The following is a 55598-nucleotide window of genomic DNA, read 5'->3' on the forward strand; positions in this document are numbered from 1 at the left end:
ATCTCGACGGCGCCGCCATCCTGATCGACCCGTTCTTCACCGGGAACCCGGCCTTCGAAGGCGATGTCGCGGCGATCTCCAAGGGCGTCAGCCATATCGTCGTCACCCACGGCCATGGCGATCATGTCGGCGACACGCTCGACATCGCCAACAAGACCGGCGCGATCGTCATCACGAACTATGACCTCGCCATGCATCTGGCCTCGCAGGGCCTGAAGAACTTCAGCCCGATGAACACCGGCGGTACGGTCGATCTCGGCCCGTTCAGCGTGACGCTGGTCCGCGCCGATCATTCGGCCGGTATGGGCGAGGGCGGCGTCAACGTCCCCGTCGGCAACGCCAATGGCGCGATCATCAAGGCCAAGGGCGAGAAGACGCTCTGGCACATGGGCGATACCGACATCTTCTCGGACATGGCGCTGCTCAGCGAGATCCATGGCGTCGAGGCCTGCATCTGTCCGATCGGCGACCGTTTCACCATGGGCGGCAAGGTCGCCGCGCTCGCGATGACGAGCTTCGTCAAGCCGAAGGTGGCGATTCCCGCGCATTACGGCACCTTCCCGATCATCGACCAGAACGCCGACGCCTTCGTCGCCGGCATGCAGGGCAGCGGCATCGAGGTCGTCCTGCCGAAGAAGGGCGAGGCTTTCGCGGTCTGAGCCGGGAAACCGGCTTGATCGATCAATGCTGATTTACCTTTGCCCGTTCGCCGCGCTATAGCGCGGCGAACCGTTTTCCGGCGCGCGATCCGCGCCCTGTCCAGGAGCCCGCCATGTCGGTCGATCTCGCCACCGTCAAACGCGTCGCGCATCTCGCGCGCATCGCCGTGCCGGAGGCTGATCTGGCCAAGCTGCAAGGCGAGCTCAACGCCATTCTCGGCTTCGTCGAGCAGCTCAACGAGGTCGATGTCGACGGCGTCGAGCCGATGACCTCGGTGACGCCGATGGCGATCAAGCAGCGCGAGGACATCGTGAACGATGGCGAGATCGCCAGCGCGATCGTCGCCAACGCGCCCATCTCCGAGGACAATTATTTCATGGTGCCGAAGGTGATCGAGTAAGCGCGCGGCGCGCTCCTTCGATCATCCCGGATGTGCCTTGCGATCCGGCCTTTGCGACCAGATAAATTCCGGAACTCTCCCGTGACCGATCTCACCCGCCTGACGCTGACCGAGGCCCGCGACGGCCTGAAAGCCAAGACCTTCTCCGCGACCGAGCTGACGAAGGCGCATATCGCCGCCGTCGAAAAGGCCCGCGCCCTCAACGCCTATGTGCTGGAAACCCCCGAGCACGCGCTGAAGCAGGCCGCAGCCTCTGACGCGAAGCTCGCCAAGGGCGAGGCCGGCCCGCTCGAAGGCCTGCCGCTCGGCATCAAGGACCTGTTCGCGACCAACGGCGTGCGCACCACCGCCTGCTCGAACATCCTCGGCAATTTCGTGCCGGCCTATGAATCGACCGTGACCAGCCAGCTCTGGCGTGATGGCGCCGTGATGCTGGGCAAGCTCAACAACGACGAATTCGCCATGGGCTCCTCGAACGAGACCTCGGCTTTCGGCAATGTCGTGAACCCCTGGCGCCGCAAGGGCTCCAACGTGGGCGCGGGGCAGGGCGGTTCCGTCGAAGGCAATCATCTCGTTCCCGGTGGCTCGTCGGGTGGTTCCGCCTCGGCCGTCGCCGCCGATCTCTGCCTCGCGGCGACCGCGACCGATACCGGCGGCTCGATCCGCCAGCCGGCCGCCTTCACCGGCACGGTCGGCATCAAGCCGACCTATGGCCGCTGCTCGCGCTGGGGCACGGTCGCCTTCGCCTCCTCGCTCGACCAGGCCGGCCCGATCGCCAAGACCGTGCGCGACGCGGCCGTGATGCTGCGCTCGATGTCCGGCCACGACCCGAAGGACACCACGTCCGTCGACATGGCGGTGCCGGATTACGAGGCGGCCGTCGGCCGCTCGGTGAAGGGCATGAAGATCGGCATTCCCCGCGAATACCGTCTCGACGGGCTCAACGCCGAGATCGACGCGCTCTGGCAGCAGGGCATCGCCTGGCTCAAGGCGGCCGGCGCCGAGATCGTCGAGATCTCGCTGCCGCACACCAAATATGCCCTGCCGGCTTATTACATCGTCGCACCGGCCGAGGCCTCCTCGAACCTCGCCCGCTATGACGGCGTCCGCTACGGCCTGCGCGAGCAGGGCAGGGACATCGTTGAGATGTACGAGAAGACCCGCGCTGCCGGCTTCGGCGCCGAGGTCAAGCGTCGCATCATGATCGGCACCTACGTGCTCTCGGCCGGCTATTACGACGCCTATTACGTCCGCGCCCAGAAGATCCGCACGCTGATCAAGCGCGATTTCGAGACGGTCTATGCCCAGGGCATCGATGCGGTCCTGACCCCCGCGACGCCGTCCGCCGCCTTCGGCATCGGCGAGAAGGGCTCGGCGGATCCGGTCGAGATGTATCTCAACGACGTCTTCACGGTGACCGTGAACATGGCCGGCCTGCCGGGGATCGCCGTTCCCGCCGGCCTCGATGCGCAGGGCCTGCCGCTGGGCCTCCAGCTCATCGGCCGCCCCTTCGACGAGGAGACGCTGTTCTCGCTCGGTGAGGTCATCGAGCAGGCTGCCGGCCGCTTCCCCGTCTCCGAGCGCTGGTGGGGCTGAGGCGGCTTCGGTCGCTTTGGGCTGATTTGCGGAAGCATGTTCTCGATCCCGGGGCTATCGGCGAAGCTGAGCAGGCCCGGGATGGCATCCGCGACGCCTCGTCGTTAGGCTGGCCGCTTCTTTCGAGGAGAGGGCGATGATCTTCAGCCGCGCCATGGCCTATGCCTGCCTGATGGTGCTGGCCGGCATTCTGGCGCTCGTGGCCGCGCTGATGATCCTGCTGACCATCGTGCAGATGGCGCGCGGTGAGGTCGTTATCGATCTCGGCGCCAGGGTGATCGGCACCATCATCGTGGCCGGTCTCGCGTTGCTTTGCCGGTGGGTGGCCCTGCGCCTGATCTGAGACACGCTCAAACGGCGAACTTGATGGATGGCGAACGAAAAAGGGGCCGCAGCGGTGCGGCCCCTTTTTTGATGTTGGCTATCTCGCGCGCTCCGGGGACTGCGCTGGCACTCCCCGGTCGACAGCAGTGTCAGTGCGCCGCGGTCGCTTGCGCAGTCGCCTTGCGCTTGTTCCCGCGCAGGTCCGCCAGCCAGCGCACCATCACGTAGAACACCGGGGTGAAGATCAGGCCGAAGATCGTCACGCCCAGCATGCCTGAGAACACCGCGATGCCCATCGCCTGGCGCATCTCGGCGCCGGCACCGACCGAGACCGTCAGCGGCAGCACGCCCAGGATGAAGGCCATCGAGGTCATCAGGATCGGCCGCAGGCGGGTGCGGGCGGCGGCGATCGCCGCGTCGCGGCGGTTCATGCCTTCGTCCTCGGCCTGCTTGGCGAACTCGACGATCAGGATCGCGTTCTTCGCAGCGAGGCCAACAAGCACCACCAGGCCGATATCGACCAGGATATTGCGGTCGAGCCCGGCATAGTTCACCCCGAACATCGCCGCCAGGATACACATCGGCACGATCAGGATGACCGAGAGCGGCAGGAGCCAGCTCTCGTAGAGTGCGGCCAGCAGCAGGAAGACGAACACCACCGCGAGGCCGAAGGCGATGACCGCGGTATTGCCCGCGAGCTTCTCCTGCAGCGCGATCTCGGTCCATTCGAAGCCGAAGCCGGCCGGCAGCCGCTCGGCCGCGATCTTCTCGACCGCCGCGATGCCCTGTCCGGTCGAGTAGCCATGCGCCATCGAGAGCTGCACTTCGGCTGCCGGATAGAGGTTGTAGCGCGGCACGCGATAGGCGCCGGTCGTGTCGTGGAACGACGCGATCGAGCCGATCGGCACCATCTCGCCATCCGCGTTGCGGGTCTTGAGATTGGCGACGTCGCGGGTGGTCAGGCGGAACGGGTTATCCGCCTGCGCGGTGACGCGATAGGTCCGGCCCAGCAGGTTGAAGTCGTTGATATAGGCCGAGCCCATATAGACCGACAGCGTCTCGAAGATGCGCGTGATCGGCACGCCGAGCATCTCCGCCTTGGTGCGGTCGATATCGGCATAGATCTGCGGCGTCTTGGTCGAGAACAGCGTGAAGGGCTGCTGGATACCCTGGACCTGCCCGGCTGAGCCGGCGACGATCCAGGCCGCGCCTTCCAGCGCCGCAAGCCCGCGTCCGCCGCGATCCTGCACATAGCCCTTCAGGCCGCCGCCGGTGCCGATGCCGGGAATCGCCGGCGGCTCGATGACGAGCGTGAAGGCCTCGGGGATCGTGAACATCTGCTGGCGCAGGTCGTTGAGGATGCCGGCCGTGGTCAGGCCTTCCTTCTCGCGGTCCTTGAACGGCGAGAGCGTCACGAAGGCGACGCCGGCATTCGGCGCGATCGTGAAGGTCGCGCCGTCGAGGCCGGCGAAGGCGACGGTATGGGCGACGCCCGGCCGCGACTGCAGCAACTCGTTGGCCTTGCGCAGCACGGCATCGGTGCGCTGCAGCGAGGCACCGGGCGGCAGCTGCATCGCGACGATGAAGTAGCCGCGGTCGAGCTGCGGCACGAGGCCGGTCGGCGTCCTGCGGATGTCCCAGACGGTGGCCGCGATCAGGCCGGAATAGACGATCAGCAGGATCACCGCGATGCGGATGAGCCGCGAGGTGACGCGCCCATAGGTGCGCGACAGCCAGTCGAAGCCGGCGTTGAAATAGTGGAAGAACCAGCGCAGCGGCGCGCCCAGCTTGTAGAGGAAGCCGTGCTTCTCGTGCTCGTCATGCTTCTTGTGCGGCCTGAGCAGCACGGCCGACATCGCCGGCGAGAGCGTCAGCGAGACGAAGCAGGAGATCGCCGTCGAGGCTGCGATCGTCACCGCGAACTGCTGGTAGAAGGTGCCCTGCAGGCCGCTGATGAAGGCGGTCGGGATGAACACCGCGCAAAGCACGAGCGCGATCGCCAGCAGCGCGCCGCCGACCTCGTCCATGGTCTTGTGCGCGGCTTCCTTGGGCGAGAGGCCCTCGGCAAGATAGCGCTCGACGTTCTCCACCACGACGATCGCGTCGTCGACGACGATGCCGATGGCGAGAACCAGCGCCAGGAGCGAGATCGTGTTGAAGGAGATGCCGACCGCGCTCATCACCAGGAAGGTGCCGACCAGCGAGACCGGGATCGCGACGATCGGGATGATCGCGGCTCGCCAGGTCTGCAGGAACAGGATCACCACGATCACGACGAGCAGGACCGCTTCGAGCAGCGTCCGCACGACCGCGTCGACGGACTCGCCGATGAACTCGGTCGGGTTGTAGATGATGCGGTGCTCGAGCCCGACCGGGAACTGCCTGGCCATCTCGCCCATCGTCGCGACCAGCTTGTCGGAGGTCGCGAGCGCGTTCGAGCCCGGGCGCTGGAAGACGCCGATGGCGACGGTGTTCCGGTTATCGAGATAGGCGTTGGTGGTATAGTCCTGCGAGCCGAGCTCGACGCGGGCGATGTCGCGCACGCGGATCGTGCCGCCATCGGCATCGGCGCGCACGACGATGTTCTCGAACTCGGAGACGTCGGTCAGGCGGCCGAGCGTGTTGACCGAGAACTGGAAGGCCTCGTCGGACTTTGCCGGCGGCTGGTTCAGCGCACCGGCCGCGACCTGCACGTTGGCAGCCCTGAGCGCGAGGACGACGTCGCCCGCCGTCAGGTTACGCGCCGAGACCTTGGCCGGGTCGAGCCAGATCCGCATCGAGAAGTCGCGCGCACCGAAGACCTGCACGTCGCCGACGCCGTCGACGCGGGTCAGCACGTCCTTCACGTAGAGCGAGGCGTAATTCGAGATGTACTGCGCGTCGCGCGACCCGTCCGGCGAGATCATGTTGATGACCATCAGGAAGTCCGGCGAGGCCTTGCGGACCTGGATGCCGAGCGCACGCACGTCCTGCGGCAGGCGCGCTTCGGCCTGCGAGACGCGGTTCTGCACCAGCACCTGCGCCTGGTCGACATCGACGCCGGCCTTGAAGACGACGTTGATCGTCACCCGCCCGTCACCGGTCGACTGCGAGGTGATGTAGAGCATGTCGTCGACGCCGTTCACCTCCTGCTCGATCGGCGTCGCCACGGTGGCGGCGACGACCTCGGCCGAGGCGCCGGGATAGGTGGCGGTGATCGAAACCGTCGGCGGGGCGATTTCGGGATATTCCGAGATCGGCAGCGAGCGCTGCGCGATGGCGCCGGCGATCGTCAGCAGCACCGAGAGAACGGTGGCGAAGATCGGCCGGTCGATGAAGAAATGGGCGAAGCGGAACATGGGTATGTCCTGGCCGGAATAAGGCGGGCGGGCGCCCGTTGGCGCCCGTGTTTCAGTGCCGGGCCAGGCATGGCCCGAGAGGCGGGCACCGGCTTTCGCGGAAAGCCGGTGTGGCAGGCGCTCAGTTCGTCGTCGCGACCTTGATCTCGCCCGGCTGCGGCGTCACCGGCACGCCCGGACGGACCATCGGATTGGCATTGCCGCCGATGATCACCTTGTCCTGCGCCGTGAGACCGGAGCGGATCACCCGCAGGCCGTCGCTGAGCGGCCCGAGCACGACCGGCTTCGGCACGACCTTGTTCTCCGGGCCGACCGTGAGCACGATCTTGTTGGCCTGATCCGAGGCGATGACCGTGTCCGGCACGAGCAGCGCATCGGCTTCACCGGCGAAGAAGCGCAGGCGGCCGAACACGCCGGGCGTCAGGAACTGGTCCTTGTTCTCGAACACGGCGCGGCCGCGGATCGTCGCGGAACGGGCGTTCAAGGCGTTGTCGATGAAGTTCACCTGTCCGCGGCGGCCCCATTTGGGCTCGTCGGAGAGGCGCACCTCGACGACCGTGCCCGCATCCTTGCTGCCGGTGCCCTCGCGCGGATTGCTCATGCGGGCATAGCGCAGGTAGTCGGCCTCCGAGACGTCGAAGGTGAAGTAGATCGGCGAGACCGCGACGATGGTCGTCAGCAGCGAGGCGCCCGACTGGCCACCGGCGATCAGGTTGCCCGGGTCGACGCGGCGGTTCGAGATGCGGCCGGCAAGCGGCGCGCGCACCTCGGTCCATTCGAGGTTGAGCTCGGCATTCTTCAGGTTCGCCTCGGCGCCCTGCAGCGAACCGACCGCGCTGTTCAGGTTGGCGCGGCGCTGGTCGACGTCGCGCGCCGTGATGGTGCGGTTCTGCGTCAGGCCCTCGGCACGCTCGACCTCGTTCTGGGCGAGCTCGACCTGGGCCTTGGCGCGGGCGACCTCGGCGCGGGTCACGTCGACGGCCAGTTTGTAAGGCCGCTGATCGATGGTAAAGAGCAGGTCGCCCTTCTGGACGAGCGAGCCGTCGCGGAAATGCACACTCTCGATGAAGCCGGAGACGCGGGCGCGCACATCGACCTGTTCGCTGGCCTCGAAGCGGCCGGTGAACTCGTCCCAGTTGGTGATGCGCTTGGCGAGCGGGGTGGCGACCTGCACCGGAGGAGCCGGCGGGGCTCCCTGCGCGGCAGCGTCGAAAGCCGTCAGGGCAGTCGACGAGAAGGCGGCGGTGAGCACCAGACCGATGAAACGGCTGCGTGACATGACGGAACTCCGGGTAACGAGCCGGCACAACCAATGGGGGTTTCCGGCATTTTGCGCAAGAAGGGTTGGCGAGTGACGAATGTCAAGAACCATCACCCGTCAAATCGCGCGATATTGCGCCACATTGGCCACATTCCCGCCATCTGGTTGCAGGAGCGCAACGCGACGGGATGTCTCGGGGGCTTGCGAAGGTCGCTTCGGCGCAACGGAAGCTTGCCGCCCGCCCGCCGACATCGTAACGCGTAGGCGACTAGAGCACGCGCCGATCAGATTGCGTTGCAATCCGATCGGGTCACGCGTCCTCTACTATAACTTAGAGACGGATTCACCGATCAGGTTTCCACCTGATCGGATCCGGCTCTAGCAGCCGGAAGAGTCCAGATGAACGCGCATGCCCGCCCCGCCGACCCGAAGAAGCTGATCAAGGGCGCGACCGGCGATTGGGAGATCGTGATCGGCATGGAGATCCATGCGCAGGTCACCTCCAATGCCAAGCTGTTCTCCGGCGCCTCGACCGGCTTCGGTGCCGAGCCGAACGAGCATGTCAGCCTCGTCGACGCCGCCATGCCGGGCATGCTGCCGGTGATCAATGCCGAATGCGTCAGGCAGGCGGTGCGTACCGGCCTCGGCCTCAACGCGCAGATCAACAACCGCTCGGTCTTCGATCGCAAGAACTACTTCTATCCGGACCTGCCGCAGGGCTACCAGATCAGCCAGTACAAGAGCCCGATCGTGGGCGAGGGCGAGATCGTCGTCGATCTCTCGCCGACCGAGCAGATCACGGTTGGCATCGAGCGGCTGCATCTGGAGCAGGATGCCGGCAAGTCGATCCACGACCAGCATCCGACCATGAGCTTCGTCGATCTCAATCGTTCGGGCGTCGCGCTGATGGAGATCGTCTCCAAGCCGGACCTGCGCTCGGCCGACGAGGCGAAGGCCTATGTCTCGAAGCTGCGCACCATCCTGCGCTATCTCGGCACCTGCGACGGCGACATGGAGAAGGGCAATCTCCGCGCCGACGTGAACGTCTCCGTCCGCAAGCCGGGCGATGCGCTGGGCACGCGCTGCGAAATCAAGAACGTCAACTCGATCCGCTTCATCGGCCAGGCGGTCGAGACCGAGGCGCGCCGCCAGATCGGCATCATCGAGGATGGCGGCACGATCGACCAGGAGACCCGCCTCTACGATCCCGGCAAGGGCGAGACGCGCTCGATGCGTTCGAAGGAAGAAGCGCATGACTACCGCTACTTCCCGGACCCGGACCTGCTGCCGCTCGAATTCGACGATGCCTTCGTCGAGAACCTGAAGGGCGCGCTGCCGGAATTGCCGGACGCCAAGAAGGCCCGCTTTATCGCGACCTACGGGCTCTCGCCCTATGACGCCTCGGTGCTGGTCGCCGAGCGCGATCAGGCCGACTATTTCGAGGAAGTGGCCAAGGGGCGTGACGGCAAGGCCGCCGCCAACTGGGTGATCAACGAGCTCTTCGGCCGCCTTAACAAGGAGGGCAAGGACGTCACCGCTTCGCCGGTCTCGGCCAAGCAGCTCGGCGGCCTCGTCGACCTGATCGGTGAAGGCGTGATCTCCGGCCGCATCGCCAAGGACTTGTTCGAGATCCTCTGGACCGAGGGCGGTGATCCCCGCGAGATCGTCGAGGCCCGCGGCATGAAGCAGGTCACCGACACCGGCGCCATCGAAAAGGCCGTGGACGAACTGATTGCCGCCAATCCCGACAAGGTCGAGCAGGTCAAGGCCAAGCCGACCATGCTGGGCTGGTTCGTCGGCCAGGCGATGAAGGCCTCGGGCGGCAAGGCCAACCCCCAGGCGCTGAACGAGATCCTTAAAGCAAAGCTCGGCATCGAGTGATCATGTGACGCCAGCCGACCTCGTCATCCGCGACGCCGAAGCCGCCGATCTCCCGGCGGTCAGGGCGCTTTTGGTCGAGACCTGGCACGCCACCTATGACGGGATCTATGGCTGGCAGCGCGTCGCCGAGATCACCAATGCCTGGCACTCCCTGGAGAACCTGAAGGCGCAGCTCGGCCGCGACGAGGGCGTGTTCCTCGTCGCGATGGTCGGCGAGGAGATCGTCGCCACGGCCTCCGCCCGGCAGGAGCGCGACGGCGCGGCTCTGCTGACACGGCTCTATGTCCTGCCGACCCGGCAGGGCGTCGGCATCGGGCGCACCTTGCTGCAAGTGGCGCTGGCTTGCTTTCCGGACGCGCCGGTGGCGCGGCTCGAGGTCGAGAGCCAGAACGAGCCGGCCATCACCTTCTACGAGCGCATGGGCTTCTTCCTGCAACGGCAGGCGCGCTTCGACGGGCGCGACGACACGCCTAACACGCTCCTGATGGCGAAGCGGCTGTTCGTCGTATGAAGCAGCAGGCAATCAGCGGACGAGACGGGCCTATGACGAAAACCGAAGCTTCCGAGATCAGCATGCGCGAGGCGGTCAGGGCCGATGTACCGCGCGTCGCGGAACTCATCATGCATGGCGCGTCAGTACAGAAGCGCACTCCCGAGCAGATCGCGGACGAGGCGCAGGACCCGGTCTATCTCAAGGCCTTCGAGGCCGTCTCGGCCAATCCCTACAACTCGCTCTTCGTCGCCGAGCTGGAGGGCAGGGTGGTCGGCACCTACCAGATCACCGTCCTGCCGGGCATGGCCGAGCGTGGGCGCATCCGCGCCAAGATCGAGAGCGTCCATGTCGCGCCGGAAAGCCGGGGGCGGGGCATCGGTGCGATCATGATGCGCCACGCGATCGCCTTCGCGGCGGAGAAGGGCGTCGGCCTCGTCGAATTGACCTCGCACAAGGCCAGGCCCGAAGCACATCGCTTCTACTCCGGCCTCGGCTTCGTGCAGAGCCATGAGGGCTTCAAGATGGCGCTCGAGCCCTGAGCGCGCCCGCCGTCAGGGCATGGCGCGGTCGCGCCCAAAGCGCACCGCAACCTCTTCCGAGGCCTTCGCAAGCTTCCTAGGTTCGATGGCGAGGCCTCCCGCCTGAAAGGAAGTGACCGATGTCCGAAGCCCCCGCCAAGCCGATCGACCTCTACTACTGGCCGACGCCGAACGGCTTCAAGATCACCATCATGCTCGAAGAGCTCGGGCTGCCCTATGCGATCGTCCCGGTGAATATCGGCAAGGGCGATCAGTTCAAGCCGGATTTCCTGGCGATCTCCCCGAACAACCGCATGCCGGCGATCGTCGATCCCGACGGGCCGGGCGGCAAGCCGATCTCGGTCTTCGAGTCAGGCGCGATCCTGCAATATCTCGGCCGCAAGACCGGCCAGTTCTATCCCAAAGACGAGCGCGGCCGCGTCGAAGTCGACGAATGGCTGTTCTGGCAGATGGGTGGCTTCGGCCCGATGCTCGGCCAGACCCATCATTTCCGCCTCTATGCGCCCGAGCCCGTGCCCTACGCGATCGACCGCTATACCAACGAGGCCAACCGGCTCTACGGTGTGCTGAACAAGCGTCTCGAAGGCCGCGACTATATCTGCGGCGAGTACTCGATCGCCGACATGGCCTGCATCGGCTGGGCCCGCGGCTGGGAAAAGCAGGGCCAGGATCTCAAGCAATTCCCGAATGTCGCGCGCTGGCTGGAAACGATGCTGGCACGGCCCGCCGTGCAGCGCGGCATCAAGGTCGGTGAGGAGCTGCGCAACCCGGCCGGCATCAGCACGCCCGAGGAAAAAGCGATCCTCTTCGGCCAGAAGGCGCGGTGAGACAGGTCGTCATGCCCGGGCATGACCCGGGCATCTCTGGACGAGAGATCCTCGGGTCTGCGCTTCGCTTCGCCCGAGGATGACGTTTACCCGCGTACGGCGTGAGAACGTCAGTTCGACCGGTTCCACTTCACCGAGCGGCAGATCATCCCGCCCATGACGCAGCCGGCCGTGGTCAGCGTATTGCCCGAGAGCGACATCGTGCCCGAATAGGTCTTGCCGTCCTCCGGGTTGAAGGCGCTGCCGCTCCACTTGTTCGCGCCGTTCGGCTTCATGTCGTAGAAGATGCGCTGGCCGACCTTGGCCGGGCCTTTCTCGTCCTTGAGCCAGGACAGCGAGCCGCAGAGTGCGTCACCGCATTTGGTGAAGCGCACACGCGAGGCGCCCGTATCACGCTCCCAGGTGCCGACGACTTCCTGCGCCGCAGCAGTCGAGACGCTCGCCAGCAGCCCGAGCGCAGCGAAGGCCGCAAGCTTCGATCCGATTCCGTGATGCATCCGATCCTCCCGTGTTCGACCAGCTATGACTGCATGGTTCAGATGTGAACCATATCGCGGAATTCGCCGGCCTCCAAGCTGCCGCTACGGAAGAGGTTTCCGCTGCTTCCGCTGCGCAAGGTGAATCCATTCTCAATGGGCATGGATGTGACGTTAGATCAGGGTATTGAAATCGCTAATCTTTTCAGGATTCGGAGATGAATCCTTCGTTGATTTAACCCCTTGATGACGTCTCGTTGAGACTCGATTCATCGCGAAATTTAGGACGCATTTTATGGATCGAGCCCACTCTCGCATTCATCAGCCGGGGCCTTTGGACGGGTGGCCGGCACAACGACAAGAGGGTGGTTTGTCATGGCACGCATGGAGATGAGCGCTGTTCCCGCTTCGCTGGTGATCCCGGCGGAGGTGTCGGCGGAAGCCTATTATGAGCTCGGCCTGATGCACGCCTCGGGGCGCGCCGGAGCCGTCGATCTGGTCAAGGCGCAGATGTGGTTCAACGTCGCCTTCGCCCGTGGCTGTGCCCGCGCCGCGGCGCATCGCCAGGAACTGGCGCTCGAAATGAACCGCGACGAGATCGCTTCGGCGCTGCGCGAGGCCCGCGCTTTCCTGACGCGGCACTGAGCGCCACGTTCGGCAGTCTCGAGAATGGCGCCTGCTGCGCCGTTCAGAACGCCGCGATGCCGCCAGAGGGCGGGGGCTGGTTGCCCCTGCGGTCCCTGGTGATGGATTCCGACGTTACGAACAGGATCTGACACAGCAGCGTCAGGCAGCTGGCGAAGGCGAGAGCAATGAGCACCATGAAGCGGCTCCTTGTCGTCAACGCCTCATCCTAGCATGGAATTGATCTGCCGGCTCATGGATTCCTGGCATGGCGGCGCGGCTAGGGAGCCTTGTGGGGTACGAAGGCGGCAGCTATAAGCGCGCCGCATTTCCTTTTTCCGTACCCCTTCCAAGGATCGATCGATGGCTGTCCAGCGTACCTTCTCCATTCTCAAGCCCGATGCGACGAAGCGCAATCTCACCGGCGCGGTCAACGCGGTCATCGAGAAGGCTGGCCTGCGCATCGTCGCGCAGAAGCGCATCCAGATGACCAAGGCCCAGGCCGAGACCTTCTACGCCGTCCACTCGGCTCGTCCGTTCTTCGGCGAGCTCGTCGAGTTCATGACCTCCGGCCCGGTCGTCGTGCAGGTTCTGGAAGGCGAGGACGCCATCGCCAAGTACCGTGAAGTGATGGGCGCCACCAACCCGGCCAACGCTGCCGAGGGCACCGTCCGCAAGCTCTTCGCCCTCTCGGTCGGCGAGAACACCGTGCACGGCTCGGACGCTCCGGAGACGGCCGCGATCGAGATCGCCCAGTTCTTCTCGGGCAACGAGATCGTCGGCTGATCCCAGCCACTTGCTGAAAAGCAAAAAGGCGGGCCGGTATCCGGCCCGCCTTTTCTTTTGCGGCGCGCATATCGAGGCGAAGCCGGGCCTCGCCTTGACGGGGCTGGTCGTCAGAGCCCGAAGGAGTAGCTCGACCCCGTATCGAACGAGTAGCTCGCCGACAGGCCGAAGGTGAACGAATCGCGCGAGCCGAACGGCCTGACGATCGGGGAGCGCGTGGCGTCGCCGACGAGGCGCTTGTACTCGACATAGGCCGTGGTCTTGAGCTGGTCCGACCAGTGATAGGTAACCTGCGCCAGAGCACCATAGGTGTGGATGCCGGTATTGAAGCGCTGCAGCAGGCCGCCCGTTCCGGGCATGGCGCCGCTCGTGCCGAAATAGGTGCGGACATAGTCGGCGGAGGTGATCCGCATGCGCGGGCCGATGCCGAGCGTCCACTGGCCGATGGTCGAGAAGGCATCGAGCTTGAAGTCGGCGACGACGCCGTCATGCGCAGCGATGCCGCGGCGCAGGTCGACGCGGCCGCGCAGCCAGGAGGTCGGATAGAACTCGGCGAAGCCGCCGAGCTCGGCGCCGAACTTGGTGGCAGGCACCGCGACGAGGGCCGGATTGACCTTGGCCGAGCGCTTCCAGAGCAGGTCGCCCGAGAAGCCGATGCGCCAGCCCTGGCCGGAGAAGACGCCGATGCTGAGCATCGCGTCGTCCTCGGCGCTCCACCAGGTGCTCTTCAGGCCGCGGCCGAGCGAGATGATCGGACGGGCGCGGAAAACGTAATCGTCCGAGCCGGTATAGTCAGGCTGATAGCGCACGCCGGCACCCAGCGTGATGTACCAGTTCTGCGCCGACTGGGGCGAGGTCAGGGTCGAGTAGTCCCGCGACTGTGCCTGGGCATGGCCAGGCAGCGACAGGGCAAGGCAGGTCGAAAGACCGGCCAGATACGCAACGCAACGCATAATCCAGAACTCCGACGCTATGGCGTCTCCGATAGGCGATGCCTGCAATCTGGCGAACGAGATTTAATGCGCGGTTAAGGTTCCCATTTCGTTATTTTAAGGGATCCTGCGCATGTCGGCCGCCTCTAGTCCCCGCCCAGGATCGACCAGGCCGCCCAACCCAGGAAAACGATCCAGGCCGCCATCGTCACGGTGATGCCGCCCATGAGCAGCAGGCCGAGAGCCTTGTTGCCGTCTTTCTCCTTGGCGCGCGGCGGTTCGGAAACCGGTGGCTGCCGTTCGAGATCGTCCATCGTTTCGCACCGTGACCGTCTGGCAGCCGCAGCGACGCTGGACGCTGCGGTGGATCGTTGGAGTGAGGCTGGTCGCCACGGCCACGCCGCCCCGTCCCCAGGCTTGCGGCATTGACGGGTTCGCCTGCCGCGGCGGCAACCCCCAAATGGGTGCTGCTATACGGCTTGCTTGGGAGGGGAGTGCCTTGCGCGCCGGCTGGCACCGGGCGACTTGTCCGCCTAGCGTGCCCCCGCTGAAGCAGTGCCCATGAAATCGGCTGGCTGGACGCTGCCGGCCTCTTGACCTGCGGCCCGCTCTATGGCCATGCCGAAGCACGAGCTCGGCATCGTGGTCTTCGCTGCGCTCCGTTCTCGAAGGGCAGGCGGAATCATGAAGATGCGGCGGATGGGTGCGGTCGTTCTGGCCGGTGGATTGTCGATTCTGGCGAGCGTTTCGGCCTATGCCGCAAGCAGCTCGACGACCCTGCCGCCGCCGGACCCGACCGCGAAGAATCTCACCCCCTACATGATCCAGCTGCGCGCCTTCGACGCCTGCCTGGTCACGCAGTCGCAGCTCATGGGCACGACGCGCGAGGCTGTCCACACCCCGTGCAGCTGCTATGCCAAGGGCACGGTCGCCGCGATGACCAAGGACGAGATCCAGGCTTTCCGCGACACCGGCTATTTCAATGACACGGCTCGCCAGAAGGGCCTGCAGTTCATCGATCAGTGCAAGCTGAAGCGCCCGTTCTGAGCTGACAGGCGAGTCGAGGAGACTGCGCGTGCTTCTCGACAAGTGCGCCTTGCTGCTGACAGACTGCTGACAGAAGCTGTCAGCGCGGCTGAGCCATTCTGCCGCAGGTCCACATCGTGATCCGTTCGATCCCCGCGATCGAACGGCGTGGCTGTTGGACCGGGGATACGAGTGGGGAGACGCCGCCGTGCAGCGCGCTGAACGATTGCTCGACATGATTCAGAGCCTGCGTCGTCGCAGGCGCCCCGTGACCGCCGAGACGCTGGCCTCCGAGCTCGATGTCTCCGTGCGCACGGTCTATCGCGATATCGGTGCGCTGGTGCGCCAGGGCGTGCCCGTGCGCGGCGAGGCCGGCATCGGCTATGTCCTCGATGCCGGTTTCGATCTGCCGCCGCTGATGCTCTCGCCCGATGAGATCGAGGCCGTGCTGGTCGGCATGCGCTGGCTCAGCGAGCGGGCCGATCCGGTGCTGGCGCGCGCTGCCGAGGACGTGGTCAGCAAGGTCGCAGCGGTGCTGCCGCCGCATCTGCGGCCCATCCTGCTCGACGGCGCCTTGTTCGCGGCGTCCCATCCGGGCGACATGCCGGCCGATCAGGTCGATGTCGCGGCCGTGCGCGCCGCCATCCGCAACGGCCGCAAGCTCTCGATCCAGTATAGCGACGAGAGCGGCCATGCGACGCAGCGCATGATCTGGCCGATCGGCATGACCTTCTACGAGCGCGTGCGCATCGTCATCGCCTGGTGCGAGCTGCGGCAGGCCTTCCGCCATTTCCGCACCGACCGCCTGACCGGTCTCGTCGCCTTGGAGGAGCGCTACCCGGCTCGCCGCGCCGATCTCTTCCGCCGCTGGCAGAAGGAAGAGGAGCGCGCGAAGGAGGAGTGGGAACGCTGCAAGCGCGAGGGCGGCGGAATGCCGGCAAGCGCCGAAGGCGTCGCGGCTTAACTGCGGATGACTGCGTCGCCTTCGAGCTTCACGCGGCCGGAGGCGACCTCTGCCAGCGCCGCCGGATAGAGCTTGTGCTCCTCGACGAGCACGCGCTTCGCCAGCGTCTCCTCGTCGTCGCCGGGTAGGACCGGCACCTTGGCTTGCAGGATCACCGGCCCGGCATCGAGCTCCGGCACGACGAAATGCGCCGAGCAGCCATGCTCGGTGACGCCGGCTTCCAGCGCCTGCCGATGGGTGTGCGTGCCCTTGAACAATGGCAGCAGCGACGGGTGGATATTGATCATCCGCCCCTCCCAGCGCGCCACGAACCAGGGCGTCAGAATGCGCATGAAACCGGCGAGCACGAGCAGGTCGATCTGGTTGACCCGCAGCACGTCATCGACCGCGCGCTCGAAGGCTTCGCGGTCCTTGCCGAAGGAACGGTGATCGACCGTCGCAGTGGCGATGCCGAAATCGCGCGCGCGGTCGAGCCCGGCGACATCGGGGATATTCGAGATGACCAGCGCGATTTCGGCTGGATAGCCCGGCGCCTGCGCCGCTTCCGCCAGCGAGACCATGTTGGAGCCGCGCCCGGAGATCAGCACCCCGACGCGCTTGCGGGGAAGGCCGGTGCTCACAGCGAGAGCTTGCCGCGATAGCTGACCTGCTCCTCGCCGGCCGCGACCGGCACGATCTCGCCGAGCTTCACCGGCGCTTCGCCTGCGGCCTTCAAAGCGGCGAGAACCTCATCCGCCTTGCTGGCCTCGGCCGCGACGATCATGCCGATGCCGCAGTTGAAGGTGCGCAGCATCTCGCGCTCGGCGACGCCGCCGACCTTGGCAAGCCAGCCGAACACGGCCGGAACCGGTATCGCGGGCAGATCGAGCGCGACGCCGAGCCCCTCGGGCAGCACGCGCGGAATGTTGTCGGGGAAGCCGCCGCCAGTGATATGCGCCAGCGCCCTGATGCCGTCGGTCGCCTTCAGCGCCTGCAGCAACGGCTTCACATAGATGCGGGTCGGCTCCAGCAGTGCTTCGGCAAGGCTCTTCTCGGGGGCGAAGGGAGCGGGCGCCGCCCAGCCGAGGCCGCTGAGCGCGACGATGCGGCGGACGAGCGAATAGCCGTTCGAATGCACCCCAGAGGAGGGCAGGCCGAACACCACGTCGCCGGGTTTCAGGTCCTCGCGCGGCAGCAGCGTGCCGCGTTCGGCGGCGCCGACCGCGAAGCCGGCAAGGTCGTAGTCCTTTTCAGCGTACATGCCGGGCATCTCGGCGGTCTCGCCGCCGATCAGCGCGCAGCCGGCCTGGCGGCAGCCATCGGCGATGCCGCGCACGATCTCGACGCCGACCTTCGGGTCGAGCTTGCCGGTCGCGTAATAGTCGAGGAAGAGCAGGGGCTCGGCGCCCTGCACGATCAGGTCGTTGACGCACATCGCGACGAGGTCGATGCCGATCGTCGAATGCAGCCCGCTCTCGATCGCGATCTTCACCTTGGTGCCGACGCCGTCATTGGCCGCGACCAGGATCGGATCGCTGAAGCCGGCGGCCTTGAGGTCGAACAATCCGCCAAAGCCACCGATCTCGGCGTCCGCGCCCGGCCGGCGCGTCGCGCGCACCAGCGGCTTGATCTCGTCGACCATGGCATTGCCGGCGTCGATATCGACACCTGCCTGCGCATAGGTCAGTCCGTTTGCGCCGGGCTTGCTCATCGCGTTTTGCCTTCCTTCTGCTCGCGCGAGCGATAGGCAAGCGCGCCCGCGCTGGCAAGGCGTTTGGCTGGTTTTGCAGGGTATTCGGTCGCATGGGCGACTGAGACCGATGGCCGCCCGCCTCGAATGCGGTTGCGGCTCATTGACCGGACTGCGCTTGAAGCGTAGCCTGCCGTCAATGGAATTCGAGTGGGACGACGCGAAATCCGAGGCCAACCGTGTGGGGCGTGGGTTCGGCTTCGACTTCGCCGCCCTGATCTTCGAAGGCCCGACGCTGGAGGCGCCGGATCTCCGCACGGAATATGGAGAGCGTCGCATCCAGGCCATCGGCGAGGTCGAGGGTTTCGTTCTGGTGGTGGTCTACACGGATCGGCCGCCTGTCCGCCGGGTCATCTCGGCCCGTCTCGCCAACCGGAAGGAACGCGCGCTATGGCAAGCATTCGCAAGTCGCTAGCGGACATCAAGGCTGCCCGGCCGGCGATCGACCGCGCGCGAATGGCTGCGACCACCGAAAACGAGATACTGCTGCACGCGGAAGAGGACGGTCTGAGGCCGGACGACGAAGCTGCCGATTATGCCCCTGTCTTGCCGGTTCAGGTCGTGCGCAGGCAACTCGGGATGACGCAGGAGCAGTTCGCAGCAGCGCTCCGCATTCCGTTGCCGACACTGCGCAATTGGGAGCAGGGGCGAACGCTTCCCGATCCGGCGGCGCGGGCGCTGCTCACCATCGTGGCCAAGGAGCCAGAAGCCGCCCTGCGTGCGTTGAAGGTGGCATAGCTGCCCGTAAGCCGATCCGCGACGAGCAAGGCTACCCGCCATGACGATCCCCAACCTGATCACCATCGGCCGCCTGTTCCTGGTGCCGCTGGTCATCGTCATGATCATCAGTGCGAACTGGGATGCGGCCTTCATCCTCTTCGTCGTGGCCGGCATCTCCGACGCGGTCGACGGCTTCCTCGCCAAGCGCTGCGGCATGGCGAGCGAGCTGGGAGCATGGCTCGATCCCGTAGCCGACAAGGCGCTGATCGTCTCGATCTACATCACGCTCGCCGTCGTCGGAGCGATCCCAGTCTGGCTCGTGGTGCTCGTCGTGGCGCGCGACCTGATGATCGTGGCAGCAGTGATCCTGTCCTGGCTGCTCGACAAGCCGCTGACGATCGCGCCCATCGTCGTCAGCAAGCTCAATACTGCCGCCCAGATCGCCTTTGCCGCTTTGGCGCTCGGCTCCCGCGCCTTCGGCATCGAACTCGGCTCGTTCGCGCTGGCCTGTGAACTCCTCGTCGCTCTGTTGACGGTCGCCTCGATGACGGCCTATCTCGGCTTCTGGCTGCGCCATATGGCAGGTTGACGGGGCTTGATCCGGCCGAATGGCTTGGAACTGCGGGCCACGATGCACATCTGACAGGTCACGCTAGAGCATTTTCGAGCGAAGTGGACACCGGTTCGCGTGAAGAAAATGCGTTAAAGCAAAGACCTGGAGCAATGGCGCGGTTCGAAGAATTGCGGAATTGCTCCAGCCGCAAGATGCGAGAGAGGCTGATCGATGACGTTGCAACGCCAGATCGGTTTCTGGGTCGGCTCCCTTCTCGTCTTCGTCCTGTTTCTGGTGGTGCTGCGCGACGTGCTGCTGCCCTTCATCGCGGCGCTAGCGCTCGCCTATCTGCTCGATCCGCTCGCCGACAGGCTGGAGCGCATGGGCATGAGCCGGATGGTGGCGACGATCGTCATCCTCGTCGTCTTCCTCCTCATCTTCGTGCTGGCGCTGGTGCTGCTGGCGCCGCTGCTCGGCCAGCAGCTTGCTGGCCTCGTCGCGCGCCTGCCGGGCGATGCCGCCAAGCTTCAGGCGCTGGTGCTGGAGAAGGGTACGCCCTGGCTCGAACGCTTTGGCGCCTCCGAACTGACCAAGGACGCGCAGAGCTCGCTCGGCAACCTTGTCGGCGACGGCGTGAAATGGGTCGGCGGCCTGCTGCAATCGCTCTGGAGTGGCGGCACGGCCATTGTCGGCGTGTTCTCGTTGCTGGTGCTGACCCCGGTCATCGCCTTCTACCTGCTGGTCGACTGGGACCGTATGGTCGCGACCGTCGATAGCTGGCTGCCACTCGACCATCGCGACACCATTCGTGGGCTGCTGCACGAGATGGACATGGCGATCGCCGGTTTCCTGCGCGGGCAGGCGCTGGTCTGCGTGCTGCTCGGCGGCTTCTACGCGATCGGGCTCAGCGTCATCGGCGTCAATTTCGGCGCGCTGATCGGCATCATCTCGGGCTTCCTGTCCTTCATCCCCTATGTCGGCTCGCTGACCGGGCTCGTGCTCTCGGTCGGCGTCGCGACGGTGCAGTTCTGGCCGGACTGGACCTGGCCGCTGGCGACGCTCGGCGTCTTCTTTGCTGGGCAGTTCCTCGAAGGGAACATCTTCCAGCCCAAGTTCGTCGGCGACTCCATCGGCGTTCACCCGGTCTGGCTGATGTTCGCGCTGCTCGCCTTCGGCTCGCTGTTCGGCTTCGTCGGCCTGTTGCTGGCGGTGCCTTTGGCCGCGGTCATCGGCGTGCTCTGCCGCTTCGCGCTGAGGCAATATCTCGCCAGCAACCTCTATCACGGCGGCGACGCCACCCGCGCGGCGGCGGCGAAGGCGCGCATCGGCACCGACGCCTGAGTTGTCCATGTCCGACATTCCCCAGCGTCCGCGCCAGCTCGCCTTCGACCTGCCGGTCGACAGTCGCCATGGCGTCGAGGATTTCCTCGTCGGTGCCTCCAACGAGGCGGCCTATGGGCTGATCGAGCGCTGGCCGGCCTGGCCCGAGGCCTGGCTGCGCCTGACTGGGCCGGAGGGGGCCGGCAAGACCCATCTCGCCGCGATCTGGGCGCGGACCTCCCACGCCTGGACGATTCCCGCCAAGGAATTGAGCGAGGCGCAGGTGCCGCATCTCGTCTCGGGCGGCGCGCTGGTGATCGAGGATTGCGATGTGGGCGCCTTCGACGAGCACGCCCTGTTCCACCTGATGAACGCGATGAAGGCGCGTGGCGGCTTTCTGCTGCTGACGGCGCGAAGTGCGCCCGATCTCTGGGGCCTGAGCGTGCCGGACCTGCTCTCGCGCCTTCGGCTGGCCCCGGCTGCGACGATCGAGCCACCGGATGACGACCTGTTGCGGGCGCTGCTGGTCAAGCTCTTCATCGACCGCCAGCTCGTCGTCGACATCGCCGTGATCGACACTTTGGCCATGCGGATGGAGCGCTCCTTCGCCGCCGCACGGCAGGTGGTCGATCGGCTCGACCGGCTCGCGCTCGAACGCGGCCGGCGTGTGACGCGCCCGCTGGTGCAGGAGGCGCTGGCGGAACTGTTTCCGGAGGAGCCGGGTTGAACCTGGCCATCTCTGCGCAAGCCCCATGCTTCAAATCATGTCGCTTGTCATCGAACCGTCGCACTAGAATGGCTTCAACGGCAGCATGAGCGGAAAGACGACCAGGACACGAGTGAAGCGCATGACCCTCGACACCGTGATCGACGAGCCGGAGAAGCTTTCCAGCGAGGCTGATGCGGCGCCCCTGCGCCATCAGCCGGAGCGCTTCATGAACCGCGAGCTGTCCTGGCTCCAGTTCAACCGCCGCGTCATGGAGGAGGCCTCGAATCGCAGCCACCCGCTGCTGGAGCAGCTGCGCTTCCTCTCGATCTCCGCGAACAACCTCGACGAATTCTTCATGGTCCGCGTCTCCGGCCTGCGCGAGCAGCTCAAGGCCGGCGTCGTTACGCGCAGTCAGGACGGACTGACGCCGGCCGGCCAGCTCGTCGCCATCGGCGAGGCGGTCGCGGCGCTGACCGCCGACCAGCAGGCGCGCTGGGTCGAGCTGCGCAACGAACTGCACGGCCACCGCATCCACCTTCTGCAGCCGGGCGATATCGGCGCGCAGGACCGGATCTGGCTGGAGGATTACTTCCTCAACTACATCTTCCCGGTGCTGACGCCGCTGGCGATCGACCCGGCCCATCCTTTCCCCTTCATTCCCAATCTCGGCTTCACCATCGCCTTGGCGCTGGAGCGCAAGCATGACGGGCGCCAGCTCGACGCGCTGATCCGCGTGCCCACCAAGATCGACCGCTTCATCGAATTGCCGGACCTGGCGCGCGAGGGCTTGCACCGCTTCATCGCGCTCGACGATGCGGTCTCGCTCTTCATCAGCAAGCTCTTCCCGGGCTACGAGGTGAAGGGCGCCGGCTCCTTCCGCATTATCCGCGACTCCGACCTCGACATCGAGGAGGAGGCCGAGGATCTCGTCCGCGTCTTCGAGACCATGCTGAAGCAACGCCGTCTCGGCGTCGTCATCCGGCTCGAACTCTCGACCGGCATGCCCGACCACCTGCGCCGGATGATCGTGCGCGAACTCAAGGTCGACAGCGACGAGGTCGTCGAGGTCAACGGCATGATCGGCCTGAACGAGCTTTCGCAGCTCGTCGGCGTCGATCGGCCTGACCTCAAGTTCAAGCCCTATAACGCCCGCTTCCCCGAGCGCATCCGCGAGCATGGCGGCGATTGCTTCGCTGCGATCCGCCAGAAGGACCTGCTCGTCCATCACCCCTATGAGAGCTTCGACGTCGTCGTGCAGTTCCTGCAGCAGGCGGCGCGCGACCCCAATGTCGTCGCGATCAAGCAGACGCTCTATCGCACCTCGGCGAACTCCCCGATCGTCAAGGCGCTGACCGAAGCGGCAGAAGCCGGCAAATCGGTCACCGCGCTGGTCGAACTCAAGGCTCGCTTCGACGAAGAGGCGAATATCCGCTGGGCCAAGGAGATGGAGCGCGCCGGCGTCCAGGTCGTCTACGGCTTCATCGAGCTCAAGACCCACGCCAAGCTGTCATTGGTGGTGCGACGCGAGGCCGGTCAGCTCGTCAGCTACTGCCATATCGCGACCGGCAATTACCACCCGATCACGGCGCGCATCTATACCGACGTCTCCTTCTTCACCGCCGATCCCGTGCTGTCGCAGGACGTCGCCCGCGTCTTCAACTTCATCACCGGCTATGCCGAGCCCGCCGGGCTGGAGCGCATGGCCGTCTCGCCGACGAGCCTCAAGCAGCGCCTGCTCGACGATATCGCCGAGGAGGTCGCGCATGTGAAAGCCGGCCGCAAGGGCGCGATCTGGGGCAAGTGCAATTCGCTCGTCGATCCCGAGATCATCGACGCGCTCTATGATGCCAGCCAGGCCGGCGTCGAGATTGACTTCGTCGTGCGCGGCATCTGCTGCCTGCGGCCCGGCGTGCCCGGGCTCTCGGAGAATATCCGGGTCAAGTCGATCATCGGCCGCTTCCTCGAGCACACCCGCGTCTATGCCTTCGGCGCTGGCCACGGCATGCCGTCGCCCAAGGCCAAGATCTACATTTCCTCGGCTGATCTGATGCCGCGCAATCTCGACCGCCGTGTCGAGGCACTGACTCCGATCCTGAACCCGACTGTGCATCAGCAGTTGCTGGATCAGATCATGTTGGCCAACCTGCTCGACAACGAGCAGAGCTGGACGATATTGCCCGATGGCGGCTCACGCCGCATTGTCCCCGCGCCGAACGACGAGCCGTTCAACGCGCATAAGTACTTCATGACGAACCCGAGTCTGTCCGGACGTGGAAAATCGCTCTCCAATTCAAGTCCCCGTTCCCTCTCGCGTCGAGGTGGACGTAAAGCCTGAGCTCCGGCATGCGCCGGGGCGGCTTGCGCTGTCCCATACCATCGCCATCGTCGATATTGGCTCGAACTCGGTCCGTCTCGTCGTTTACGAGATGCTGGCGCGCGCGCCCTCGCAGGTCTTCAACGAGAAGGAGATGGCGGGCCTCGGCCGGCAGGTCGCGTCGACCGGCCGTCTCGCCGACGATGCCATCGCGAAGGCGATCAATGCACTGGTGCGCTTCCGCATCCTCTGCGAGGCCATGCATGTCGGCGAGATCCGCGTCATTGCCACGGCCGCGGCGCGCTATGCCAGCAACGGCCCGGAATTCATCGCCCGCGCCGAGGCGGCGATCGGGCAGCCGATCGAGCTGATCTCGGGCGGGCGCGAGGCCGTGCTGTCGGGCCTCGGTGTGATCTCGGGCTTCGACAATCCAGACGGCGTCGTCGGCGACCTCGGCGGCGGCAGCCTGGAGCTGATTTCCGTCAAGGACGGCGCTGTGGGGCAGGGCGCCAGTGTCCCGCTCGGTGGCCTCGCCCTGCTCGATCGCTCGAAGGGCTCGCTCAGGGCGGCCGAGAAGATCGTCAAGGACGAGCTCGACAAGCTGCCGCAGCTTGCCGCCATGAAGGGCCGCGACTTCTACGCCGTCGGCGGCACCTGGCGCGCGCTCGCCACGCTCCACCAGCATCGCGCGGCCTATCCGCTCAACGTGATGCACGGTTACTCCGTGCCGACGCGCGACGTCGCCGATTTCGTCAAGCTGGTCGAGCGAGCCGATGTCTCGGTGCTCGACGCGATCGATTCCGTGTCCTCCGCTCGCCGTCCGCTCCTGGCCTATGGCGCGCTGGTGCTCGACGAGTTGATCAAGCGCGGCCGGCCGCGCGAGATCATCATCTCGGCGCAGGGCGTGCGCGAAGGCCTGCTGCATGAACAACTCTCGCCGGAGGAGCAGAGCGCCGACCCGCTGATGCAGGCCGCGCGCGACTACAACCTGCTGCGCGCCCGCGACCCGCGCCATGCAGCCGAGCTGATCAGTTGGACGCGCGGCATCCTGGAGACGGCCGGCCTGCCGCAGGATGAGCCGTCCGGCCGGATGATCGAGACCGTCTGCCTGCTCTCCGATATCGGCTGGCGTGCCCATCCCGATTATCGCGGCGAGCAGAGCATGAACGTCATCGCCCACGCCTATTTCACCGGTCTCGACCATGTCGGCCGGGCTTTCCTGGCCTTGGCGATCTTCCACCGTTATGCCGGCATGAAGGCGAGTTCGCCGGCCGCGGCCGGGCTGAAGACGCTGTTGCCGCCGGCGATTCTCGCGCGGGCCATGTTGATCGCGGCGATCTTCCGCGTCGCCTATCTGCTCTCGGCCGGCATGTCCGGCATCCTGCCGCGCATCGCGGCGTCCTGCGTCGACAATCGCCTGCTCCTGCGCTTCCCCGACGACCTCGCGGCATTGGCGAGCGAGCGTGTCGAAGGGCGGCTCAAGCAGCTGGCGAAGCTGCTCGGCCGCGATTTCGAGATCGGCAAGCTCTGAGGTCTGTCGGCATTCGATCACCCAACCCTTGTCATTCCGGGGCGCGCTGCAGGCGCGAACCCGGAACCCACGACTGGGTGAGACATTCGGTGTGCGGTTGTCAGTGGAGTGCTTGATCGTGGGTTCCGGGTTCTTCGCTTCGCGAAGCCCCGGAATGACAAAAGGGCGCGCCGCTCACCCCACTGCGCGCAGCCGGGCAAAACCGGCGTCGAGGTCGGCCTTGAGGTCCTCGAGGTCCTCAAGCCCGATATGGATGCGGATCGTCGGTCCCTTGAAGTCCGGCTTCGTCGCCGTGCGGTAGTCCTTGCAGTCGAAGGGCAGGACGAGGCTCTCATAGCCGCCCCACGAAGCGCCGATCCCGAACAGGGCGAGCCCGTCCAGCATCGCGCCGACGGCCTTCATCGAGACCGGCTTCAGTTCGAAGGTGAAGAGCGAGGAGGCGCCGGTGAAGTCGCGCTTCCAGATCTCGTGCCCCGGCGCGCCCGGCAGGGCGGGGTGCAGCACGCGCGCGACCTCAGGCCGTCCCTGCAGCCATTCGGCCATGGCGATGCCGGCCGGCATCTGCTCCTTCAGGCGGATCGCCATCGTGCGCATGCCGCGCAGGGTCAGGAACGCATCTTCAGGCGCGACGATGAGGCCGAGCTGGCCCCAGGCCGCGCGCAGCTTCTTGTAGAGCTCCGGCGTGCGGGCAGAGACGGTGCCGATCAGCACGTCCGAATGGGCAGCGTAATACTTGGTGCCGGCCTGCACCGAGAGATCGACGCCGAAGGCATGGGCGTCGAAGAACAGCGGCGTCGCCCAGGTATTGTCCAGCGCGACGAGAATGTCGCGCTCGCGGGCCGCGGCGACGATCGCCGGGATGTCCTGCATCTCGAAGGTCTGCGAGCCCGGCGCCTCGGTCCAGACGGCCCTGGTGTTCTGCTTGAACAGCTTCGCGATGTCGCTGCCGACGAGCGGATCGTAATAGGTCACCTCGACGCCCATCCGCTTCAGGAAGGTGTCGCAGAAGATCCGCGTCGGCCTGTAGACGCTGTCCGTCACCAGAACGTGATCACCAGACGATAGCAGGGTCAGGAAGGCGAGGGTGCAGGCCATCAGCCCCGAAGGCGTCACGACCACACCGGCGCCACCCTCGATCGTGTTGGCGGCGGCGATCAGGGCGTCGATCGTCGGGTTGCCGTCCGTGCCGTAGGTGTAGCGTGCTTTGCGCACGAGGAAGTCTTCGGTGTTCGGATAAACGACCGTCGAGCCTCGTACGATAGGCGGATTGACAAAGCCGTAGCTGTCGGTGGGGTCGCGACCCGCGAGAGCCAGGCGCGTGCGCTCGCCGAGGCGCGCAAATTCAGGCGAAGTCAGCTTTTTCATGGAACGGCACGGCCAGAAATTGGGAAGATCATGGTCAGGCTTGACCACTCCCCACAAACTCGCATGTGATATATGCAGGGAACAAGGGGCGGCTCATGCGTATGGCGGTTGCTTGACGCTCATGAGTCGCTCTGGCAATCGACTCGAGGATATGGGGACGCCGCGCGAAAGCACGACGAACCGAGCGGTGAAAATGCCGCCGGCGGCGGGACCAGAAATGTCTTCCGGCATCAGCCGGACAAGGGGTTCCAACGGGAGAGTACCGATGAAAAAGTTTGTTGCAGCCGCCCTCGCAGCAGGGATCGGCATGGCGGTTTCCGCGACCGGGGCCTCGGCCCAGGCCACGCTCGCGCAGGTGAAGCAGCGCGGTATCCTGAATTGCGGCTCGAACACCGGCCTCGCCGGCTTCGGCGTGCCGGATGCGCAGGGCAACTGGAAGGGCCTCGACGTCGATCTTTGCCGCGCTATCTCGGCGACGATCTTCAACGACCCCAACAAGGTGAAGTTCATCCCGCTCTCGGCCAAGGACCGTTTCACGGCGCTGCAGTCGGGCGAAGTGGACGTTCTCGTCCGCAACTCGACCTGGACGATGACGCGCGACGCCTCGCTCGGCCTGCTCTTCACCGGCGTGAACTACTATGACGGCCAGGGCTTCCTGGTCCGCAAGAAGCTCGGCGTGAATTCGGCGCTGCAGCTCAATGGCGCATCGGTCTGCACCCAGCAGGGCACCACGACCGAGCTCAACCTCGCCGACTACTTCCGCGCCAACAACCTCAAGTACGAAGTCGTCGCTTTCGCGACCTCGGACGAGACGGTCAAGGCCTATGACGCCGGCCGCTGCGACGCCTTCACCACCGACGCCTCGGGCCTCTATGCCGAGCGCCTGAAGCTGGCGAACCCCGACGAGCATCTCGTTCTGCCAGAGATCATCTCGAAGGAGCCGCTCGGCCCCTCCGTCCGCAACAACGACCCGCAGTGGTTCAACCTGATCAAGTGGACCCATTTCGCCATGCTGAACGCCGAGGAACTCGGCGTCACCCAGGCGAATGTCGAGCAGCAGCTGAAGTCCGACAACCCGGAGATCAAGCGTCTGCTCGGTACCGAAGGCAAGTTCGGCGAGCAGGTCGGCCTGACCGCGGACTGGGTCGTCCGCATCGTCAAGCATGTCGGCAACTACGGCGAATCCTTCGAGCGTAACGTCGGCCAGGGCTCGCTGCTCAAGATCGCCCGCGGCCAGAACGGCCTCTGGACCAAGGGCGGCCTGCAATACGCCCCGCCGGTTCGCTAAGAGGTTTGCGGGGCGCCGGCCTGACCGGCGCCCCGTTTCCATTTCGCGTACGCGCCTTTCGCTGGCTCTAGCCGACGGAGCGCGGAGTCTGAGTGTTCGATTGCCGCACGGTGCCGTCGCTGCTGTCGTCCAGGGCCTGTTCCGCCATGGGAAAAGCAAGGATGCCGCCCCTCTTCGCGATGGCCTTCGCCGCCCTGGCGAGCCTCGCGCCGGATAGCGGCTGGGCTGCCCCGGATGGCGGCTTGCTGGAGCAGGTGAGGCATCGCGGGGCTGTCGTTTGCGGCGTGGCCCCCTCGCTGGCCGGCTTCTCGATTCCCGACAGGCAGGGGCGCTGGACCGGCTTCGATGTCGATCTCTGCCGGGCGGTCGCGGCCGCGATCTTCGACGATCCCGAGAAGGTGCAGTTCGTTCCGCTACTGTCGAAGGACCGTTTCACGGCGCTTCAGACCGGCGATGTCGATCTTCTCTCGCGGACCTCGACCTGGTCGATGGCGCGCGACACCGCGCTCGGCCTCAACTTCACCGGCATCAATTTCTACGGCGGCGAGGGCTTCATGGTCCGCGCCAGGCTCGGCCTGAACTCGGCCTTGCAGCTCGCGGGCGCCTCCGTCTGCGCCGAGCAGGGCACCACGACCGAGCTCAACGTCGCCGATTTCTTCCGTAGCCACGGTCTGAAATACGAGATCGTCACCTTCAAGGGCAGCGACGAGACCGTGGACGCCTATGCCAGCGGCCGCTGCGACGCCTATGCCTATGACCGGGCGGGGCTCGCGATCCAGCGGATGAAGCTGGCGGCGCCGCGCGAGCACGTCATCCTGCCGGAGACGATCTCGAAGGAGCCGCTAGGCCCTGCCGTGCGCCATGGCGACGACCAATGGTTCGATCTGGTCAAATGGACGCTGTTCGCCATGGTGAATGCCGAGGAGCTTGGTGTCGGCCAGGGCAATGTCGAGGCGATGCGATCCTCGGAGCGGCCGGACGTCCGGCGTCTGCTCGGAATCGAGGGTGATTTCGGCGAGGCGTTGGGCCTCGATCGCGATTGGGCCTATCGCATTGTGCATCATGTCGGCAATTATGGTGAATCTTTCGAGAGAAACCTCGGTCGGGACTCGCCTCTGAGGATCGAACGTGGCCAGAATGCGCTGTGGACTCGGGGCGGCCTGCAATACGCTCCCCCGATCCGTTGAATGAAGCCGGGCGAAACCGGCGCGAAAAATGAAACAGGGCTGCGAGGCCCTGCGCGAGACGAAGCAAACGAGGCAAGGTTCGGGCTGCTTGGCCCGGGACTTGCTGGCAAGCCGAGGGCGGGACAAACCCGCTCCGAACAGGGGAACCGCATGAAGATCATCTTTGCGTCGGCGGCTGCCGGCGTCGGATACCTGTCACAGCGCATGGCGCGGACCGGAACCGGGGGCTGAAAGAGGGGCGCGCGGCTTTTCGGCCGGGCGCAGCTCGCAAGACCAGAACAGTGGCACGGACAACAACACGACCACGGCGCAACCGCACCGCCGCAGGATCGCCGGCCACGACAAGCGAAGCAAAAAAGGGCGTGACAGGTGTCGAGCATTCCCAGCGAACAGGTATCACCCGGCAAGGCGTCGTTATTCTACGACCCGAAGATCCGGGGCTATGTCTATCAGATTGCTCTGGTAGCGGTCGTCGTCTTCCTGATCTGGTCGGCGGCCTCGAACGCGATCGAGAACCTGCGCGCGCAGAAGATCGCCTCAGGCTTCGGCTTCTGGCACAACGCCGCCGGCTTCGACATCAACCAGAAGCTGATCCCGTTCTCCGCCTCGGGCGGCTCGACCTATGGCGACGCCTTTATCGTCGGCCTCTTGAACACGCTGCTGGTTGCCGGGCTCGGCATCATCCTGGCGACCTTCCTCGGCTTCTTCGTCGGCGTCGCCCGGTTGTCGAACAACTGGGTCATCTCGAAGCTCGCGATGATCTATGTCGAGGTCATCCGCAACATCCCGCTGCTGCTCCAGCTCTTCTTCTGGTACAACGCGGTGCTGAAGCCGCTGCCGAACCCGCGCGATTCGATCAAGCTGCCGACCGGCGCCCTGCTCAACAACCGCGGCCTCTACCTTCCCGATCCGCAGCTCGGGCCTGGCGGTAACCTGATCGTCTGGGCGTTCCTGATCGGCCTCGTCGCCACCTTCGTTTTCCGTTACTGGGCTCGCAAGCAGCAGGCGGCGACCGGCCGGCAGTATCCGGTCGGCTGGGTCGCGGTTGCGCTGATCGTGGTTCTGCCTCTGCTCGTCTATTTCGTGACGGGCCGGCCGGTTTCCTTCATCTATCCCGAACTCGCCGGCTTCAACCTGCGCGGCGGCATCCAGATTTTCCCGGAATTCGTGGCGCTGCTGATCGGCCTGACGACCTATACGGCCGGCTTCATCGCCGAGGTCGTGCGCGCCGGCATCCTCGCGGTCTCGAAGGGGCAGAGCGAGGCGGCCCATGCGCTCGGCCTGCGCAGCGGGCCGACATTGAAGCTCGTCGTGATCCCGCAGGCGATGCGGGTGATCATTCCGCCGCTGACCTCCAACTACCTCAACCTGACCAAGAACTCGTCGCTGGCGGTTGCGATCGGCTATCCCGATCTCGTCCAGGTCTTCACCGGCACGGTGCTGAACCAGACCGGCCAGGCGGTCGAGGTCGTGGCGATCACGATGGCGGTCTATCTGACGATCTCGCTGGTGACGTCGCTGTTCATGAACATCTACAACAAGCGCATGGCGCTGGTGGAACGGTGAGGGCTGCGCGATGACCGACGCAACAACCGAAAACGCGCCCTTCGCCTTCGTCCGCAAGGAGACGCTCCAGCAAGAACCGGCGCCGCTCTCCGTCGCCGGCCCGCTGGCCTGGATCAGGGGGAACCTGTTCTCCAGCCCGCTCAACGCGATCCTGACGCTGCTCTGCGTCTGGCTCGTGATCGACACGGTTCCGGGGATGGTCCGCTTCTACATCCTCGATGCGGTCTGGACCGGCACGAACCGCGACGCCTGCCTCGCCGACAAGGTCGGCCGGCCCGTCGGGGCGTGCTGGGCCTATATCGCGGATCGCACCCAGTACTTCATTTATGGCTCCTATCCCGTGGCGGAGCGCTGGCGCGTCAACATCGTCTTCGCGATGTTCGCGCTCGGCGTGGTCTGGCTGCTCTGGAACAGGATGCCGCTGAAGAAGGTCGGTTTCTTCTTCTTCTTCGTCATCCTGCCGGCGAGCGCCTTCATCCTGCTGCTCGGCGGCCCGCGCGCCGAGAGCTTCCTGCGCTTCCTGATCATCGTCACCTTCGCTCTGGCGGTGCTGTATCTGGTGCTCTCCTTCGTGCCGGGGCTGATGAAGTTCTGGATCGGCGAGGGGCAGCTCGCGGTCGAGGAGGCGATGCCGGCCTGGCAGCGCTTCTACCGGCCCAAGCGCCTGATCCTGATCTCGCTCGTCGTCTTCGGCCTGCTGGCGATCCTCGCCGACAAGGTCGGCCTGCCGCGCGTCGATACCGGCCTCTGGGGCGGCATGACCGTGACCTTCCTGATCTCGGCGGTCGGCATCGTCTTCTCGCTGCCGCTCGGCGTGCTGCTCGCGCTCGGCCGCCGCTCGCGGCTGCCGGCGATCCAGCTGCTCTCGGTGATCTTCATCGAGTTCGTGCGTGGCGTGCCGCTGATCACCGTGTTGTTCATGGCCAACACCATGCTGCCGCTCTTCGTGCCGCAGGAATGGTCGCCTGACCGTCTGCTGCGGCCGCTGATCGGCGTCGCGCTCTTCGCCGCCGCCTATATGGCGGAGGTGGTGCGTGGCGGCCTGCAGGCGATGCCGAAGGGCCAGTACGAGGGCGCGATGTCGCTCGGCCTCGGCTACTGGCAAATGATGCGCCTGATCATTCTGCCACAGGCCCTGCGCATCGTGATCCCGGGCATCGTCAACACCTTCATCGGGCTGTTCAAGGATACGACGCTGGTCACCATCGTCGGCATCTTCGACTTCCTGCGCACCATCGAGGCGACGCTGATCGATCCGACCTGGGCGACGCCCACGACACGGTCGACAGGTTACGCTTTCGCCGCCATCTTCTATTTCCTGTGCTGCTGGGGAATGTCGCGCTATTCGATTGCGGTCGAGAAGCGCCTCGCCGCCGGCCAAAAACGTTGAGAGGGACGACAACAATGGCAATGGCAGAAACCAAGACGACCGGCTCCCGCCCCGCGGCGCTGAAGCAGACCTCGCTGAACACCGCGACCGCCGTCGAGATGATCGGTGTGAACAAGTGGTACGGCGAGTTCCACGTGCTGCGCGACATCAACCTGAAGGTCGGCCGGGGCGAGAAGCTCGTGATCTGCGGACCTTCCGGCTCGGGCAAGTCCACGATGATCCGCTGCATCAACCGTCTGGAAGAGCACCAGAAGGGCCAGATCATCGTCGACGGCACGGAGCTCACCAACGATCTCAAGAAGATCGACGAGATCCGCCGCGACGTCGGCATGGTCTTCCAGCACTTCAACCTGTTCCCGCATCTGACGATCCTGGAGAACCTGACGCTGGCGCCGATCTGGGTGCGCAAGATGCCCAAGAAGGATGCCGAGGAGATCGGCATGCACTATCTCAAGCGCGTCAAAATCCCCGAGCAGGCTCATAAATATCCGGGCCAGCTCTCGGGCGGCCAGCAGCAGCGCGTCGCGATCGCCCGCTCGCTCTGCATGAGCCCGAAGATCATGCTGTTCGACGAGCCGACCTCGGCGCTCGATCCGGAAATGGTCAAGGAAGTGCTCGACACCATGGTCTCGCTGGCCGAGGAGGGCATGACCATGCTCTGCGTCACCCACGAGATGGGTTTCGCCCGTCAGGTCGCCGACCGCGTCATCTTCATGGATGCCGGCCAGATCGTCGAGATGAACACCCCCAACGAGTTCTTCAAGAACCCGCAGCACGAGCGCACCAAGCTCTTCCTCAGCCAGATCCTGCACTGAGCCTGGAAGACTTTTTCATCGACAAGGGCGCGCCGGAGTTCCGCGCGCCCTTTTGCGTTCCGGATGCATCGTGGAACGAATGCCTGGCTGATCCGTTGTTGTGCAAACGGAGGAAAAGCCATGAAACGACTTGTTCCTGCCCTTGTCGCCGCCATTCTGATGAGCGGCGGGGCCTATGCCCAGTCGATCAATGTCGGCCCCGGCGGCGTCAGCGTCGATACGCGCTCACCGCGTGACCGAGCCATCGACCGGGAAATCCGCGAGGAGCGGCGCGACCGTTACGAGCGCCATCGCGAGCGCGAATGGCGCCGGGCCAATTATCGCGGCGACGACTGCCGCACCGTGACGACCGAGCGCGAAACCCCGCGCGGCACCGTGCGACGCACGACTCGCGTTTGCGATTGAGTTTTGCTGCGCCGGCAGGCGCGACATCCGGCCATGAAAAAGGCCCGCGACGCCGAGCGTCGCGGGCCTTCTGCTGGAAATCGGACTTACTTGCCGTCGCGTGCCTTCACGGCCTGGTCGGGGAAGTCCGAGAACAGGCCGTCGAGCCCGAGCGCGAAGAAGGCCTTGTACTCGGCGCCGGCGTCGCCCTTGAAATCGGAGGCCAGGCGCTTCGGCTCGCTGCGGAAGGTCCAGCTATGGACCAGCAGGCCCGCCGCATGGGCGTCCTTCACGACATTGGTCGGGGCGATCAGCGTGCGGTCGCGCTCGTCGATCGCGCCGTCGCCATTGAGGTCCTGCGGCTTGCCATCAGTGCCGATCGTCTGCTTGGCGCCGATCAGGTAGGGCTTCCAGGGGCCGACGCCGTCGGCATAGGTCGCGATCTCCTTGAGGCCTTCCGCCGAGAGCATGTCCTGGAAGGTCCGCTTGTCGCCGAGCACGGCGAAGTCGTAGGGCCGGTCGAAGGGCGCCACCAGCGTGACCTTGCCGTCCTTGTCGACGCCGTCGCCATCCACGAGCTGGACGAGACGCAGCTGGGTCTTCGGACGCAGGTATTTCAGGTTCGCGGTCTCGAAGCTCTGGATGAAGACCGGCGCCGTCTTGTCGGTCCAGCCGGCGGCCTTGAGCATGTCGAGGAGCTTGTCCTCGAAGGCAAGCCCGAGCGCGGCGTGATAGGTCGGGTGCTTGGTTTCCGGATAGATGCCGATGGTCCGGCCGGTGCGGGCGCTCTCGGCCTTGGCGAGGTCGATTACCTCCTGGAGGGTCGGAATCTGGTACTTGCCGTTATGCGATTGGTCGCGATCGGCAAAGGCCTGCTTGGCCTTCAGCGTCTTGATCTCAGCGGCGGTGAAGTCGTTGGCGAACCAGTCGGTGGTGTCGACGCCGTCGACCTTGCGGGTGGTCTTGCGATTGGCGAATTCCGGGCGGGTGGCGACATCGGTCGTGCCTGATAGCATCGGCTCGTGGCGGACGATCAGCACACCGTCCTTGGTCGAGACGAGGTCGGGCTCGATGAAGTCGGCGCCCTGCTGGATCGCAAGCTTGTAGCCCTCGATCGTATGCTCCGGCAGGTAGCCGCTGGCGCCGCGATGGGCGACGACGATCGGCTTCTGGCCGGAAAGCGTCGGAGCGGCCTGCGCGAACGCGGCCGGAGCCTGGAAGGCCAGAGCGGCGAGAAGCGTCGTCGAGAGAAGGAATTGCTTTGTCATGGTCTGGCTCAGCCTCGCGAAAATGCGTGGGACCTTAAGGCGGCGGATATGACACGGCCATGAAGGCGAGCGCTTGGATTTGAGGGGAGTGTAGCGGCTTTCACCTGACTTGGGAGTGGTCGGGAATCGGATAGTGTGCGGGCCGCGTTTCGGACGAGCACACACATCATGGCTGAACGACGATACGGCGAACCCGCGCCCAAGACGATCGAAACGATTGCCGGCGCGGATTGGTATGGCGACGAACTCAACCGGCAGCGCTACCAGAGCACGCTGTTCGCCGATCTCGATCTGAGCGAGGCCCGGAATACCGGCTGCGTCTTCACCGAATGTACATTTCGCCGGGCGCGCTTCAACGGCTCCACGCATCACAGCGCCGCTTTCGTGAACTGCACCTTTGCTGGCTGCAATTTCTTCGACACGACCTTCACCGAATGCAAGTTCGTGGGCAGCATGTTCGACGGTTGCCAGTTCGACAGCATGAAAGTCGTCGACGGCGACTGGTCCTTTGTCGGGCTTCCCGGAGCGGACCTGCGGAAAGCGAGTTTCCGGGGTACGCGATTACGCGAGGCGGACTTGACCGGCGCGCGCTGCCAGGATGGCTCGATCCGGGACGTCGACCTGTCGGGCGTGTGGCTGCACAGCGCCGATTTCTCGAATTGCGACCTGAGAGGCAGCGATCTCAGCGCACTGGAGCCGGCGAACACGCAGATCAGGGGCGCGATCATCACGATCGATCAGACGATCATCGTCGCAAAAGCGCTGGGGCTGGATGTCCGCCGGAAATGACCTTGCCGCGGATCATCGCAGCAGCCTTGCCCGGAAACGGACTGTGATTCAGCCCAAGAAAAAACCCGCTCCGGAAAGCCGGTGCGGGTTTCGTTCGAGCGCTGATGCGATCGGAACGCTGCTTAAGCGCTGCCGTCCCCTCCCGCGCAATCTCAGCGGCGGTTCTCGAGGGTCGTCTTGGCGTCGAGGCGCTTGGAGGCCGGCGGGGTGTAGTCCGGCTGCTGGGTGGCGCAGGCGGCGAGGCCGAGCGCGACGAGGCTCAGGATGAGGATGCGGCTGGCGCTTTTCATGTGTGGAGATCCCGTTGGCCGCGACATGCGGTTGCATCGTCTTTCCCCTTGTGAAACGACCGCGTCAAGAGTGTGGCGCCGGGGCCTTCATGTCCCAGCGTCATGTTTGAATCGGTCGAAGCTCGTTCGACCTCGTTTTGCGGCATTCCGGAGCGCGTCCGGCCGTGCCAGGATTGAAGCGTCATGACCCCAGCCGCCCGGATCAGCGCCGCCATCGAGGTGCTTCAGGATATCGTCGAACGCCGCCGCCCGGCTGCCGATTCGCTCAAGGACTGGGGCCTGTCGCGCCGCTTCGCCGGCTCGAAGGACCGCGCGGCCGTCGCCTCGCTGGTCTATGACGCGCTCCGCCGCAAGGCTTCGTCCGGCTATGCGATGGCGTCCGAGACGCCGCGCGCGCTCGTCCTCGGCATGCTCGCCGGCCTGCGCGGCCTCGGCGTCGCCGAGATCGCGGCGCTGTGCTCCGGCGAGAATCACGCGCCGCAGCCCCTGAGCGACGACGAGACCGCGCTGCTCACCGCCTTTTCGGTCGAGGGCGCGCCTGATTGGGTGCAGGCAGACGTCCCGGAATGGCTCTGGCCGTCGTTCCATGCGGGCTTGGGCGAAGCGGCCATCACTGAGGGGGAAGCGCTGGCCGCGCGCGCGCCGATCGATCTGCGCGTCAACCGCCTCAAGGCCGGCCGTGATGCCGTACTGAACGATCTCGCCCATCTCCAGCCGGAGCAGGGCCCCTGGTCGCCGGACGCCTTGCGCTTTCAGCCCGGCCATGATGGCCGCGGCCCCTCGCTGCAGACCGAGCCCGGCTTCTTTGCCGGCGCCTTCGAGATCCAGGACGAGGGTTCGCAATTGGTGACGCTGCTCGCCGGCGCCCAGCCCGGCCAGACCGTGATCGATCTCTGCGCCGGGGCAGGGGGCAAGACGCTGGCGCTGGCCGCGCTGATGGCCAATCGCGGCAGCCTCTATGCCACCGATCTCGACAGCCGCCGCCTCGCGCCGCTGCATGACCGGGTGGCTCGCTCGGGCGCCGGCATCGTCGAGGTCCGCATTCCCCGTTCGCGTGGCCACGAGCCCTTCGCCGATATCGCCGGCCAGGTCGATCTCGTGCTCGTCGATGCGCCCTGCACCGGCTCCGGCACCTGGCGGCGCAATCCGGATGCGAAATGGCGCGTGCGCCCTGGCGCGTTGGCCGAGCGCGTCAAGGACCAGGCCGAGGTGCTCGCGCGGGCCGCGAGGCTGGTGAAGCCGGGCGGCCGCATCGCCTACATCACTTGCTCGGTGCTGCCGGAGGAGAACGACGAGGCGATCCGCGCCTTCCTCGGCAAGCATGCTGGCTTCTCCGCCATCGCGCCGATCGACGTGCTCAAGGGCGCCGAGAGCGACTTCTCCCTGCTCGCCCGCTTCGGCACGGAATTCGGCCTGCAGCTCTCGCCACGGCGCACCGGCACGGACGGGTTCTATCTGGCTTGCCTCCAGCGCGGGGATTGAGGCTGTCGCGGGCGTTGCACGCGCCCGCGCGATCCATTAACGGAACGCGATGACGAGCGCTCAGCCCCATCACGACTCCATCCTCATCATCGATTTCGGTTCGCAGGTTACGCAGCTGATCGCGCGGCGCATCCGCGAGATCGGCGTCTATTGCGAGATCGCCCCGTTCCAGTCGGCGGCCGACGCCTTCGCGCGCATGAAGCCGAAGGGCGTGATCTTCTCGGGCGGCCCGGCCTCGGTGCCGGACGAGGGCAGCCCGCGCGCTCCCGACGCCGTCTTCAGCGCCAATATCCCGCTGATGGGCATCTGCTACGGCCAGCAGACCATGGCACACCAGCTCGGCGGCAAGGTCGAGGGCGGCCACGCTGCCGAATTCGGCCGCGCCGATGTCGAGATCGTCGCGCCGTCGAAATTGTTCGAAGGCGTCTGGGAAAAGGGCGCGCGCTATCCGGTCTGGATGAGCCATGGCGACCGCGTCACCGAACTGCCTGCGGGCTTCTCGGTCAAGGCGACCTCGGAGAACGCCCCCTTCGCGGTGGCGAGCGACGAGGCCCGGCGTTTCTACACCACGATGTTCCACCCCGAGGTGGTCCACACGCCCGATGGCGGCAAGCTGCTGCGCAATTTCGTCGTCGAGATCTGTGGCTGCAAGCCGGACTGGAGCATGTCGGCCTACCGCTCCGAGATGCAGAAGAAGATCCGCGATCAGGTCGGCACTGGCCGCGTCATCTGCGGCCTCTCCGGCGGCGTCGACTCGGCGGTGGCGGCGGTGCTGATCCACGAGGCGATCGGCGACCAGCTCACCTGCGTCTTCGTCGACCACGGCCTGATGCGGATGAACGAGGCCGAAGAGGTCGTCCGCCTGTTCAGGGATCACTACAACATCCCGCTGGTCCATGTTGAGGCCGAAGAGCTTTTCCTCACCGAGCTTGCCAAGTGCGGCGCCGATCCGGAAGCCAAGCGCAAGACCATCGGCCGGCTCTTCATCGACGTCTTCGATGCCGAGGCCGCCAAGCTCGGCGGCGCCGATTTCCTGGCGCAAGGCACGCTCTATCCCGATGTTATCGAGAGCGTGTCGTTCTCCGGCGGTCCCTCGGTGACCATTAAGAGCCACCACAATGTCGGCGGCCTGCCCGAGCGCATGAAGATGAAGCTCGTCGAGCCGCTGCGCGAATTGTTCAAGGACGAGGTACGCGTGCTCGGCCGCGAACTCGGCCTGCCCGAGGCCTTCGTCGGCCGCCACCCCTTCCCGGGACCGGGCCTCGCCATTCGCTGCCCCGGCGAGATCACCAGGGAGAAGCTCGACATTCTGCGCAAGGCGGATGCGATCTATCTCGACGAGATCCGCAAGGCCGGCCTCTACGACGTGATCTGGCAGGCTTTCGCCGTGCTGCTGCCGGTGCGCACTGTTGGCGTTATGGGCGACTACCGCACCTATGACCATGTCTGCGCGCTGCGCGCCGTGACCTCGGTCGATGGCATGACGGCGGATTTCTACCCCTTCGACATGAACTTTCTCGGCCGCGCCGCGACCCGGATCATCAACGAGGTCAAGGGCATCAACCGCGTCGTCTACGACGTGACCTCGAAGCCCCCCGGCACGATCGAGTGGGAGTGAGGGGCGGTAACGCCATCTGACCGAGCCGCATTCGCGGCTGATCGCAGATCGTTGACATCAAATCCACCCCCATCGGCCGACGATCTCGGCCCATGGCGGGTGGATCTTTCGTTTGAGTCGTCATGACGCCTGCCGGCATTTGCCTCTCCGAAACGACTGCCGGTCAAGATGGCTGCCTGTTCTCCGGAGGTGGATGTGGAAACGTCGCTCTATCTGCCCGTCAAGCGCTTCCTTGAAGCGCTAGGCTACACCGTCAAGGGCGAGATCGGGCCTTGCGACCTCGTTGGGCTGCGTGACGGCGATCCCTCCGTCGTGGTGATCGGCGAACTGAAGATGAGCTTCAATCTCGAACTCGTCCTGCAGGGCGTCGATCGGCTCAGCCTCGGCGATGAGATCTGGCTCGCGGCTCAGCTCTCCGCCCGCGGGAAGGGGCGCGAGAGCGATCCGCGCTATCGCAATCTCTGCCGGCGCCTCGGCTTCGGATTGCTCGGCATCTCGAAGGCCGGCGATGTCTCCATCCTTGTCTCACCGGCGGCACCCACGCCGCGCAAGGACCCGCGCCGGCGCTCGCGGCTGGTGGATGAGCACAAGCGCCGCCAGGGCGACCCGGCCATGGGTGGCGGCACGCGCAAGCCGATCATGACGGCCTATCGCCAGCAGGCACTCTCCTGCGCGGCGGCAATGGCTCTCGAGCCGAAACGGCCGCGCGACCTCAAGCCATCCTGTCCCGATGCCCAGAAGATCCTGCACCGCAACGTCTATGGCTGGTTCGAGCGCTCCGGGCGCGGGGTCTATGCGCTGACGGAGGCCGGCCGCAGCGCCTTGGCCGCATGGCATGCCCAGCTCCCGGTGAGCCCGGCGGCGGGGCTCGCAGCCTGAGCGCGGCCATCCCCTTGCCATGGCTGCGCCTCAACGCGATCGTAGAGCCTCCGGCGATTGTTCGAGTTGCCTGAAAGGGGTTGTGATGATGGCGCAGAAATTTCTGGCGGCTGGGGTGCTGTCGCTGGCAGCCTTGACGCTGGCGGCTTGCCAGAGCGATGCGCAGCAGGTTCCGATGGGAACCGCGCCAGGCTTGCCCGGCGCGTGCAGCGAGGATGCGGCCGAGGCTCTGGCCGGCAAGGCCCGCGTCAGCGATGCCGAAGCCCAGCAGGCCACCGGCGCGACGATCGTGCGTCAGATTCGGCCGGGGCAGGGCGTGACCATGGATTACCGCAAGGAGCGGGTGACCATCGAGACCGATCCGAAGACCGGCAGGATCATCCGCGCTTATTGCGGCTAGGGGCGGAGCGGCGGCGTCTCCGAGCCTTCGGCCGCCGCCGGTTGCGCTGTCGCGATGCTAAGGTCCTGAACGAAAAACCGCCCGAAAGGGCGGTTTTTAAAAGCGAAATCAGATCGCAAGGCCAAGCCTCACTTGATCTTGGTTTCCTTGAACTCGACGTGCTTGCGCGCGACGGGGTCATACTTCTTCTTCGACATCTTCTCGGTCATCGTACGCGAGTTCTTCTTCGTCACGTAGAAGAAGCCGGTGTCGGCGGTCGAAAGCAGCTTGATTTTGATCGTCACGGCCTTGGCCATGGGTCTATCCTCGAACCATGCGGGCCGATGGCCCTCGGAAAAGAAAATGGCCGGGCGAACCCGGCAAACCGTCAGCGCGGGGAATGCCGCAAAGGGCCGGCGAAGTCAAGGAAGAATAGCTCGGCGGCGCGAAAGGCCTCTCAGAGCTCCTCGCGCACGAAGCTGCCGCGCTTCTCCCAATAGAACGGGACCGGCAGATAGGGCGCGAAACCCCCCTCGATCCGGGCCTCGACCTCCTGGATGATCACCTTGGTGATCGTCGGCAGGTCGAGCTCCTTGGCTTCGTCGAAATCGACCCAGACCAGGTCGACCAGTTCCGAATCGGGGCCGATGATGCCGTCGATCCGCTTGGCGACCGCGGAAGCGTCGATCGCGAAGAAGCGGGTGTCGAATCGCTTGGGTCGGCGCGGCGGCGTGATCGCGCGCGCGACGAAGGTCACCGCCGAGAGATCGGGATAGATGCCCTGCGCGGCGAAATCGCTCCAGCTTCCCTGCGGCGGGGCATCCGGCGCGCCGAACTCGTCGGAGCCGAAGAGCAGCCCGGTTTCCTCGAAGGTCTCGCGGATCGCGGCCATCGCCAATGCACGGGCCTTGCCGGCGCTGGGGCGCAGGCAGCGCTTGCCGAGCCGGTCCTCGCAAATCTGCGGCACGGCGCCGGTCGCGACCATCTGCCGATCACCGGCATCGACGCGCCCGCCGGGGAAGACGTATTTGCCCGGCATGAACTTGTGGCTCGCATGGCGCTTGCCCATCAGAACCTTGGGGCGGGTGCCGCTGCGATCCAGGATCATCATGGTCGCGGCGTCCTTGGGACGCTGGTTGGCGGTGGTGCGCGCCCGCTCGGCCTGGGTCAAGGTGACGGTATGGTCGGTCATGAACGGGAATCCGAAGGGGGCAGGGGCTGGCGTTCGGGCCGGTCGGACTCGCCGCCGAAGCCATGCATGCGCACGGCCCATTGCAGGCCGACGACGCCACCCTTGACGGGCTGCATCAGCGCGAAGGACAGGATGATGGTGAGCAAGGGCCAGACGGTCATGTGCAGCCACATCGGCCAGTCCGCGAACTTCTCCGCGAGCAACAGGCCGCCGACGATGATGTGGCCGACGATGGTGATCACGATATAGGGCGGCAGGTCGTCGGCACGCTGGTGATGCAGGTCTTCGCCGCAGGCCTCGCATCGATCGACGGGCTTTAGGAAGGCGCGGAACAAACGGCCCTTGCCGCAATGCGGGCAGCGGCCGCGCAGGCCGCGCGCTACCGCCTGGCGCCAGTCGCGCTCTTCGAGATGCGTGCCCGCGCTATGGACCTGGACGCCCATCACCGCCTCTTGCCGGGCTTGCCCTTGCCCGACTTGCTTTTGCCGAAGCTGCCCCCGCCCGGCTTGCCCTTCTTGCCGAAGCTGGCCGCCGGCCGGCTCGTCCCGAAAGGCACGGCACCGCCGCGTCGCCTGCCGGCGCCGCCTGTGGCCACTTTCCGCCCGGGCGAGAGGATCTCGAAGCGCAGCGCGCCCGCGACCGGTGCGGCCTCGACGAGCTTCACATGGACGCGGTCCCCGAGGCGCCAGCTCTCGCCGGTGCGCTCGCCGATCAGCGCGTGGGCCGCTTCGTCATAGCGATAGTAGTCGCCGCCCAGCGTCGAGGCTGGGATAAAGCCGTCGGCGCCGGTGCCGTCGAGCTTCACGAACAGACCGGCCTTGTGCACGCCGCCGATGCGCCCGTCGAAGCTCGCGCCGATCTGGTCGGCGAGGAAATGCGCGATCAGGCGGTCGGTGGTCTCGCGCTCGGCCGCCATGGCGCGCCGCTCTGCCGCCGAGATGCGGGTCGCGACCTCGCGCAGCTCCGCGAGCGTGACGCTCTTCGGCAGGCCGTCATCGCCAAGCTTCAGCGCCGTGATCAGGGCGCGATGCACGATCAGGTCGGCATAGCGACGGATCGGCGAGGTGAAATGGGCATAGCGGCGCAGGTTGAGGCCGAAATGCCCGTAATTCTCGGCGACGTACTCGGCCTGGGCCTGCGTGCGCAGCACGACCTCGTTGATCAGCGTCTCGTTCTCGGAGCCCTTGATCATCGCTAGGATGCGGTTGAACAGCACGGGCCTCAGCGCCCCGTCCTGGGGCAGCTTGATGCCGATCGAGGCCAGGACCTCACTGAGGGCCCGCATCTTCTCCAGCGAGGGCTCGTCATGGCAGCGATAGATCAAGAGGCTGCCGGCCTTCTCCAGCGTCTCGGCCGCCGCGACATTGGCGAGGATCATGAATTCCTCGATCAATCGGTGCGCAGCGAGCCTGTCCGGCACGATGACGCGATCGACCGAACCGTCCGGTTTCAGGATCAGCTTGCGCTCGGGCAGGTCGAGCTCGAGCGGCTGGCGCTGGTCGCGGGCGCGCGCCGCAATGCCATAGGCCGCCCAGAGCGGCATCAGCACGCTCTCGCGGATCGGCGCGGTCTTCTCGTCGGTCTGTCCGTCGATGGCGGCCTGGGCCTGCTGATAAGAGAGCTTCGCCGCCGAGCGCATCAGCACGCGGTGGAAGGAATGGCTCTTCTTCGAGCCGTCGGCCTTGAGCACGAGCCGGACGGCGAGCGCCGGCCGGTCCTCCTGCTCGCGCAGCGAACAGAGATCGTTCGAGATCCGCTCCGGCAGCATCGGCACGACGCGGTCGGGGAAATAGACCGAGTTGCCGCGCTCCAGCGCCTCGCGGTCGAGCGCAGAGTGCGGCGTGACATAGCTCGCGACATCGGCGATGGCGACGGTGACGACGAAGCCGCCGGGATTGTCCGGGTTGTCGTCCGGCACGGCATGGACCGCATCGTCATGGTCCTTGGCGTCGGCCGGATCGATGGTGACGAGCGGCAGCGCGCGCCAATCCTCGCGGCCCCTCAGGCTCGCAAGCGGCGCGTTCGCCGCTTCCTGAAGGGCGGCCGGCGGGAATTCATGCGGGATGCCGTGGGCATGGATCGCGATCAGGCTGACGGCGCGTTCGGATTTGATCGAGCCGAGCCGCTCGCGCACCTGCGCCTCCGGCGGGCCGAAGCGGCTCTCGCGGCGCAAGTTGACCGAGACGAGGTCTCCGTCCTGCGCCTCCGCCGTGCGGCCCTTCGGAATGATGGCTTCGCGCCCTTGCGCCTTCTTGTCGATCGGCACCAGCCGGCCGGAGCCGTCGGGCAGGGCGCGGAAGATGCCGAGGATGGCGGCCTTGGCCTTGCCCATCACCTTGAGCACGCGGCCGGAATAGCCGAAGCCATCGACGCCGCGCAGCCGCGTCAGCTTGAGGATGACATGGTCGCCGACGCCGGGCGCCGGTGCGGCCGACTTGTCCTTGCGCCGCCCCTCGCGGCTGCGCTCGATCAGGATCTGCGGCGGGGCGCCGTTCTCGGCCTCGTCCCATTCCAGCGGCTGGGCGACGAGGTCGCCCTCGCGGTCGCGGCGCTTGATCTCCGAGAGCAGCACGGGCGGCAGCGCACCGCGCGGATGGACGGGGCGCTCCTTGCCGTCGCCGCCGATCTCGCCGTCCTCCGCCATCTCCTTGAGCAGGCGCTTCAGCCAGATCTTGCCGCCGCCATCGAGCCCGAAGGCCTTGGCGATCTCGCGGCGGCCGACCTCGCGGCCGGCAGCGCGCTCTTCCTCGATGAAGTCGAGAATGGCCTCGCGGCTCGGATCAGGAACGGACACGGCCGGTACTCGGGGCATTGGGCAGGGAAAAGCGTGACACGCCGCCTGTCTGCCACGGCTTGCGGCCGGGCGCCAGCATTGGCGGCCCAAAAGCAAGAAGGGCTGCCCTTGCGGGCAGCCCTTCCATTGCCGAACCGCGACCCGGCGAACCGGATCTGAAGGTGCGAAAACTCACGCGGAAAAGAAACCCCAGCAAGAAGAGGTCCAGGTCCGCCCGCCTTGCACCAGCGGTTGATGACAATGAGACACTGGATCACCTCCTTTCAGTTGTTACCGACAAGAAGGAGGCTAAGGCGATTCTGCGGTAGTCGTAAATGCCAAAAAATGCGCTGGACGAGCCTGACGAAAGTCGCGTTCCGGGCCGTAAAAATATGAGCCGGCTCTTGCGTTGCACAGGAATGAGGCAGCGAAGTCTGCGAGAAGGGCACCATCCGCAACGCGTTAGCCGTGCAGCTTCAGCCCCTTGATGATCTTGTCGATCTCCTTGCGCTCGGCATGGAGCCCGATGCCGACGAGATCGAGCGCATCCGTTGCCACCGCAGCGACGGCAGCGCGGTTGTCCACGTCATTGCCGGTCGCGAACAGCTCTTTCGTATAGAGATGCGGCCGGACGCCGCGTTGCTGCGCCCGCTGGAGCCCGTTGGTAAGCTCTGCGGCGCTGGCCGCGAAGATCAGGACGGGCTGGCGGATCAAGGACCCGTAGAAGCGGCCGGAGGCATCCTGATAAGGTTCACCGGCGAGTTCCGGAGAGGCTCCGACGAGCCCGCCGGCAAGGAAGCTGGCGACATTGAGTTTTTGCCAGGTTGCGAGATCATCGCGAACCACGATGGCGATCTTGGTATCGTAACGCATGGATGCATCGCTAACCGAGGCCGGCAAGGCCCGTCTTGAACGATCGTGCGGGCCCGAGCGGGACTGGGTCCGGCTCGGCACCGGCGCGGATGGCATCGAGCGCATGGAGGCGTTCTTCCGCGGCTATGCCTACGATCCGCACCGCCATGACACCTATGCCTTCGGGCTGACGCTGTCCGGCGTGCAGTCCTTCGACTATCGTGGCGCGAGGCGCGACAGCCTCGGTGGCCATGCCATCGCCCTGCATCCCGACGAGGTCCATAACGGCCGCTCCGGCATCGAGAGCGGCTTCCGCTACCGCATGCTATATGTCGAGCCGCGCCTGATCCGGCAGGCGATGGGCGAGGGCGGCCGCGCCTTGCCCTTCATATCCACAGCCGTTTCGCAGGAGCCGCGCCTCGTCGGCGCGATCGCCCGCGCGCTGCGCGATCTCGACCAGCCGCTCGATCCGCTGGCGGTGGACGATCTGGTCGAGCGGCTCGCGCAGGCTCTGCTCGCGCTCGATCCCTCCGCGGGGAGTGCTCGCCCGTCCAGGCGCGACGCCACGGCGCTGGAGCGGGCGCGCGATTATCTCGATGCCCATGCGGCGGAGGCCGTCGATTCAAGCCAGCTGGAAGCCATGACCGGGCTCGACCGCTTCGCACTCGCCCGCCAGTTCCGCGCCGCCTTCGGCACCAGCCCCTATAACTACCTCGTGATGCGCCGCCTCGATCGCGCCCGCCGGATGCTGGCACAAGGCACGTCCCTGGCCGATGCGGCCTTCGCCTGCGGCTTCGCCGACCAGAGCCATCTCACCCGCCAGTTCCGCCGCGCTTATGGCGTCACGCCGGGACGCTGGCGGGCTCTGCAAAGGCAAATCCGGGCCTGAGACCTGCGTCGCGCCGGCTTGCCCCGCCCGCCGCCTCCATGCTTGAAGCAGCGAGAGCCGGCTTTGCGGAGTGTCTGACATGCAGCTTGGAGTGATCGGCCTCGGCCGGATGGGGGGCAACATCGTGCGCCGCCTGATGCGCGCCGGCCATGAATGCGTGGTCTATGATCGCGATCCGAAGCCGGGCCAGGCGCTCGCCGCCGATGGCGCGATCGTTGCCGCCGATCTCAAGGACATGGTCGCCAAGCTCAAGGCGCCCCGCGCCATCTGGGTGATGCTGCCGGCCGGCAAGATCACCGAGGCGACGCTGGCCGAGCTCGCCGGTCTCGTCGGCGCGGGCGATACGCTGATCGACGGCGGCAATGCCTTCTGGAAGGACGATGTCCGCCGCGGCAAGGAACTCGGCGCCAAGGGCATCCACTACATGGATATCGGCACCTCCGGCGGCGTCCACGGGCTCGATCGCGGCTATTGCCTGATGATCGGCGGCGACAAGGCAGCCTTCGACCGGCTGGAGCCGATCTTCGCGACATTGGCGCCCGGCAAGGGCGAGATCGAACCGACGAAGCATCGCGAGGGCCGCAACCCGACGAGCGAGCAGGGCTATCTGCATTGCGGCCCGACCGGCTCCGGCCATTTCGTCAAGATGATCCATAACGGCATCGAATACGGCATGATGCAGGCCTTCGCGGAGGGCTTCGACCTCCTGCGCAACGCCTCGGCCAAGGAAGGCCTGCCGGCCGAATACGGCTTCGATTTCGACGCCGCCGAGATCGCCGAGGTCTGGCGCCGTGGTTCGGTCGTTACCTCCTGGCTGCTTGATCTCACGGCCGAGGCGCTGGCCGCCGACGAGGAGCTCTCCTCCTATACCGGCAATGTCTCGGATTCCGGCGAGGGCCGCTGGACGGTCGATGCCGCCGTCGAGACCGCGACCCCGGCCGAGGTGCTGACATCGGCCCTGTTTGCCCGCTTCCGCTCGCGCGTCGACCATACCTTCGGCGAGAAGATTCTCTCGGCGATGCGCGCCGGCTTCGGCGGCCATGTCGAAGCCAAGAAGCAGGGCTGATTCCGTGACGCAGGCAGCAAGCGGCGGTCGCCCGGCCGTCATCGTCGTCATGGGCGTCGCCAGCTCGGGCAAGACCTCGCTCGGCGAACGGCTGGCGGAGCGTCTCGGCTGGCCGTTCCGCGACGCCGATTCCTTCCATCCCCCGGAGAACGTCGCCAAGATGGCCGGCGGCACGCCGCTCAACGACGACGATCGCAAGCCCTGGCTCGCCGCCATCGCCGCCTGGATCGACGATCTCCGGGACAAGGGCGAGCACGGCATCGTCACCTGCTCGGCGCTGAAGCGCGCCTATCGGCAAGTGATCGTCGGTGACCGGCCGGATGTGCGCTTAGTCTATCTCGAGGGCTCGCGTGAACTGATCGGCCGGCGCATGGCGGCCCGCCAGCATCATTTCATGCCGCCGGCCCTGCTCGACAGCCAGTTCGCCGCGCTGGAAGAGCCGGGCGACGACGAGAAGCCGCTGGTCGTCTCGGTCGAGGACAGCAAGGACGCGATCGTGCAGGACGTGGTCGAGCGGCTGGGTCTTTGACGACCCGGACTAGGTGACCTCGAACCAGCTCCACAGCCCCAGATCGAAGCGTTCCAGCACCGTCGACGAGATCAGCCAGCGGCCGGGATTGTCGGCGATGAAGGCGATATGCAGCTTCTTGCGCTCGGGGATCTGCACGGTGTCGAGGAAATAGTTCTCCCAGCCGTCGTCGAGCGGGTGCAGCAGCCGGAAGCTGTGGCCGTGGACATGGAACGGCTGGATGAAGGCGGTGCGGTTGTCGATCGCCATGACGATCGGCGTGCCGCGCTTGACGCTGAACAGCGGCTTGCCCTCGAAGGAGCCGGTGCCGCCATTGACCCGCCACGGGCTGGCGAGGTCGAGCCCGGTGAAATCGAGCTTCTGGTCCTCGGTCAGCTTGGCGCCGCCCTCGATCACGAGTTCGGGGCGAAGCGCATCCTGCATGCGCACGCCGAGGGGCAGGGCAGGGTTGAGCTTGAGGGCGGGCGCGGCTGCCGGCGGCACCTGTGGCTGCCCCGCGGTCACGATCCGCACCAATGGCAGCCCGCCGCCGATCAGGGCGCTGACATTGACGGCGGCGCCGACCTCGATCGGCAGGTCGAGGATGACGTCGTAGCGCGTGCCCGGCGCGAAGGGCAATTGCGCGCGCACCGGCTCGAAACTCTCGGTCGGCTGGCTGTCGACCGCGATCACGGTCGCCTTGCCGCCGTCGAAGCGCAAACGCATGATCCGGGCATTGCAGGCATTGGCGAGCCTGAGGCGGATGCGCGCGCCGGGCCTCGCGGTGATAGGCAGCGGCGGCGAGCGGCCGTTCACGGTGAGCCAGCTGCCGAGGCGCCCGGCCGAGGCCGCGGCGTTGCCCTGCAGCACGAAGGGCTGGATCGCCTGGTCGTCGCCGATGAGCCAGTCGGTGATGAGGAGGGGCAGGTCGAGATCGACGGCAGGCGGCTCCTTCTCCTCGACGATGACGAGCCCACTCAGGCCCCGGCCCGCAGGTTCGGATGAGCCGCCGGTTCGAAGCGGGCGATAGAGCAGGGTGCCCGAATCCTGCGGCGTGATCCGGAACTCGCCGATTTCCCCGGGCGCGATCGGCGGGCGCGTGAAGCTGGTGGCGCCGTCTCGCTCGGCCTCGCCGCGCAGGCCGTACCAGTGCAGGTCGAGCGGCGCCGTGGTCTTGTTCTCAAGCTTCACGGCCAGCGTCTCGCCCTGCTTGATTCGCAAGGGCGGGGCCGGCGTCGCGCCATCGAAGGTCCAGATTTCCGTATCGACCGGCGGCGACGGGCGCAGCCGGGCCTTTGTCGGGGCGGCGACGAGCGATTGCCGCTGCGGCTCGCTTGCCGGCTTGGCGGTCGGGGCGGGAACTTGCGCGAGACCTGCCGAGGGCGCGACCAAACAAGCGCCGCCGAGCCCCGCCAGCACATGGCGGCGCGTGAGCGAGGGGCGGGCGGCGGCGGGCGGCTTCGTCATGGCCTATCGCATAATCCGGCCGGCCGGTTCTGGCGAGAGCCGGTCCAGCCCCGGCTTCGAAAAGCGCTGCGGGTGGCCTGTTTTGCAGAACCGTCATTTTTTTGCTGCATGGCCCGGCCGAAATGCGTATAGGCCTGCGGCTTGACGATGGCCGCGCTGCGTTTGCTCGCGCGCAGCGCTATCGGCCGGCGGGCGTGGCGGAATTGGTAGACGCACTGGTTTTAGGTACCAGCGGCGAAAGTCGTGGGGGTTCGAGTCCCTCCGCCCGCACCACTGGCATAGTTTTTCGCGAGCGCGGCGGCGGTCGGAACCGGCGTCGCGCTTTGGACATTGAGACGTAAACGAGCTGTTGGCGGTACAAAAATGAACGTGACCGAAACCCTGTCCCAGGGCCTCAAGCGCGAATTCCAGGTGGTGCTGAATGCCGCCGACCTGAAGACCAGGCTCGACGGCAGCCTCCAGGACCTCCAGGGCAAGGCCAAGATCAATGGCTTCCGCCCGGGCAAGGTGCCGGTCGCGCATCTGCGCCGCCTGTATGGCCGCTCGGTCATGTCCGACGTGCTGCAGAACGCCGTCAACGAGGCGAACCAGAAGATCGTCGCCGACAACAACCTGAAGCTCGCCTTCGAGCCGCAGATTCGCTTCCCCGAGAACAAGGACGAGATCGAGGCCGCGATGGAGGCCAAGGGCGATCTCGCCTTCACCGTCGCGCTTGAGGTTCTCCCGAAGATCGAGCTCGCCGACCTCTCGGACGTCTCGCTCGTGAAGCCGGTCGCCGAGGTTCCGGACGCCGATGTCGACGCCGCGCTGCTGCGCATGGCCTCCGGCAACCGCAGCTACACCTCCAAGGGCGAGAAGGCCAAGGCCGAGAAGGGGGATCGCCTGATCATCTCCTTCGTCGGCACGCTCGACGGCGAGAAGTTCGACGGCGGCACGGGCGAGGGCATTCCGCTCGACCTCGGCGCTGGCCAGTTCATCCCGGGCTTCGAGGAGCAGCTCGAGGGCGCCAAGACCGGCGAGACCCGCACCGTCAAGGTGACCTTCCCCGAGAACTACGCGGCCGAGAACCTTGCCGGCAAGCCGGCCGAGTTCGAGGTCACCGTGACCGACGTGCAGGGCCCGGAAGCCATCGAGATCAATGACGAGCTGGCCAAGGCCTTCGGCATGGAGTCGCTCGACAAGCTCAAGGAAGCCGTGAGCGAGCAGATCGGCCGTGACTTCACCGCCCAGTCGCGCCGCAAGCTCAAGAAGGGCCTGCTCGACGCGCTCGACGGCAAGTACACCTTCGAGCTGCCGCCGACCCTGGTCGAGCAGGAGTTCGCCAGCGTCTGGAGCCAGGTCGAGGCCGACATGAAGCAGGCCAACAAGACCTTCGCCGACGAGGACACCACCGAGGACGCCGCCCGCGCCGACTACCGCAAGATCGCCGAGCGCCGCGTGCGCCTGGGTCTCGTGCTGGCCGAGATCGGCGAGCAGGCCAAGGTCCAGATCTCGGATGACGAGGTCACGCAGGCCCTGATCGAGCGCGCTCGCCAGTTCCCGGGCCAGGAGAAGCAGGTCTGGGACTTCTATCGCAAGAACCCGCAGGCTCTGGCCGAAATCCGCGCCCCGATCTTCGAGGAGAAGGTCGTCGACCACCTCCTCGGCCAGGTGAAGGTCGAGGACCAGACGGTTTCGCGCGAGGCGCTCTACGCTGACGAGGACGCCGAGGAGACCTCCGAGGCCAAGCCGAAGAAGGCCGCCGCCAAGAAGACGAAGAAGGCCGAAGCCAAGGCCGACGACGCCTCCGCCTGAGCATCGGATCGAAAAGTGGGCACCACTTTTCGGAACAATCTGATGCTGGCCAGAGAGCCGGCTCGCCACCTTGCGTCCGATCGGACGCCCGGCGATTTGGCCTTCACGGCAACCTTAACGACAGCATTTGCGCCGCCGGCCTTCGCGACCGGCGGCGCTTCCCTTTTCAGCCGCGATTGCCGTGCTTATGTGGGTGGCTTCCTAAACGCTGCCGATTCGACATCTCGCTGGGTTTCCCAGCGCTCCACCTCAAGGACAGATCCATGCTTCGCGATCCGCTCGAGACCTACAACAATCTCGTCCCGATGGTGGTCGAGCAGTCGAGCCGCGGCGAGCGCGCCTTCGACATCTATTCGCGCCTTCTGCGCGAGCGCATCATCTTCCTCACCGGCCCGGTCGAGGATTACTCGGCCTCGCTGATCGTGGCGCAGCTCCTGTTCCTCGAAGCCGAGAACCCCAAGAAGGAAATCTCCTTCTACATCAATTCGCCGGGTGGCGTGGTCACCTCCGGCCTCTCGATCTACGACACCATGCAGCTGATCCGCTGCCCGGTGACGACGGTCTGCATCGGCCAGGCCGCCTCGATGGGCTCGCTCCTGCTGACGGCCGGCGCCAAGGACATGCGTTTTGCCCTGCCGAACGCCCGCATCATGGTTCACCAACCCTCCGGCGGTTTCCAGGGCCAGGTCACCGACATCCTGATCCACGCCAAGGAAGTCGAGAGCCTGAAGAAGCGGCTGAACGAGATCTACGTGAAGCACACCGGGCGCTCCTACGAGGACATCCACGCCGCGCTGGAGCGCGACAATTTCATGACCGCCGAGCAGGCCAAGGAATTCGGCCTGATCGACAAGGTCATGGAGCGCCGGCCGGAGACCGAGGCCTGACCCGGCGCTCGCGATCCTGTGGGTTGGCCCGGCTGATCGGAGCCCCCATATTGAATGAGAGACGGCCCCGTGTTTGCATGGGGTCGGGGGTGAGCGGACGAGCGCTCCATTCTGATCCGGCTTGGGCCGGCCCTGCGTATCCGAATGTACCGGAACGGGCCGTTAACCTAATCATCGTGATCTGAGCGCTTAGATATGACGGAGAGACGACGGCTGCATCCGCCTCGCGCGATGCGGCTCACGGCTCCCGAACTGGAGATGGACGGATGGCTAACAAGCCCGGCGGCGACTCGAAGAGCACGCTTTACTGCTCTTTCTGCGGCAAGAGCCAACACGAGGTGCGCAAGCTCATTGCGGGCCCGACCGTGTTCATCTGCGATGAATGCGTCGAGCTCTGCATGGACATCATCCGCGAGGAATCCAAATCCGCGCTGGTGAAGTCGAAGGACGGCGTGCCGACCCCCAAGGAAATCCGCAAGGTCCTCGACGACTATGTCATCGGCCAGGAGCACGCCAAGAAGGTGCTCTCCGTGGCGGTGCACAATCACTACAAGCGCCTCTCGCACGCGACGAAGCAGAACGACGTCGAGCTCGCGAAGTCGAACATTCTGCTGATCGGGCCGACTGGCTCGGGCAAGACGCTGCTCGCGCAGACGCTCGCCCGCATCCTCGACGTGCCCTTCACCATGGCCGACGCGACGACGCTGACCGAGGCCGGCTATGTCGGCGAGGATGTCGAGAACATCATCCTCAAGCTGCTCCAGGCCTCCGACTACAATGTCGAGCGGGCGCAGCGCGGCATCGTCTATATCGACGAGATCGACAAGATCAGCCGCAAGTCGGACAATCCCTCGATCACCCGCGACGTTTCGGGCGAGGGCGTCCAGCAGGCGCTGCTGAAGATCATGGAAGGCACCGTCGCCTCCGTGCCGCCGCAGGGCGGGCGCAAGCATCCGCAGCAGGAGTTCCTGCAGGTCGACACGACGAACATCCTCTTCATCTGCGGCGGCGCCTTCGCCGGTCTCGACAAGATCATTTCGAGCCGCGGCAAGGGCACCTCGATCGGCTTCGGCGCCAAGGTCGAGGCCCCGGATGATCGCCGCATCGGCCAGATCTTCCGTCAGGTCGAGCCCGAGGATCTCCTGAAGTTCGGCCTGATTCCCGAATTCGTCGGCCGTCTGCCGGTCCTCGCGACGTTGGAGGATCTCGACGAGCCGGCGCTGAAGACCATCCTGACCGAGCCGAAGAATGCGCTGGTCAAGCAGTATCAGCGCCTGTTCGAGATGGAGGACACCCAGCTCACCTTCACCGACGAGGCCGTCAGCCTGATCGCCCGCAAGGCGATCGAGCGGAAGACCGGCGCGCGCGGCCTGCGTTCGATCATGGAAGGCATCCTGCTGGAGACCATGTACGAACTGCCCGGCCTGGAAGGCGTCGAGCAGGTGGTGATCGGCCCCGAGGCTGTCGAGAACAAGGCCCGCCCGCTCTTCATCTATGCGGAGCGCGAGGACGAGACGAAGACCGCTTCGGCTTCCTGATCTCTCACCGATTGCGACAACAGGACGCGCGCCCTTGGCGCGCGTTTTGCGTTTCAGATGGCATGGGCTGGCCGCGGTTTCGCATCGCAACAGCCCTGCGCGAGATTGAACCGCTGCAAGGCGCGGTATCCGTCCTTCGTCTGCTGCAGGACAGCGGTGCATGAGCCGGATACCTCGCTTGAAAGCCGGCGAGGAAGTCTCCACTTTAGGTGCACTTGCGAGAGTCGCATGCCTGATGAGGGTGCGATGCGCGAGGGCGGAGAGGCGAATGGTCGCCTAGGCCGCACACGTCCGATCGCTCCGCCCATCTTGGGGGTCCGCCGGGCGCAACTGCAAAGGAACTGCCATGACTGGCTCGACGCCCCGCGCTCCTTTCGTCACAGGCGAGACCGGCACCTATCCGGTTCTGCCTTTGCGCGACATCGTCGTTTTCCCCCACATGATCGTCCCGCTCTTCGTCGGCCGCGAGAAGTCCATCCGCGCGCTTGAGGAAGTGGTGAAGACGGACGGGCTCATCCTGCTGGCGACCCAGAAGAACGCCGGTGACGATGACCCGCAGCCCAACGAGATCTACGAGATCGGCACGCTCGCCCGCGTGCTGCAGCTCCTGAAGCTGCCCGATTCCACCGTGAAGGTGCTGGTCGAGGGCGTCGGCCGCGCCAAGGCGCTGTCCTATTCCGCGTCCGATTCCTTCTACGAGGCCGAGGCCACCGGCCTTGCCGAGGAGGAGGGCAAGAAGGTTGAGGTCGAGGCGCTCGCCCGTTCGGTCGTCAGCGAGTTCGAGAGCTATGTGAAGCTCAACAAGAAAATCTCGGGCGAGATCGTCGCTGCGGTCACGCAGATCGACGAGCCGGCCAAGCTCGCCGACACCGTCGCCTCGCATCTGGCGGTCAAGATCGCCGATCGCCAGGGTGTGCTGGAGATCACCAACGTCGCCCACCGCCTGGAGAAGGTCCTGTCGCTCATGGAGAGCGAGATGTCCGTGCTCCAGGTCGAGAAGCGCATCCGCTCGCGCGTCAAGCGCCAGATGGAGAAGACCCAGCGCGAGTACTATCTCAACGAGCAGATGAAGGCGATCCAGAAGGAGCTGGGCGACGGCGAGGAAGGCCGTGACGAGCTGGCCGAGCTGGAAGAGCGCATCGCCCAGACCAAGCTGACCAAGGAAGCCCGCGACAAGGCGACGGCCGAGCTGAAGAAGCTGCGCCAGATGTCGCCGATGTCCGCGGAAGCGACTGTGGTGCGCAACTATCTCGACTGGATGCTCGGCATTCCGTGGGGCAAGAAGTCGAAGATCAAGAAGGATCTCAACGCAGCCCAGCTCGTGCTCGACGACGATCATTTCGGCCTGGACAAGGTCAAGGACCGCATCGTCGAATATCTTGCCGTGCAGCAGCGCGCCAACAAGCTCGCCGGTCCGATCCTGTGCCTCGTCGGCCCTCCGGGCGTCGGCAAGACCTCGCTCGGCAAGTCGATCGCCAAGGCGACCGGCCGCGAGTTCGTGCGCATGTCGCTCGGCGGCGTGCGTGACGAGGCCGAGATCCGCGGTCACCGCCGCACCTATATCGGCTCGATGCCCGGCAAGATCATCCAGTCGATGAAGAAGGCCAAGACCTCGAACCCGCTCATCCTGCTCGACGAGATCGACAAGATGGGCCAGGACTTCCGCGGCGATCCCTCGGCGGCCCTGCTGGAGGTGCTCGACCCCGAGCAGAACTCGACCTTCAACGACCATTACCTCGAGGTCGATTACGACCTGTCGAACGTGATGTTCGTGACGACGGCGAACACGCTGAACATCCCGCCGGCCCTGCTGGACCGCATGGAGGTGATCCGCATCGCCGGCTACACCGAGGAAGAGAAGACCGAGATCGCGCGCAAGCACCTGATCGCGAATGCGATCAAGAAGCATGGGCTCGACGGCAAGGAGTGGTCGATCACCGACGACGCCCTGCAGACCCTGGTGCGGCGTTACACCCGCGAGGCCGGTGTCCGTAACCTCGAGCGCGAGATCTCTAACACGGTCCGCAAGGGCGTGAAGGACATCGTGCTCGGCAAGAAGGCCAAGGTGGTCGTCGATGAGCCGCTGCTGGAAGAGTATCTCGGCCCGCCGCGCTATCGTTACGGCATGGCGGAGACGGAAAATCAGGTCGGTGTCGTCACCGGTCTGGCCTGGACCGAGGTCGGCGGCGAATTGCTGACGATCGAGGGCGTCATGGTGCCCGGCAAGGGCCGCATGACCGTCACCGGCAACCTGCGCGACGTGATGAAGGAATCGATCTCGGCGGCGGCATCCTATGTCCGCTCGCGGGCTGTCGATTTCGGCATCGAGCCGCCGCTCTTCGACCGGCGTGACATTCACGTCCACGTTCCCGAAGGGGCGACCCCGAAGGACGGCCCGTCGGCCGGCATCGCGATGGCGACCACCATCGTCTCGATCCTGACCGGCATCCCGACCAATCGCGACGTCGCCATGACCGGCGAGGTCACGCTGCGGGGCAGGGTGCTGCCGATCGGCGGTCTGAAGGAGAAGCTCCTGGCGGCGCTGCGCGGCGGCATCAAGAAGGTGCTGATCCCCGAGGAGAACGCCAAGGACCTGATCGACCTGCCCAAGTCGGTGAAGGACGGCATGGAGATCATCCCGGTCGCGCGCATGGAGCAGGTGCTCCAGCACGCGCTGACCCGCCAGCCGGTTCCGATCGTCTGGGAGGAGGATCTCAAGGCCGCGCCGCCCAAGGGAGCGGATGACGAGGCAGCGGGCCTCGTCGCCCACTGACCTTAGGTCTCGGAAGAACGAACCGCCGGTGCGCAAGCGCCGGCGGTTTTCGTTTGGCGCGACGCGATTGCGACGCGGCTTGCCCAAGCCCATCTTGAGCCTGTTTCAACAGGCGGGAGAGCTATGAAGCTGCGACATTGTCCGAAGCCCAGGCCA

At 65.9% G+C, this 55598-nt stretch carries 55 protein-coding genes and 1 tRNA gene (2 of these 56 only partly in view); 39 read left to right on the forward strand and 17 right to left on the reverse strand.

Features of this window, described 5'->3' with window-relative positions; all coding sequences use genetic code 11:
* From AC07NY_RS17810 to AC07NY_RS17825, 4 genes are all read left to right on the forward strand, one after another.
* Positions 1-659, forward strand: the 3' portion of a protein-coding gene (locus tag AC07NY_RS17810; RefSeq protein WP_494584947.1) for a metal-dependent hydrolase. It extends 40 nt beyond the left edge of the window; 659 of the gene's 699 nt are visible here — the last part of the coding sequence; its start codon lies off the left edge, out of view; the stop codon is at positions 657-659.
* Between the two features lie 113 nt (positions 660-772).
* A complete protein-coding gene (gatC, locus tag AC07NY_RS17815; RefSeq protein ID WP_492283628.1) occupies positions 773-1060 on the forward strand; it encodes an Asp-tRNA(Asn)/Glu-tRNA(Gln) amidotransferase subunit GatC in 288 nt (95 codons plus the stop codon).
* 81 nt (positions 1061-1141) lie between these two features.
* Positions 1142-2656 (forward strand): Asp-tRNA(Asn)/Glu-tRNA(Gln) amidotransferase subunit GatA, encoded by a 1515-nt coding sequence (gene gatA / locus AC07NY_RS17820; RefSeq protein WP_494584948.1) that lies wholly within the window; start codon positions 1142-1144, stop codon positions 2654-2656.
* Positions 2657-2792: 136 nt separating this feature from the next.
* A complete protein-coding gene (locus AC07NY_RS17825) occupies positions 2793-2999 on the forward strand; it encodes a hypothetical protein (RefSeq protein WP_494584949.1) in 207 nt (68 codons plus the stop codon).
* A gap of 130 nt (positions 3000-3129) precedes the next feature.
* On the opposite strand, the gene AC07NY_RS17830 is transcribed toward AC07NY_RS17825, so the two are convergent.
* Positions 3130-6318, reverse strand: coding sequence for an efflux RND transporter permease subunit (locus tag AC07NY_RS17830; RefSeq protein ID WP_494584950.1), 3189 nt, complete (start codon positions 6316-6318; stop codon positions 3130-3132).
* A 121-nt stretch (positions 6319-6439) separates the two neighbouring features.
* A complete protein-coding gene (locus AC07NY_RS17835) occupies positions 6440-7597 on the reverse strand; it encodes an efflux RND transporter periplasmic adaptor subunit (RefSeq protein WP_492283624.1) in 1158 nt (385 codons plus the stop codon).
* Positions 7598-7978: 381 nt separating this feature from the next.
* On the opposite strand from AC07NY_RS17835, the gene gatB reads away from it, so the two are divergent.
* The 4 genes from gatB (at position 7979) to AC07NY_RS17855 (ending at position 11319) form a co-directional block, all read left to right on the forward strand.
* Positions 7979-9460, forward strand: coding sequence for an Asp-tRNA(Asn)/Glu-tRNA(Gln) amidotransferase subunit GatB (gatB, locus tag AC07NY_RS17840; protein ID WP_494584951.1), 1482 nt, complete (start codon positions 7979-7981; stop codon positions 9458-9460).
* A gap of 4 nt (positions 9461-9464) precedes the next feature.
* Positions 9465-9971: a GNAT family N-acetyltransferase gene (locus AC07NY_RS17845; protein WP_492283622.1), complete on the forward strand. Its 507-nt coding sequence runs from the start codon at positions 9465-9467 to the stop codon at positions 9969-9971.
* A gap of 32 nt (positions 9972-10003) precedes the next feature.
* The gene (locus AC07NY_RS17850) at positions 10004-10492 is read left to right on the forward strand and encodes a GNAT family N-acetyltransferase (protein WP_494584952.1); all 489 of its coding nucleotides are present in this window, start codon (positions 10004-10006) and stop codon (positions 10490-10492) included.
* A 119-nt stretch (positions 10493-10611) separates the two neighbouring features.
* A complete protein-coding gene (locus tag AC07NY_RS17855) occupies positions 10612-11319 on the forward strand; it encodes a glutathione S-transferase N-terminal domain-containing protein (protein WP_494584953.1) in 708 nt (235 codons plus the stop codon).
* A 110-nt stretch (positions 11320-11429) separates the two neighbouring features.
* On the opposite strand, the gene AC07NY_RS17860 is transcribed toward AC07NY_RS17855, so the two are convergent.
* On the reverse strand, positions 11430-11816 hold the full coding sequence (locus AC07NY_RS17860; RefSeq protein WP_494584954.1) for a DUF2147 domain-containing protein: 387 nt from the start codon (positions 11814-11816) through the stop codon (positions 11430-11432).
* A gap of 354 nt (positions 11817-12170) precedes the next feature.
* On the opposite strand from AC07NY_RS17860, the gene AC07NY_RS17865 reads away from it, so the two are divergent.
* Positions 12171-12440: a hypothetical protein gene (locus AC07NY_RS17865; protein WP_336813213.1), complete on the forward strand. Its 270-nt coding sequence runs from the start codon at positions 12171-12173 to the stop codon at positions 12438-12440.
* Between the two features lie 43 nt (positions 12441-12483).
* Here the strand turns inward: AC07NY_RS17865 and AC07NY_RS17870 are convergent, their stop codons facing one another.
* Positions 12484-12618, reverse strand: a complete 135-nt coding sequence (locus AC07NY_RS17870; protein WP_492283618.1) for a hypothetical protein — start codon at positions 12616-12618, stop codon at positions 12484-12486.
* Positions 12619-12782: 164 nt separating this feature from the next.
* On the opposite strand from AC07NY_RS17870, the gene ndk reads away from it, so the two are divergent.
* Positions 12783-13205: a nucleoside-diphosphate kinase gene (gene ndk / locus AC07NY_RS17875; protein WP_257731749.1), complete on the forward strand. Its 423-nt coding sequence runs from the start codon at positions 12783-12785 to the stop codon at positions 13203-13205.
* A gap of 110 nt (positions 13206-13315) precedes the next feature.
* Here ndk and AC07NY_RS17880 read toward each other — a convergent pair whose 3' ends face one another.
* Both AC07NY_RS17880 and AC07NY_RS17885 read right to left on the reverse strand, forming a co-directional pair.
* A complete protein-coding gene (locus AC07NY_RS17880) occupies positions 13316-14158 on the reverse strand; it encodes a MipA/OmpV family protein (protein WP_492283617.1) in 843 nt (280 codons plus the stop codon).
* 125 nt (positions 14159-14283) lie between these two features.
* A complete protein-coding gene (locus tag AC07NY_RS17885; RefSeq protein WP_494584955.1) occupies positions 14284-14451 on the reverse strand; it encodes a hypothetical protein in 168 nt (55 codons plus the stop codon).
* A gap of 385 nt (positions 14452-14836) precedes the next feature.
* On the opposite strand from AC07NY_RS17885, the gene AC07NY_RS17890 reads away from it, so the two are divergent.
* Positions 14837-15184, forward strand: a complete 348-nt coding sequence (locus tag AC07NY_RS17890; RefSeq protein WP_494584956.1) for a hypothetical protein — start codon at positions 14837-14839, stop codon at positions 15182-15184.
* Positions 15185-15371: 187 nt separating this feature from the next.
* Positions 15372-16127, forward strand: a complete 756-nt coding sequence (locus AC07NY_RS17895) for a helix-turn-helix transcriptional regulator (RefSeq protein ID WP_492283614.1) — start codon at positions 15372-15374, stop codon at positions 16125-16127.
* On the opposite strand, the gene purN is transcribed toward AC07NY_RS17895, so the two are convergent.
* Positions 16124-16747 carry a phosphoribosylglycinamide formyltransferase gene (gene purN, locus AC07NY_RS17900; RefSeq protein WP_494584957.1) on the reverse strand — a complete coding sequence of 208 codons (624 nt, stop codon included), beginning with the start codon at positions 16745-16747 and terminating at the stop codon, positions 16124-16126. The two genes, AC07NY_RS17895 and purN, sit on opposite strands and share 4 nt — an antisense overlap.
* Positions 16744-17817, reverse strand: a complete 1074-nt coding sequence (gene purM / locus AC07NY_RS17905) for a phosphoribosylformylglycinamidine cyclo-ligase (RefSeq protein WP_494584958.1) — start codon at positions 17815-17817, stop codon at positions 16744-16746. The genes purN and purM overlap by 4 nt, the downstream gene beginning before the upstream one ends.
* A 109-nt stretch (positions 17818-17926) precedes the next feature.
* On the opposite strand from purM, the gene AC07NY_RS17910 reads away from it, so the two are divergent.
* The 7 genes from AC07NY_RS17910 (at position 17927) to ppx (ending at position 25003) form a co-directional block, all read left to right on the forward strand.
* A complete protein-coding gene (locus AC07NY_RS17910; RefSeq protein WP_494584959.1) occupies positions 17927-18271 on the forward strand; it encodes a BrnT family toxin in 345 nt (114 codons plus the stop codon).
* On the forward strand, positions 18247-18594 hold the full coding sequence (locus AC07NY_RS17915; protein ID WP_494584960.1) for a helix-turn-helix domain-containing protein: 348 nt from the start codon (positions 18247-18249) through the stop codon (positions 18592-18594). Before AC07NY_RS17910 ends, AC07NY_RS17915 begins: the two co-directional genes overlap by 25 nt.
* Positions 18595-18634: 40 nt before the next feature.
* The gene (locus AC07NY_RS17920) at positions 18635-19165 is read left to right on the forward strand and encodes a CDP-alcohol phosphatidyltransferase family protein (protein ID WP_492283610.1); all 531 of its coding nucleotides are present in this window, start codon (positions 18635-18637) and stop codon (positions 19163-19165) included.
* Positions 19166-19360: 195 nt separating this feature from the next.
* Positions 19361-20470, forward strand: a complete 1110-nt coding sequence (locus AC07NY_RS17925) for an AI-2E family transporter (protein ID WP_492283609.1) — start codon at positions 19361-19363, stop codon at positions 20468-20470.
* Positions 20471-20477: 7 nt separating this feature from the next.
* Positions 20478-21176 (forward strand): P-loop NTPase family protein, encoded by a 699-nt coding sequence (locus AC07NY_RS17930; protein ID WP_494584961.1) that lies wholly within the window; start codon positions 20478-20480, stop codon positions 21174-21176.
* A 121-nt stretch (positions 21177-21297) separates the two neighbouring features.
* Entirely contained in the window at positions 21298-23493 is a 2196-nt protein-coding gene (locus tag AC07NY_RS17935; protein WP_492283607.1) for an RNA degradosome polyphosphate kinase, read from the forward strand.
* Complete coding sequence (gene ppx / locus AC07NY_RS17940) at positions 23477-25003, forward strand: exopolyphosphatase (RefSeq protein WP_494584962.1); 1527 nt, start codon at positions 23477-23479, stop codon at positions 25001-25003. Before AC07NY_RS17935 ends, ppx begins: the two co-directional genes overlap by 17 nt.
* Before the next feature lie 174 nt (positions 25004-25177).
* Here ppx and metC read toward each other — a convergent pair whose 3' ends face one another.
* On the reverse strand, positions 25178-26368 hold the full coding sequence (gene metC, locus AC07NY_RS17945) for a cystathionine beta-lyase (protein WP_494584963.1): 1191 nt from the start codon (positions 26366-26368) through the stop codon (positions 25178-25180).
* 265 nt (positions 26369-26633) lie between these two features.
* Here metC and AC07NY_RS17950 point away from each other — a divergent pair, with 265 nt between their 5' ends.
* From AC07NY_RS17950 to AC07NY_RS17975, 6 genes are all read left to right on the forward strand, one after another.
* Positions 26634-27656: an amino acid ABC transporter substrate-binding protein gene (locus AC07NY_RS17950; protein ID WP_492283604.1), complete on the forward strand. Its 1023-nt coding sequence runs from the start codon at positions 26634-26636 to the stop codon at positions 27654-27656.
* 146 nt (positions 27657-27802) lie between these two features.
* A complete protein-coding gene (locus AC07NY_RS17955) occupies positions 27803-28843 on the forward strand; it encodes an amino acid ABC transporter substrate-binding protein (RefSeq protein ID WP_494584964.1) in 1041 nt (346 codons plus the stop codon).
* Positions 28844-29212: 369 nt separating this feature from the next.
* Positions 29213-30409, forward strand: a complete 1197-nt coding sequence (locus AC07NY_RS17960) for an amino acid ABC transporter permease (protein ID WP_492283602.1) — start codon at positions 29213-29215, stop codon at positions 30407-30409.
* A gap of 10 nt (positions 30410-30419) precedes the next feature.
* Entirely contained in the window at positions 30420-31799 is a 1380-nt protein-coding gene (locus AC07NY_RS17965) for an amino acid ABC transporter permease (RefSeq protein WP_492283601.1), read from the forward strand.
* 20 nt (positions 31800-31819) lie between these two features.
* Complete coding sequence (locus AC07NY_RS17970; protein WP_374678830.1) at positions 31820-32614, forward strand: amino acid ABC transporter ATP-binding protein; 795 nt, start codon at positions 31820-31822, stop codon at positions 32612-32614.
* A 120-nt stretch (positions 32615-32734) separates the two neighbouring features.
* The gene (locus AC07NY_RS17975; protein WP_494584965.1) at positions 32735-33019 is read left to right on the forward strand and encodes a hypothetical protein; all 285 of its coding nucleotides are present in this window, start codon (positions 32735-32737) and stop codon (positions 33017-33019) included.
* An 86-nt stretch (positions 33020-33105) separates the two neighbouring features.
* Here the strand turns inward: AC07NY_RS17975 and AC07NY_RS17980 are convergent, their stop codons facing one another.
* Positions 33106-34266, reverse strand: coding sequence for a glycerophosphodiester phosphodiesterase (locus AC07NY_RS17980; protein ID WP_494584966.1), 1161 nt, complete (start codon positions 34264-34266; stop codon positions 33106-33108).
* Positions 34267-34401: 135 nt separating this feature from the next.
* Here AC07NY_RS17980 and AC07NY_RS17985 point away from each other — a divergent pair, with 135 nt between their 5' ends.
* Entirely contained in the window at positions 34402-35055 is a 654-nt protein-coding gene (locus AC07NY_RS17985; RefSeq protein WP_494584967.1) for a pentapeptide repeat-containing protein, read from the forward strand.
* A 152-nt stretch (positions 35056-35207) separates the two neighbouring features.
* Here the strand turns inward: AC07NY_RS17985 and AC07NY_RS17990 are convergent, their stop codons facing one another.
* Positions 35208-35345, reverse strand: coding sequence for a lipoprotein (locus AC07NY_RS17990; protein ID WP_173046700.1), 138 nt, complete (start codon positions 35343-35345; stop codon positions 35208-35210).
* Between the two features lie 183 nt (positions 35346-35528).
* Between AC07NY_RS17990 and AC07NY_RS17995 the strand changes: the two genes are divergently transcribed.
* From AC07NY_RS17995 to AC07NY_RS18010, 4 genes are all read left to right on the forward strand, one after another.
* On the forward strand, positions 35529-36827 hold the full coding sequence (locus AC07NY_RS17995) for an RsmB/NOP family class I SAM-dependent RNA methyltransferase (protein ID WP_494584968.1): 1299 nt from the start codon (positions 35529-35531) through the stop codon (positions 36825-36827).
* 49 nt (positions 36828-36876) lie between these two features.
* Complete coding sequence (gene guaA / locus AC07NY_RS18000; protein ID WP_494584969.1) at positions 36877-38445, forward strand: glutamine-hydrolyzing GMP synthase; 1569 nt, start codon at positions 36877-36879, stop codon at positions 38443-38445.
* 195 nt (positions 38446-38640) lie between these two features.
* A complete protein-coding gene (locus AC07NY_RS18005) occupies positions 38641-39324 on the forward strand; it encodes a DUF2161 domain-containing phosphodiesterase (RefSeq protein ID WP_494584970.1) in 684 nt (227 codons plus the stop codon).
* Positions 39325-39412: 88 nt separating this feature from the next.
* The gene (locus AC07NY_RS18010; RefSeq protein ID WP_494584971.1) at positions 39413-39724 is read left to right on the forward strand and encodes an I78 family peptidase inhibitor; all 312 of its coding nucleotides are present in this window, start codon (positions 39413-39415) and stop codon (positions 39722-39724) included.
* 128 nt (positions 39725-39852) lie between these two features.
* On the opposite strand, the gene rpmG is transcribed toward AC07NY_RS18010, so the two are convergent.
* The 5 genes from rpmG to AC07NY_RS18035 form a co-directional block, all read right to left on the reverse strand.
* Positions 39853-40020 carry a 50S ribosomal protein L33 gene (gene rpmG / locus AC07NY_RS18015; RefSeq protein ID WP_038367996.1) on the reverse strand — a complete coding sequence of 56 codons (168 nt, stop codon included), beginning with the start codon at positions 40018-40020 and terminating at the stop codon, positions 39853-39855.
* Between the two features lie 140 nt (positions 40021-40160).
* Positions 40161-40895 (reverse strand): NUDIX hydrolase, encoded by a 735-nt coding sequence (locus tag AC07NY_RS18020; protein ID WP_494584972.1) that lies wholly within the window; start codon positions 40893-40895, stop codon positions 40161-40163.
* Positions 40892-41338 carry a DUF983 domain-containing protein gene (locus AC07NY_RS18025; RefSeq protein ID WP_494584973.1) on the reverse strand — a complete coding sequence of 149 codons (447 nt, stop codon included), beginning with the start codon at positions 41336-41338 and terminating at the stop codon, positions 40892-40894. The genes AC07NY_RS18020 and AC07NY_RS18025 overlap by 4 nt, the downstream gene beginning before the upstream one ends.
* On the reverse strand, positions 41338-43707 hold the full coding sequence (rnr, locus tag AC07NY_RS18030; protein WP_494584974.1) for a ribonuclease R: 2370 nt from the start codon (positions 43705-43707) through the stop codon (positions 41338-41340). The genes AC07NY_RS18025 and rnr overlap by 1 nt, the downstream gene beginning before the upstream one ends.
* A gap of 423 nt (positions 43708-44130) precedes the next feature.
* A complete protein-coding gene (locus AC07NY_RS18035) occupies positions 44131-44541 on the reverse strand; it encodes a DUF2000 family protein (protein WP_494584975.1) in 411 nt (136 codons plus the stop codon).
* On the opposite strand from AC07NY_RS18035, the gene AC07NY_RS18040 reads away from it, so the two are divergent.
* From AC07NY_RS18040 to AC07NY_RS18050, 3 genes are all read left to right on the forward strand, one after another.
* Entirely contained in the window at positions 44540-45409 is an 870-nt protein-coding gene (locus tag AC07NY_RS18040; protein ID WP_494584976.1) for a helix-turn-helix domain-containing protein, read from the forward strand. The two genes, AC07NY_RS18035 and AC07NY_RS18040, sit on opposite strands and share 2 nt — an antisense overlap.
* Positions 45410-45488: 79 nt before the next feature.
* Complete coding sequence (gene gnd, locus AC07NY_RS18045; RefSeq protein WP_494584977.1) at positions 45489-46475, forward strand: phosphogluconate dehydrogenase (NAD(+)-dependent, decarboxylating); 987 nt, start codon at positions 45489-45491, stop codon at positions 46473-46475.
* Positions 46476-46479: 4 nt separating this feature from the next.
* Complete coding sequence (locus AC07NY_RS18050) at positions 46480-47004, forward strand: gluconokinase (protein WP_494584978.1); 525 nt, start codon at positions 46480-46482, stop codon at positions 47002-47004.
* 9 nt (positions 47005-47013) lie between these two features.
* Here AC07NY_RS18050 and AC07NY_RS18055 read toward each other — a convergent pair whose 3' ends face one another.
* Entirely contained in the window at positions 47014-48450 is a 1437-nt protein-coding gene (locus AC07NY_RS18055) for a multicopper oxidase family protein (RefSeq protein WP_494584979.1), read from the reverse strand.
* 188 nt (positions 48451-48638) lie between these two features.
* On the opposite strand from AC07NY_RS18055, the gene AC07NY_RS18060 reads away from it, so the two are divergent.
* From AC07NY_RS18060 to AC07NY_RS18085, 6 genes are all read left to right on the forward strand, one after another.
* A tRNA-Leu gene (locus AC07NY_RS18060) sits at positions 48639-48723 on the forward strand.
* Positions 48724-48813: 90 nt separating this feature from the next.
* Positions 48814-50244: a trigger factor gene (gene tig, locus AC07NY_RS18065; protein WP_494584980.1), complete on the forward strand. Its 1431-nt coding sequence runs from the start codon at positions 48814-48816 to the stop codon at positions 50242-50244.
* A 263-nt stretch (positions 50245-50507) separates the two neighbouring features.
* On the forward strand, positions 50508-51131 hold the full coding sequence (locus AC07NY_RS18070) for an ATP-dependent Clp protease proteolytic subunit (protein ID WP_257731782.1): 624 nt from the start codon (positions 50508-50510) through the stop codon (positions 51129-51131).
* Between the two features lie 266 nt (positions 51132-51397).
* On the forward strand, positions 51398-52669 hold the full coding sequence (clpX, locus tag AC07NY_RS18075) for an ATP-dependent Clp protease ATP-binding subunit ClpX (RefSeq protein ID WP_199092832.1): 1272 nt from the start codon (positions 51398-51400) through the stop codon (positions 52667-52669).
* Positions 52670-53015: 346 nt separating this feature from the next.
* Positions 53016-55442 (forward strand): endopeptidase La, encoded by a 2427-nt coding sequence (lon, locus tag AC07NY_RS18080; RefSeq protein WP_492283584.1) that lies wholly within the window; start codon positions 53016-53018, stop codon positions 55440-55442.
* 123 nt (positions 55443-55565) lie between these two features.
* Positions 55566-55598, forward strand: the 5' portion of a protein-coding gene (locus tag AC07NY_RS18085) for a hypothetical protein (protein WP_494584981.1). 180 nt of this gene lie beyond the right edge of the window; only the first 33 of its 213 coding nucleotides appear in the window; it begins with the start codon at positions 55566-55568; its stop codon lies off the right edge, out of view.

The organism is Allobosea sp. GW821-FHT09G06 (genome assembly GCF_059416005.1).

Bases quoted from the DNA above. Each gene is read 5' to 3' on its own strand.
- gatC (WP_492283628.1), top strand. From the start codon at position 773: ATGTCGGTCGATCTCGCCACCGTCAAACGCGTCGCGCATCTCGCGCGC.
- AC07NY_RS17825 (WP_494584949.1), top strand. From the start codon at position 2,793: ATGATCTTCAGCCGCGCCATGGCCTATGCCTGCCTGATGGTGCTGGCC.
- AC07NY_RS17830 (WP_494584950.1), bottom strand. From the start codon at position 6,318: ATGTTCCGCTTCGCCCATTTCTTCATCGACCGGCCGATCTTCGCCACC.
- AC07NY_RS17835 (WP_492283624.1), bottom strand. From the start codon at position 7,597: ATGTCACGCAGCCGTTTCATCGGTCTGGTGCTCACCGCCGCCTTCTCG.
- gatB (WP_494584951.1), top strand. From the start codon at position 7,979: ATGAACGCGCATGCCCGCCCCGCCGACCCGAAGAAGCTGATCAAGGGC.
- AC07NY_RS17850 (WP_494584952.1), top strand. From the start codon at position 10,004: ATGACGAAAACCGAAGCTTCCGAGATCAGCATGCGCGAGGCGGTCAGG.
- AC07NY_RS17855 (WP_494584953.1), top strand. From the start codon at position 10,612: ATGTCCGAAGCCCCCGCCAAGCCGATCGACCTCTACTACTGGCCGACG.
- AC07NY_RS17860 (WP_494584954.1), bottom strand. From the start codon at position 11,816: ATGCATCACGGAATCGGATCGAAGCTTGCGGCCTTCGCTGCGCTCGGG.
- AC07NY_RS17865 (WP_336813213.1), top strand. From the start codon at position 12,171: ATGGCACGCATGGAGATGAGCGCTGTTCCCGCTTCGCTGGTGATCCCG.
- AC07NY_RS17870 (WP_492283618.1), bottom strand. From the start codon at position 12,618: ATGGTGCTCATTGCTCTCGCCTTCGCCAGCTGCCTGACGCTGCTGTGT.
- ndk (WP_257731749.1), top strand. From the start codon at position 12,783: ATGGCTGTCCAGCGTACCTTCTCCATTCTCAAGCCCGATGCGACGAAG.
- AC07NY_RS17880 (WP_492283617.1), bottom strand. From the start codon at position 14,158: ATGCGTTGCGTTGCGTATCTGGCCGGTCTTTCGACCTGCCTTGCCCTG.
- AC07NY_RS17885 (WP_494584955.1), bottom strand. From the start codon at position 14,451: ATGGACGATCTCGAACGGCAGCCACCGGTTTCCGAACCGCCGCGCGCC.
- AC07NY_RS17890 (WP_494584956.1), top strand. From the start codon at position 14,837: ATGGGTGCGGTCGTTCTGGCCGGTGGATTGTCGATTCTGGCGAGCGTT.
- purM (WP_494584958.1), bottom strand. From the start codon at position 17,817: ATGAGCAAGCCCGGCGCAAACGGACTGACCTATGCGCAGGCAGGTGTC.
- AC07NY_RS17910 (WP_494584959.1), top strand. From the start codon at position 17,927: ATGGCCGCCCGCCTCGAATGCGGTTGCGGCTCATTGACCGGACTGCGC.
- AC07NY_RS17915 (WP_494584960.1), top strand. From the start codon at position 18,247: ATGGCAAGCATTCGCAAGTCGCTAGCGGACATCAAGGCTGCCCGGCCG.
- AC07NY_RS17920 (WP_492283610.1), top strand. From the start codon at position 18,635: ATGACGATCCCCAACCTGATCACCATCGGCCGCCTGTTCCTGGTGCCG.
- AC07NY_RS17925 (WP_492283609.1), top strand. From the start codon at position 19,361: ATGACGTTGCAACGCCAGATCGGTTTCTGGGTCGGCTCCCTTCTCGTC.
- AC07NY_RS17930 (WP_494584961.1), top strand. From the start codon at position 20,478: ATGTCCGACATTCCCCAGCGTCCGCGCCAGCTCGCCTTCGACCTGCCG.
- AC07NY_RS17935 (WP_492283607.1), top strand. From the start codon at position 21,298: ATGACCCTCGACACCGTGATCGACGAGCCGGAGAAGCTTTCCAGCGAG.
- metC (WP_494584963.1), bottom strand. From the start codon at position 26,368: ATGAAAAAGCTGACTTCGCCTGAATTTGCGCGCCTCGGCGAGCGCACG.
- AC07NY_RS17950 (WP_492283604.1), top strand. From the start codon at position 26,634: ATGAAAAAGTTTGTTGCAGCCGCCCTCGCAGCAGGGATCGGCATGGCG.
- AC07NY_RS17955 (WP_494584964.1), top strand. From the start codon at position 27,803: ATGGGAAAAGCAAGGATGCCGCCCCTCTTCGCGATGGCCTTCGCCGCC.
- AC07NY_RS17965 (WP_492283601.1), top strand. From the start codon at position 30,420: ATGACCGACGCAACAACCGAAAACGCGCCCTTCGCCTTCGTCCGCAAG.
- AC07NY_RS17970 (WP_374678830.1), top strand. From the start codon at position 31,820: ATGGCAGAAACCAAGACGACCGGCTCCCGCCCCGCGGCGCTGAAGCAG.
- AC07NY_RS17975 (WP_494584965.1), top strand. From the start codon at position 32,735: ATGAAACGACTTGTTCCTGCCCTTGTCGCCGCCATTCTGATGAGCGGC.
- AC07NY_RS17980 (WP_494584966.1), bottom strand. From the start codon at position 34,266: ATGACAAAGCAATTCCTTCTCTCGACGACGCTTCTCGCCGCTCTGGCC.
- AC07NY_RS17990 (WP_173046700.1), bottom strand. From the start codon at position 35,345: ATGAAAAGCGCCAGCCGCATCCTCATCCTGAGCCTCGTCGCGCTCGGC.
- AC07NY_RS17995 (WP_494584968.1), top strand. From the start codon at position 35,529: ATGACCCCAGCCGCCCGGATCAGCGCCGCCATCGAGGTGCTTCAGGAT.
- guaA (WP_494584969.1), top strand. From the start codon at position 36,877: ATGACGAGCGCTCAGCCCCATCACGACTCCATCCTCATCATCGATTTC.
- AC07NY_RS18010 (WP_494584971.1), top strand. From the start codon at position 39,413: ATGGCGCAGAAATTTCTGGCGGCTGGGGTGCTGTCGCTGGCAGCCTTG.
- rpmG (WP_038367996.1), bottom strand. From the start codon at position 40,020: ATGGCCAAGGCCGTGACGATCAAAATCAAGCTGCTTTCGACCGCCGAC.
- AC07NY_RS18020 (WP_494584972.1), bottom strand. From the start codon at position 40,895: ATGACCGACCATACCGTCACCTTGACCCAGGCCGAGCGGGCGCGCACC.
- AC07NY_RS18025 (WP_494584973.1), bottom strand. From the start codon at position 41,338: ATGGGCGTCCAGGTCCATAGCGCGGGCACGCATCTCGAAGAGCGCGAC.
- rnr (WP_494584974.1), bottom strand. From the start codon at position 43,707: ATGCCCCGAGTACCGGCCGTGTCCGTTCCTGATCCGAGCCGCGAGGCC.
- AC07NY_RS18040 (WP_494584976.1), top strand. From the start codon at position 44,540: ATGGATGCATCGCTAACCGAGGCCGGCAAGGCCCGTCTTGAACGATCG.
- AC07NY_RS18035 (WP_494584975.1), bottom strand. From the start codon at position 44,541: ATGCGTTACGATACCAAGATCGCCATCGTGGTTCGCGATGATCTCGCA.
- gnd (WP_494584977.1), top strand. From the start codon at position 45,489: ATGCAGCTTGGAGTGATCGGCCTCGGCCGGATGGGGGGCAACATCGTG.
- AC07NY_RS18055 (WP_494584979.1), bottom strand. From the start codon at position 48,450: ATGACGAAGCCGCCCGCCGCCGCCCGCCCCTCGCTCACGCGCCGCCAT.
- tig (WP_494584980.1), top strand. From the start codon at position 48,814: ATGAACGTGACCGAAACCCTGTCCCAGGGCCTCAAGCGCGAATTCCAG.
- AC07NY_RS18070 (WP_257731782.1), top strand. From the start codon at position 50,508: ATGCTTCGCGATCCGCTCGAGACCTACAACAATCTCGTCCCGATGGTG.
- clpX (WP_199092832.1), top strand. From the start codon at position 51,398: ATGGCTAACAAGCCCGGCGGCGACTCGAAGAGCACGCTTTACTGCTCT.
- lon (WP_492283584.1), top strand. From the start codon at position 53,016: ATGACTGGCTCGACGCCCCGCGCTCCTTTCGTCACAGGCGAGACCGGC.